General features: G+C 38.7%; 56 protein-coding genes (1 of these 56 running past the window's edge). 32 read left to right on the top strand and 24 right to left on the bottom strand.

Features of this window, described 5'->3' with window-relative positions:
- The 3 genes from IQ226_RS11350 to IQ226_RS11340 form a co-directional block, all read left to right on the top strand.
- Positions 1-379: the final stretch of a CCA tRNA nucleotidyltransferase gene (locus IQ226_RS11350; RefSeq protein WP_370567121.1), read on the top strand. It extends 893 nt beyond the left edge of the window; 379 of the gene's 1272 nt are visible here — the last part of the coding sequence; its start codon lies beyond the left edge, outside the window; its stop codon occupies positions 377-379.
- Positions 380-426: 47 nt separating this feature from the next.
- Positions 427-1224, top strand: coding sequence for a Tab2/Atab2 family RNA-binding protein (locus tag IQ226_RS11345; RefSeq protein ID WP_193895424.1), 798 nt, complete (start codon positions 427-429; stop codon positions 1222-1224).
- A 240-nt stretch (positions 1225-1464) separates the two neighbouring features.
- A complete protein-coding gene (locus tag IQ226_RS11340) occupies positions 1465-2226 on the top strand; it encodes a metallophosphoesterase family protein (protein ID WP_193895422.1) in 762 nt (253 codons plus the stop codon).
- Here IQ226_RS11340 and IQ226_RS11335 read toward each other — a convergent pair whose 3' ends face one another.
- Complete coding sequence (locus tag IQ226_RS11335; protein WP_193895421.1) at positions 2227-3090, bottom strand: M48 family metallopeptidase; 864 nt, start codon at positions 3088-3090, stop codon at positions 2227-2229.
- Between the two features lie 285 nt (positions 3091-3375).
- Here IQ226_RS11335 and IQ226_RS11330 point away from each other — a divergent pair, with 285 nt between their 5' ends.
- Together IQ226_RS11330 and IQ226_RS11325 are read left to right on the top strand one after the other, a co-directional pair.
- Positions 3376-3909, top strand: a complete 534-nt coding sequence (locus IQ226_RS11330; RefSeq protein WP_193895419.1) for a DUF4330 domain-containing protein — start codon at positions 3376-3378, stop codon at positions 3907-3909.
- 92 nt (positions 3910-4001) lie between these two features.
- The gene (locus IQ226_RS11325) at positions 4002-4757 is read left to right on the top strand and encodes an armadillo-type fold-containing protein (protein WP_193895417.1); all 756 of its coding nucleotides are present in this window, start codon (positions 4002-4004) and stop codon (positions 4755-4757) included.
- A 92-nt stretch (positions 4758-4849) separates the two neighbouring features.
- Here IQ226_RS11325 and IQ226_RS11320 read toward each other — a convergent pair whose 3' ends face one another.
- Positions 4850-5527, bottom strand: a complete 678-nt coding sequence (locus tag IQ226_RS11320; RefSeq protein WP_193895431.1) for a glycoside hydrolase family protein — start codon at positions 5525-5527, stop codon at positions 4850-4852.
- A 330-nt stretch (positions 5528-5857) separates the two neighbouring features.
- Here IQ226_RS11320 and IQ226_RS11315 point away from each other — a divergent pair, with 330 nt between their 5' ends.
- The 3 genes from IQ226_RS11315 to IQ226_RS11305 all read left to right on the top strand — a co-directional run bounded on the left by IQ226_RS11315 (position 5858) and on the right by IQ226_RS11305 (position 8375).
- Entirely contained in the window at positions 5858-6472 is a 615-nt protein-coding gene (locus tag IQ226_RS11315; protein ID WP_193895415.1) for a DUF1997 domain-containing protein, read from the top strand.
- 172 nt (positions 6473-6644) lie between these two features.
- Positions 6645-7409: a Uma2 family endonuclease gene (locus IQ226_RS11310; protein ID WP_193895413.1), complete on the top strand. Its 765-nt coding sequence runs from the start codon at positions 6645-6647 to the stop codon at positions 7407-7409.
- A 150-nt stretch (positions 7410-7559) separates the two neighbouring features.
- Positions 7560-8375, top strand: coding sequence for a Uma2 family endonuclease (locus IQ226_RS11305; RefSeq protein ID WP_193895411.1), 816 nt, complete (start codon positions 7560-7562; stop codon positions 8373-8375).
- Between the two features lie 185 nt (positions 8376-8560).
- On the opposite strand, the gene IQ226_RS11300 is transcribed toward IQ226_RS11305, so the two are convergent.
- Positions 8561-9031: a DUF4079 domain-containing protein gene (locus IQ226_RS11300; RefSeq protein WP_193895409.1), complete on the bottom strand. Its 471-nt coding sequence runs from the start codon at positions 9029-9031 to the stop codon at positions 8561-8563.
- Positions 9032-9167: 136 nt separating this feature from the next.
- On the opposite strand from IQ226_RS11300, the gene IQ226_RS11295 reads away from it, so the two are divergent.
- Positions 9168-10451: an ankyrin repeat domain-containing protein gene (locus IQ226_RS11295; RefSeq protein ID WP_193895407.1), complete on the top strand. Its 1284-nt coding sequence runs from the start codon at positions 9168-9170 to the stop codon at positions 10449-10451.
- Positions 10452-10515: 64 nt separating this feature from the next.
- Here the strand turns inward: IQ226_RS11295 and queD are convergent, their stop codons facing one another.
- The 3 genes from queD to IQ226_RS11280 form a co-directional block, all read right to left on the bottom strand.
- A complete protein-coding gene (queD, locus tag IQ226_RS11290) occupies positions 10516-10947 on the bottom strand; it encodes a 6-carboxytetrahydropterin synthase QueD (RefSeq protein ID WP_053537665.1) in 432 nt (143 codons plus the stop codon).
- Complete coding sequence (locus tag IQ226_RS11285; protein ID WP_193895406.1) at positions 10944-11570, bottom strand: 7-carboxy-7-deazaguanine synthase QueE; 627 nt, start codon at positions 11568-11570, stop codon at positions 10944-10946. Before IQ226_RS11285 ends, queD begins: the two co-directional genes overlap by 4 nt.
- Before the next feature lie 959 nt (positions 11571-12529).
- Entirely contained in the window at positions 12530-13273 is a 744-nt protein-coding gene (locus IQ226_RS11280) for a response regulator transcription factor (RefSeq protein ID WP_193895404.1), read from the bottom strand.
- 246 nt (positions 13274-13519) lie between these two features.
- Between IQ226_RS11280 and IQ226_RS11275 the strand changes: the two genes are divergently transcribed.
- Together IQ226_RS11275 and hetI are read left to right on the top strand one after the other, a co-directional pair.
- A complete protein-coding gene (locus IQ226_RS11275) occupies positions 13520-14554 on the top strand; it encodes a YheT family hydrolase (protein WP_193895402.1) in 1035 nt (344 codons plus the stop codon).
- Between the two features lie 90 nt (positions 14555-14644).
- Positions 14645-15373, top strand: coding sequence for a 4'-phosphopantetheinyl transferase HetI (gene hetI / locus IQ226_RS11270; protein ID WP_193895400.1), 729 nt, complete (start codon positions 14645-14647; stop codon positions 15371-15373).
- Between the two features lie 579 nt (positions 15374-15952).
- On the opposite strand, the gene IQ226_RS11265 is transcribed toward hetI, so the two are convergent.
- The 6 genes from IQ226_RS11265 to IQ226_RS11240 all read right to left on the bottom strand — a co-directional run bounded on the left by IQ226_RS11265 (position 15953) and on the right by IQ226_RS11240 (position 21895).
- Positions 15953-16174 (bottom strand): ferredoxin-thioredoxin reductase variable chain, encoded by a 222-nt coding sequence (locus tag IQ226_RS11265; RefSeq protein ID WP_193895398.1) that lies wholly within the window; start codon positions 16172-16174, stop codon positions 15953-15955.
- A gap of 209 nt (positions 16175-16383) precedes the next feature.
- Positions 16384-18303 (bottom strand): protein phosphatase 2C domain-containing protein, encoded by a 1920-nt coding sequence (locus IQ226_RS11260; protein WP_193895396.1) that lies wholly within the window; start codon positions 18301-18303, stop codon positions 16384-16386.
- 120 nt (positions 18304-18423) lie between these two features.
- Positions 18424-20484, bottom strand: coding sequence for a ribonuclease R family protein (locus tag IQ226_RS11255; protein ID WP_193895394.1), 2061 nt, complete (start codon positions 20482-20484; stop codon positions 18424-18426).
- 396 nt (positions 20485-20880) lie between these two features.
- On the bottom strand, positions 20881-21096 hold the full coding sequence (rpsR, locus tag IQ226_RS11250) for a 30S ribosomal protein S18 (protein ID WP_168644988.1): 216 nt from the start codon (positions 21094-21096) through the stop codon (positions 20881-20883).
- Between the two features lie 2 nt (positions 21097-21098).
- Entirely contained in the window at positions 21099-21293 is a 195-nt protein-coding gene (rpmG, locus tag IQ226_RS11245) for a 50S ribosomal protein L33 (protein WP_010998585.1), read from the bottom strand.
- 47 nt (positions 21294-21340) lie between these two features.
- Positions 21341-21895: an RDD family protein gene (locus IQ226_RS11240; protein WP_193895392.1), complete on the bottom strand. Its 555-nt coding sequence runs from the start codon at positions 21893-21895 to the stop codon at positions 21341-21343.
- 551 nt (positions 21896-22446) lie between these two features.
- On the opposite strand from IQ226_RS11240, the gene IQ226_RS11235 reads away from it, so the two are divergent.
- Positions 22447-23055 carry a hypothetical protein gene (locus IQ226_RS11235; protein WP_193895388.1) on the top strand — a complete coding sequence of 203 codons (609 nt, stop codon included), beginning with the start codon at positions 22447-22449 and terminating at the stop codon, positions 23053-23055.
- A 157-nt stretch (positions 23056-23212) separates the two neighbouring features.
- Here the strand turns inward: IQ226_RS11235 and IQ226_RS11230 are convergent, their stop codons facing one another.
- Positions 23213-25372 (bottom strand): Tex family protein, encoded by a 2160-nt coding sequence (locus IQ226_RS11230; protein ID WP_193895386.1) that lies wholly within the window; start codon positions 25370-25372, stop codon positions 23213-23215.
- Between the two features lie 220 nt (positions 25373-25592).
- Between IQ226_RS11230 and IQ226_RS11225 the strand changes: the two genes are divergently transcribed.
- From IQ226_RS11225 to IQ226_RS11195, 7 genes are all read left to right on the top strand, one after another.
- Positions 25593-25805, top strand: a complete 213-nt coding sequence (locus IQ226_RS11225) for a hypothetical protein (RefSeq protein ID WP_193895384.1) — start codon at positions 25593-25595, stop codon at positions 25803-25805.
- Positions 25806-26147: 342 nt separating this feature from the next.
- Positions 26148-27383: an AAA family ATPase gene (locus IQ226_RS11220; RefSeq protein WP_193895383.1), complete on the top strand. Its 1236-nt coding sequence runs from the start codon at positions 26148-26150 to the stop codon at positions 27381-27383.
- An 8-nt stretch (positions 27384-27391) separates the two neighbouring features.
- Positions 27392-27916 (top strand): hypothetical protein, encoded by a 525-nt coding sequence (locus tag IQ226_RS11215; RefSeq protein ID WP_193895381.1) that lies wholly within the window; start codon positions 27392-27394, stop codon positions 27914-27916.
- A 193-nt stretch (positions 27917-28109) separates the two neighbouring features.
- Positions 28110-29303: an AAA family ATPase gene (locus IQ226_RS11210; protein ID WP_228039373.1), complete on the top strand. Its 1194-nt coding sequence runs from the start codon at positions 28110-28112 to the stop codon at positions 29301-29303.
- Positions 29300-30109 (top strand): DUF4276 family protein, encoded by an 810-nt coding sequence (locus IQ226_RS11205; RefSeq protein ID WP_193895378.1) that lies wholly within the window; start codon positions 29300-29302, stop codon positions 30107-30109. Before IQ226_RS11210 ends, IQ226_RS11205 begins: the two co-directional genes overlap by 4 nt.
- 94 nt (positions 30110-30203) lie before the next feature.
- Positions 30204-31676: a TldD/PmbA family protein gene (locus tag IQ226_RS11200; RefSeq protein WP_193895376.1), complete on the top strand. Its 1473-nt coding sequence runs from the start codon at positions 30204-30206 to the stop codon at positions 31674-31676.
- A gap of 180 nt (positions 31677-31856) precedes the next feature.
- Complete coding sequence (locus tag IQ226_RS11195; protein ID WP_193895374.1) at positions 31857-33197, top strand: TldD/PmbA family protein; 1341 nt, start codon at positions 31857-31859, stop codon at positions 33195-33197.
- Positions 33198-33279: 82 nt separating this feature from the next.
- Here the strand turns inward: IQ226_RS11195 and IQ226_RS11190 are convergent, their stop codons facing one another.
- Positions 33280-34197, bottom strand: coding sequence for a lysylphosphatidylglycerol synthase domain-containing protein (locus IQ226_RS11190; protein WP_193895372.1), 918 nt, complete (start codon positions 34195-34197; stop codon positions 33280-33282).
- Positions 34198-34347: 150 nt separating this feature from the next.
- Positions 34348-35634 (bottom strand): nickel pincer cofactor biosynthesis protein LarC, encoded by a 1287-nt coding sequence (larC, locus tag IQ226_RS11185; protein ID WP_193895429.1) that lies wholly within the window; start codon positions 35632-35634, stop codon positions 34348-34350.
- 132 nt (positions 35635-35766) lie between these two features.
- On the opposite strand from larC, the gene IQ226_RS11180 reads away from it, so the two are divergent.
- From IQ226_RS11180 to IQ226_RS11160, 5 genes are all read left to right on the top strand, one after another.
- Positions 35767-36426 (top strand): L-threonylcarbamoyladenylate synthase, encoded by a 660-nt coding sequence (locus tag IQ226_RS11180; RefSeq protein ID WP_193895371.1) that lies wholly within the window; start codon positions 35767-35769, stop codon positions 36424-36426.
- 407 nt (positions 36427-36833) lie between these two features.
- On the top strand, positions 36834-38054 hold the full coding sequence (locus IQ226_RS11175; RefSeq protein ID WP_193895370.1) for a HetZ-related protein: 1221 nt from the start codon (positions 36834-36836) through the stop codon (positions 38052-38054).
- Positions 38055-38663: 609 nt separating this feature from the next.
- Complete coding sequence (locus tag IQ226_RS11170) at positions 38664-38870, top strand: DUF751 family protein (RefSeq protein ID WP_072033605.1); 207 nt, start codon at positions 38664-38666, stop codon at positions 38868-38870.
- 95 nt (positions 38871-38965) lie between these two features.
- On the top strand, positions 38966-39364 hold the full coding sequence (rbfA, locus tag IQ226_RS11165) for a 30S ribosome-binding factor RbfA (RefSeq protein ID WP_193895369.1): 399 nt from the start codon (positions 38966-38968) through the stop codon (positions 39362-39364).
- Between the two features lie 504 nt (positions 39365-39868).
- Positions 39869-40111, top strand: coding sequence for a DUF4327 family protein (locus tag IQ226_RS11160; RefSeq protein WP_028091717.1), 243 nt, complete (start codon positions 39869-39871; stop codon positions 40109-40111).
- A 463-nt stretch (positions 40112-40574) separates the two neighbouring features.
- Here IQ226_RS11160 and IQ226_RS11155 read toward each other — a convergent pair whose 3' ends face one another.
- Both IQ226_RS11155 and petN read right to left on the bottom strand, forming a co-directional pair.
- Complete coding sequence (locus IQ226_RS11155; protein WP_193895368.1) at positions 40575-40736, bottom strand: hypothetical protein; 162 nt, start codon at positions 40734-40736, stop codon at positions 40575-40577.
- A 7-nt stretch (positions 40737-40743) separates the two neighbouring features.
- Positions 40744-40830 (bottom strand): cytochrome b6-f complex subunit PetN, encoded by an 87-nt coding sequence (gene petN, locus IQ226_RS11150; protein ID WP_013189847.1) that lies wholly within the window; start codon positions 40828-40830, stop codon positions 40744-40746.
- Between the two features lie 101 nt (positions 40831-40931).
- Here petN and IQ226_RS11145 point away from each other — a divergent pair, with 101 nt between their 5' ends.
- Entirely contained in the window at positions 40932-41372 is a 441-nt protein-coding gene (locus tag IQ226_RS11145; RefSeq protein WP_193895367.1) for a hypothetical protein, read from the top strand.
- Between the two features lie 627 nt (positions 41373-41999).
- On the opposite strand, the gene IQ226_RS11140 is transcribed toward IQ226_RS11145, so the two are convergent.
- Complete coding sequence (locus IQ226_RS11140; protein ID WP_193895366.1) at positions 42000-42434, bottom strand: DUF4363 domain-containing protein; 435 nt, start codon at positions 42432-42434, stop codon at positions 42000-42002.
- A gap of 60 nt (positions 42435-42494) precedes the next feature.
- On the opposite strand from IQ226_RS11140, the gene IQ226_RS11135 reads away from it, so the two are divergent.
- The 3 genes from IQ226_RS11135 to IQ226_RS11125 all read left to right on the top strand — a co-directional run bounded on the left by IQ226_RS11135 (position 42495) and on the right by IQ226_RS11125 (position 45751).
- A complete protein-coding gene (locus tag IQ226_RS11135) occupies positions 42495-42665 on the top strand; it encodes a sensor histidine kinase (RefSeq protein ID WP_193895365.1) in 171 nt (56 codons plus the stop codon).
- A gap of 129 nt (positions 42666-42794) precedes the next feature.
- Positions 42795-45386 carry a cation-translocating P-type ATPase gene (locus IQ226_RS11130; RefSeq protein ID WP_193895364.1) on the top strand — a complete coding sequence of 864 codons (2592 nt, stop codon included), beginning with the start codon at positions 42795-42797 and terminating at the stop codon, positions 45384-45386.
- Between the two features lie 83 nt (positions 45387-45469).
- Positions 45470-45751, top strand: a complete 282-nt coding sequence (locus IQ226_RS11125; RefSeq protein WP_193895362.1) for a peptidase — start codon at positions 45470-45472, stop codon at positions 45749-45751.
- A gap of 110 nt (positions 45752-45861) precedes the next feature.
- On the opposite strand, the gene IQ226_RS11120 is transcribed toward IQ226_RS11125, so the two are convergent.
- The gene (locus IQ226_RS11120) at positions 45862-47097 is read right to left on the bottom strand and encodes a glycosyltransferase (RefSeq protein ID WP_193895360.1); all 1236 of its coding nucleotides are present in this window, start codon (positions 47095-47097) and stop codon (positions 45862-45864) included.
- A gap of 322 nt (positions 47098-47419) precedes the next feature.
- Between IQ226_RS11120 and IQ226_RS11115 the strand changes: the two genes are divergently transcribed.
- The 3 genes from IQ226_RS11115 (at position 47420) to psb27 (ending at position 51152) form a co-directional block, all read left to right on the top strand.
- Entirely contained in the window at positions 47420-48988 is a 1569-nt protein-coding gene (locus tag IQ226_RS11115; protein WP_193895358.1) for a glycosyltransferase family 39 protein, read from the top strand.
- Between the two features lie 431 nt (positions 48989-49419).
- Positions 49420-50562, top strand: coding sequence for a 7,8-didemethyl-8-hydroxy-5-deazariboflavin synthase subunit CofH (cofH, locus tag IQ226_RS11110; RefSeq protein ID WP_193895356.1), 1143 nt, complete (start codon positions 49420-49422; stop codon positions 50560-50562).
- 191 nt (positions 50563-50753) lie between these two features.
- The gene (gene psb27, locus IQ226_RS11105; protein ID WP_027402160.1) at positions 50754-51152 is read left to right on the top strand and encodes a photosystem II protein Psb27; all 399 of its coding nucleotides are present in this window, start codon (positions 50754-50756) and stop codon (positions 51150-51152) included.
- A gap of 227 nt (positions 51153-51379) precedes the next feature.
- On the opposite strand, the gene IQ226_RS11100 is transcribed toward psb27, so the two are convergent.
- The 3 genes from IQ226_RS11100 to trmB form a co-directional block, all read right to left on the bottom strand.
- Positions 51380-51697: a hypothetical protein gene (locus IQ226_RS11100; RefSeq protein ID WP_193895354.1), complete on the bottom strand. Its 318-nt coding sequence runs from the start codon at positions 51695-51697 to the stop codon at positions 51380-51382.
- Between the two features lie 113 nt (positions 51698-51810).
- Positions 51811-52266, bottom strand: coding sequence for an IS607 family transposase (locus IQ226_RS11095; protein ID WP_255539959.1), 456 nt, complete (start codon positions 52264-52266; stop codon positions 51811-51813).
- 358 nt (positions 52267-52624) lie between these two features.
- Positions 52625-53329, bottom strand: a complete 705-nt coding sequence (gene trmB, locus IQ226_RS11090) for a tRNA (guanosine(46)-N7)-methyltransferase TrmB (protein ID WP_193895353.1) — start codon at positions 53327-53329, stop codon at positions 52625-52627.
- A gap of 148 nt (positions 53330-53477) precedes the next feature.
- On the opposite strand from trmB, the gene IQ226_RS11085 reads away from it, so the two are divergent.
- Entirely contained in the window at positions 53478-54581 is a 1104-nt protein-coding gene (locus tag IQ226_RS11085) for a metallophosphoesterase (protein WP_193895351.1), read from the top strand.
- A 52-nt stretch (positions 54582-54633) separates the two neighbouring features.
- Here the strand turns inward: IQ226_RS11085 and IQ226_RS11080 are convergent, their stop codons facing one another.
- Both IQ226_RS11080 and IQ226_RS11075 read right to left on the bottom strand, forming a co-directional pair.
- Positions 54634-55848 carry an FIST N-terminal domain-containing protein gene (locus IQ226_RS11080; protein WP_193895349.1) on the bottom strand — a complete coding sequence of 405 codons (1215 nt, stop codon included), beginning with the start codon at positions 55846-55848 and terminating at the stop codon, positions 54634-54636.
- A 712-nt stretch (positions 55849-56560) separates the two neighbouring features.
- Positions 56561-57433, bottom strand: coding sequence for a DUF5895 domain-containing protein (locus IQ226_RS11075; protein ID WP_193895347.1), 873 nt, complete (start codon positions 57431-57433; stop codon positions 56561-56563).
- Positions 57434-57671: the final 238 nt, after the last annotated feature.

Below are 57671 nucleotides of genomic sequence, written 5' to 3'. Positions count from 1 at the left end.
GGGATTAAGAATGTTTTCGGAAATAAAGGCGATACATAAGCCTTTGCGAAAACAGTATTTTCTGTTTCGGGAAATGGGAATTTTATTTCCGGCTGTGTTGGTATTAGCTTTAGCCAATGATATTGTAGCTAGGGGAATGTTTGACGAAAGTATGCTATTTATATATGAACCTTTAATTAAGCGTTATCTTGACAAAAACGATGTGGTTGCACACCCTATTCCTTTACTCAATGGTAAGGAAATGATGAGGGCGTTAAACATTCCCGCTTCACCACTGGTAGGTGAATTATTAATGGAGGTTGGTGTTGCTCAAGCTGAGGGGAAAATTTCTACAGTAGAAGCAGCGATAGAATTTGCCAGAAATTTAGTCAAAAACTAAATTTGCTATATTCACTTTTGAGTTGTTTAATTTTTATGGAGTAGGGAATGAGTCTGATTTGGCAGGCCGATTTTTATCGTAGTCCGCTACAAAATGTTGAAGGGCAAATGCTATGGGAGTTATTAGTTTGTGATGAAACTCGCAGTTTTGAGTTTACAGCAAGTTGTCTCCAGTCCCAGGCTAATTCTACTTGGCTTGTCCAACAATTACAATTAGCGGGTAAGGACAAGTTACCAGATTTAATTCAAGTATTTCGGCCTCAGTCTTTAAGTTTAATGACAATTGCGGCAAATAATTTAGGAATTCGGGTTGAAGCTACTCGGAGAACTTTGGCTCTAAAACAGTGGTTAGCAGCGAAACAATATCCTGTAATTGTAGATAAACTACCTCCATTACCATTATCGGAAAATCTATGGGGGGAAGAATGGCGGTTTGCGACGATTCCATCGGGTGATATTGTGGATGAGTTTGCAGAACGGCCAATTCCTTTTTTGCAAATACCAGAATTTCTCAAACCAATTAATCTGGGTTTGGCTTCAACAGTACCTATACCTGGTGTAGTGATTTATGGTGGGAGAAAATCTATGCGGTTGGCGCAATGGTTAAAGGAAAGTCAGCCCGTTTCATTAAACTACATCGCTGGTGCGCCTGATGGGTTAGTATTAGAAGCTGGTTTAGTAGATAGGTGGGTGTTGGCGACTTTTACTGATGAGGAGGTGACTGCTGCGGGTAAATTGTATCAAGAGAGAAAACAACTAAGTCGGGGATTGCATTTTTTATTGGTGCAACCAGATGATTCGGGAATGACTTATAGTGGTTTATGGTTATTGCAAGATGAAGATTAAAAACTGATGCTTGTTATATTTTGTTGCTGAGGACAAGCCTACTGAAGTATGAAAATTGATGTATAATCAGAGTCCTGGGTGTTAGTAATTATTTATATGGGAACTTGGCAAGTTAACCAAATGTCTGCATAATTATTAAAGAAATCATAACTTAGTCAAGTTTTCTTGACCTTTTAAACGAAATTAGATCAATAAACGTGTAGTCGAGATATTCAGTTAATTCATGTAAGCTAGAAGCAAATGAGCGAAATTAGTCAACGCAGGGTTGTTATTGGTGATGTACATGGACACTATGAATGTTTGATGTTGCTGTTGGAGAAAATAGCCCCCACATCAGAGGATCAAGTATATTTTTTGGGAGACTTAATTGATCGTGGTCCAAAAAGTGCCGATGTTGTTGAGTTTGTTAAAGAAAATGATTACCATTGTTTGCTAGGTAATCATGAGCAGATGTTATTGAATATAATGACTGGTAAGAATGGTGCGTCTACAAATATGCAAACGTGGTTATATAGTGGAGGACAGGCTACCATTGCTAGTTACCAATCGGCAACAATTCCGAAACAACATCTAGATTGGTTTGAGAGTTTACCCACATATTTAGATTTGGGAGATGTTTGGTTAACTCACGCAGGTGTTGATCCAAAAAAGAGTGTGCAAGAACAGACGGCGGAAGAACTATGCTGGATTAGGGATGAGTTCCATCGGATAGAGCAACCATATTTTGCAGATAAGTTGATTATAGTTGGTCATACTATAACTTTTACTTTACCCGGTGTGGCTCCTGGTAATTTGGCGCAGGGGCAGGGATGGTTAGATATTGATACTGGTGCTTATCATCCCCGTAGTGGTTGGTTGACGGGGCTGGATATTACGAATAAGTTGGTTTATCAGGCCAATGTGTTCAATAGGTCTGTACGGACTATGGTCTGGGAAGAGGTAATGACAATTGTGCAGCCACAAGAGTTCGCAGGTAGCCGCCGTCATAGAAAACGAGAATAATTATGGCAAAAATGCTCTCATTTTGCTTTGATAAACGGGATTATCTAAGCCATAGTTTTGACGGCTGGGTTGATTGTTAATCTGATTTTGCAGAGAGATTACGCGATCGCTGGCTCCTGGATGTGTACTTAAAAATGCAGGTACGGAACTACTTCCTTGTAGCTTTTTCATGAAAGAAACCATTGCTGACTGAGCATAACCAGTGCGGGTGATGTTTGCTAATCCTCTTTTATCAGCATCAAATTCGTCCTGGCGACTACGGGGAAGATTCAGGGCGAGTTGCACACCAATGCCTACGGCTTTACTTTTATCTAAACCTGATACTGAAGCTACACCACTAGCTATAGCTCGTTGTCTCATTTGTTTAATTAAATGTTTGCCTTCGATATGTCCCATCTCATGAGCTAATACACTGGCAAATTCGGCTTCATTGTCTGCTGTTTTTAACAAACCTGTATTCACATAAATAAAACCACCGGCGGTTGCAAAGGCATTAACAGCAGGATCTTCGACTACTTGAAAAGTATAAGGAATGTTTGGACGAGTGCTATTAGCTGCTAAACGTCTACCGATTTGTTCAACATAACTGTTTAGTTGTGAATTACGAGAAATTCTGACTTCTTGCTGTATTTCTTGGTTCATTTGCTGACCCAGATCAACTTCCTGGCGATCAGATATATTAGATAGGTTCAATATTTGGGTGACTTGTGGGACTATACGGATCAGATCGCCAAAACCTATAGCTTTACTTAATAATGGTGTACCTAAGCAAATCATCACAGCAACACTTACAGAAATGAACGGATACAAACAGCGCCGCTGCCACAAACGATAATTTGTCCAAATTCCTTGCGAGTTAATCATGATTCAGTTATATGAGATTGGTGTAACAACTTAAAATCAGAGGACGAATTTTCAGGTTACTAAGTTGCATTTTCAACTCCAGATAGGGCAAATAGTCAATTCAAATAACTTACTGCTACTATGATCCTGAAGCTCCTGCAATCATGATAAACTGTCGCATAACCATAATGTCTAGTTTCTGTCAATTCTGATGCAGTGATCAAGATTGTGAATCACTGGAAAAAACTTGTCAGTACGATCAATTACTTAGCTGAAAACTCAACTGCAACTTATCCAAACCTGATTATGGCTATTTTAGATTCTAAAGGTCGCTTGTTCGGTAAAATTAACCTATTAGATTTAGGGGCTGCATTAGTAATTTTGCTGGTGATAGTGGGTATCTTTATTTTCCCTGGTACTTCTGGGTCTGTGGCTCAAGTCGGTGCGAAAACAGTACCCATTGAGGTAGACTTACTGGTACGTGGACTGAATATTCGTAATCCTCAACAATTAATTAAAGAAGGATTTACAAAAGGTGGTAAAACTAATGTGATTATCCGTAATCAACCCTATGGTCAGATTGGGATTAAATCGGTTGAGCAGTTAGAGAGAACACTGACAATTGGTCAACCAGATGGTTCTGTGAAAGAATTACCAGATCCCAGAAAAATTAACTTTAGTACGGATTTTCTCCTGACTTTAGAAGGAAAAGCTACAGTTACTAAGGATGGGCCTGTTCTTGGTAATAGCAAAGTGAAAATTGGAATGCCTTTTGAATTAGAAGGTTTTAACTATAACTTTAATGCGTCTGTAATTGATATTCGATTGCAGGATAAATAGCATTTGGTTTAAGGGTGAAATTCTCCTGATTTCATCCTCGAAATTGGTAAAAACTATCTATTTATAATTTTGTAATCAAGTAGGTAAATACTGTGGCACAGGCTTCGTCTTCTTGGCGACAATTGATGAATCAAGTTTCAGAAATTCAGATCAAGATTCCCAAACATCAGGTTTTTAAACATTTCTCTGAACCTGGTGTTTTGTTGGGATTATTGACAATTATTGTGGCTATGCTACTTTGGAGTTGGCAATTGCTGTTAGCTCTGGTGGTGGGTATTGGAATGATGGTATTTACTTATTCAGTGCAAAAATGGAATTGGCAATTGCGCTGGTTAGAAATACGTAAGTTGATGAGTAGCACTAATAGTAGGTTAGCTTATGCGATCGCTAGTGGTGGTATTGCGACTGTGATAACTTACATGGCTTCAGCTATTTGGGTTGATGCTCCTAGTCATTGGTTGGCTGCTGGTGCTATTGTTCAAGGTTTGGGAACGCTATTAACTTTAATTTTGCTGGTGTGGCAAATATTCAGTTTTCAAGGAAATCGAGAGGAAGATTATCTTGATAAATTATTGAACAATTTAACGGCAAAGGATTCTTTAAAACGTTTGCTTTCTATCCGTCAACTCAATAAACTGATTACCCGTCAGCAAGTTGATACAGCAATGCAGGAAGATATTGGGGAATGTTTACAACTATTACTGAGCCAGGAACAAGAAGTAGTGATTCGGGAAGCTGCTTTGGATTGTTGGCAAAATTTAACTGGGTTGCAAGTGCTAAAGCCTATTCAGGCAAAGGTATTTATGCCTGTATCAGCTAAAGTGAAGAGCAAAGTTATTGTAAATTGAGCTAATTGTTCTAAGCTATCGCGTATTTAAATTACTGGTTGAGATGAGGGAACAGGGAACAGGGAACAGGGAACAGGGAAGAGTTTGATGACTTATCTTGTCCTTTTAGTTTGGTTATTTTGCTTGAATTCTTCTTTGAGGACTTGCTGGTAAATTTTGGGTAAGGAACTACTAACAGAATTATTTTCTATCCCGTATCCTAAACTTGTCCATGTGGGGGAGAGTTTTCGGAGAACGTCATTTAATTTTTGTTGCTGTAATAGCTTAGGGATATTTACACCCCAAACTTTTGCATCATTTAACCAACGGTAAACTACGACATCCTGATATTCGGCTTCAAAACTATAATTAGTCCAAAACATCATTTTGGTGGGGTTTGGATGATAACGGGGAGCAATGTGATACCACGTAGTATTAATAATTTGATATCTACCTGCGGCTGTGGAACAGTTGCCTGTATTCGGACCTGTGACTATGGTGACACATTTTTGAGGATGACGGCTGAGATCATTAACTTGTTCACCACCATATAAGAGAGAGTAGGGACGATTACCACTGGCTTCGCTGGCGGATATTGTTCGCATTAATGCCCGAATATAAGGGTCTCCACCTTTCATGACTAGGGGAGGCTGTTTTCTGGTAAATATAGGTTCGGGGGATAATTGTATATCCCCAAAAATATACCACTGAAACAGGTACACAAAGCCCAAAAGTGAGGCGATGGGAGCGATGAGTTTTTCTACACCTTTAAGTTCAAAGTTTTTCAGAATTTAACTCCTTGTAGTTGTTTCTTGGGACTAATAAGAAAAAGTTAACTTTTTTATTTCAGAAGCTTGATAAGCTCAGTAATACTGCTATGATGACGGTATTTCGGTATTTAGCTACAATATCAATTATTGAATGACTGTGAATTGGTGACACCTAAATTTACCATTTTTCTCGTTGTTGACTGACTGTACATAATCAGTTCATGCTGTTTGTGTAAAGTTAATGACAACTTGTTGAAATTTTTGTGAACATTGAATTTTGGTGCGAAAAAGCTTCCCTGAAGCGGGAATGATGAATATAGACAAACTTTAAAATATACAAAAAACAAATTTATGGTTACAAACAATAGTAAATACCAAGCATGGGAAGTAGCAGATGAGACTGAAAAACAAGAAGCTTATCTAAGTGCAGCTAAATTTTATGGTAATTATCAAGATGCTATGAAAATGTATGCTCCGGTGGAGCAGGTAGAGGAGTATTTTAATACTCACTCTTCCTGGTTTGGTCGTTGTGCAGAACCGATGAAGGTGAGCCGGATAGGGGAAAATAGTTATGCTTTGGCGGTGGGTAAGTTTGGTGCTTTTGGTTACGATGTAGAACCGAAGATTGGCTTGGAGTTATTAAAATACCAAGATCATCAATTCCAAATCCGAACTATTCCGGTACCTGATTATCAGTCACCTGGTTATGAGGTAGATTATAAATCATCAACACGATTGATAGGTAATTTAGATGGGGTGACGCGGGTAGAATGGGAGTTGGATTTGGTGGTTGAGTTGCAGTTTCCCAGATTTATTCAGCGATTACCCTATTCGTTAATTCAGTCTACAGGCGATCGCATCCTGAATCAAATTGTCCGTCAAGTTTCCCGTCGTCTCACACACAAGGTACAAAGAGATTTTCATCAATCTCTGAATATACCTTTTCCGCACAAGAAACACAGGTAATAACAGTCTAAGGTATTGTTATCAGTGGGTTAATTTCCAAAAAAGATTTAGATGTAGCATCAATGGTTAAAGTATTGGGATTAGCTGGGTTGCCATTAAGGAGTAATTTCCCGCAGAGGCGATCGCTAAATGAGTTAATATGATAGGAGCGAAAGTAACAGGCCAAAAAGCTATGGTTACAAGATCTTATGAATATCAAAATCTGCCCACAGCAGAAGACTTACCCGACAGCGACGAAACCCCAGTGGATAATGAACTCCAAAATGATATTCCCAATCTATTGTTAAATTTATTGAAATGGATTTGGGGCGATCGCCAAGATTGGTTCTGGGGAGTAGATATGTGTGTTTACTATGAACCAAACACAGAAGAACCAGCAAAATCTAAATCAATTGTTCCCGATGGATTTTTAGCTTTAGGAGTGGAGAGAGTCAAAAATGAAGGGGGTAGATTAAGTTATTTATTATGGGAAGAAAAAGTATTACCAATTTTGGTATTAGAAGTAGTTTCTCATAAATATAATGGCGAATATGATAGCAAGTTGTTAGAGTACCAAGATTTAGGGATTTTATATTATTTGATTTACAATCCCTTGAGTGGAAGAAGAGGATTGTATAAAAAATATCAGTCTTTAGAAGTTTATAAATTGGTAGATAGCAAGTATGAATTAGTCCCATCGGTTGCTCTGTTACCAGGAATTGGTTGTGAGCAGGGAAATCAAGGCGGTTGGCAACGAGAGTGGGTTTATTGGTATGATCGCTCTGGGATGAGGTATCCCACTGCTGAGGAACAGGCTGACAATGCTCAAGAATTGATTCAACAAGAACGTGCTGCTAAAGAAGAAGCTGAAGCGATCGCTCTTCAAGAACGACAACAAAAGGAAAAACTGGCAGGGTACCTGAAAACCTTGGGTATTAATCCTGACGAAATCCCATAGATGTCTTGAAAAAAAGCGCTCTCTACTTGCTTCAATAAGATGGGATCTACTTGCAGCAGTGCTTACGCTATTGCTTTTTGTCACATCGTAGAAATTTGCGGTTAGGACTATGTTAAACTAAGAAAAACAAATTAAGGCGATGAAGTTGCTATGGTATTAACAAAACCAATCATTGCACCACCAACTACATCTGAACACGATCAAATCACACTCCCCGACCATACACAACTGCCAGATTCAGATGGAACTTTTGTGAAAAATTTTCAGGAACTACCCCAAAGTATAATTCTCACAACTTCTATAGAACCAATTTTACAAAAACTACACCCTGACGGACGATATTGTATTGGACAGGATAGCGGTATTTATTGGCGAATCACAGAACCACCAGTTAGAGGCGCAGAAGCGCCGGATTGGTTTTATGTTCCCCATGTTTCTCCTTTATTAGCAGGAGTATATCGTCGTTCTTATGTAATGTGGAAGGAAATTGTTGCTCCATTAATTGCCATTGAATTTGTCTCTGGTGATGGTTCAGAAGAAAGAGACAGGACATCATTATATGATATTGATGAACAAACTGGAGAACCAAAGAAAGCTGGTAAATTTTGGGTATATGAACAAGCAATTCGCATTCCTTTTTATGCTATTTACGAGGTAGAAAAATCATCGGTTGAGGTCTATCATCTTGTAGATGGTAAGTATGAGAAAATGCCAGCTAATGAACGAGGGCATTATCCGATTCCACCAATGGGGGTGGAGTTGGGGGTTCAACAAGATACGGAAATACCCTGGTTACGTTGGTGGACTGGAGATGGTGAGATGTTGTTGACTGGCAATGAACGAGCGGATGAGCAACAGCGAAGGGCAGATGAGGAACAGCGAAGGGCAGACCAGGAGCGCCAACAAAAAGAAAAATTAGCGGCTTATCTAAAATCTATCGGTGTTAATCCTGATGAAATTCCGTAGAGGATGTTTTAAAAGTTGATGGCGACTAGAAGTCGCTACTACACAAGCAAAGTCCACCTACGTGGACTAATGAGAAATCAAAGGTTTCAAACCCACGCAGGTGGGTTTCGTCTGTATAGCCGCGACTTCTAGTCGCCAGGGTTGGTTATCTAAGGACTGACAACGAACAACTGACAACTGACAATCTAAGCTTTCGTGAGAATTCTTTGGATGATTTCGACACCAGAGAGTGCTTGCCAGATGAAAAGCCCCAAAATGGCAGAATTTAACAATATATGAGTTATCCGCGCCCAATTTGCGCCTTTTTGCATGAAAGGAGATAGAGATGCGGAAAAAGCTATTAAACCTGTCATTCCTAATCCGGCTAATAGATGGGGTCCGACAAACAACTTACCATTATTAATGTAGGTGACAGCCATGCCACCGATTGAACCTGCCACCATCAGAGCTAACATAATAGAGCCAATTTGGTGATGTTTGATGGTATAACGCCCTTTAATTAGTTCTTTCTTTGCTTCTCCCTGAGCATTTCTGGTACGCTGTACTTGTAATCCTAAATATGCAGCATACAAGGAAAGTGCTAATAGTACCCACATAGTAACTGGGTGAGCGAAGTTCAACCAGAATCTGATTGTTGGAGTTAGTTCAAAAGCCATATTTTTTACTTCCAATTATTAAATCTTCATAAAACTTAGCATACATTGATTTTTCTTCCGGAGAAATTTTTCCATCTGGCCAAAGTGTAATCTGGAGTTGGAATCAGTCACATCTACCGAACCAGGATCTAACCAAATGATAGAAAATCAAGGTACTTCGTTGTTGAAGGCTGTGAAAGCTGGGGATATGCAGGGAGTATTTACGCTGCTGTCCGACGGTGCTAATGTGGATATTAGCGATATAAATGGAACTACAGCATTGATGTTTGCGGCGAATTTAGGTTATGCAGAAATTGTGCGATCGCTCTTGGATGCCGGTGCTAACATTAACTTAACCAGAAAAACCTATAATTTAACAGCACTAATGCTGGCTGCTAGTGCTAATCAAATAGATGTTGTCAAATTGTTAGTCTCTCAAGGAGCAAATGTCAATGCTACCAACGATGATGGTAGTACCGCGTTAATGATAGCAGCACTGAAAGGTCATCTTGAGATTGTACAAATTTTATTAGCCGCCGCTGCTGACATCAGCATTACCGACAAAGATGATGATACCGCGTTCAAACTGGCCATAAAACACAAACATCCAACAGTAGTTAAAGCATTATCACAAAATAACCATATTGTCAATAGCCAAGATCCAGAAGGTGATACAGGATTAATCATGGCCGCAGATTTAGGCTATTTAGAAATAGTCCAAGCATTGTTATCATCTGGTGCTGATGTTAACATTAAAAACGTTGATCATGGAACAGCATTATTAGCAGCCACAGCAACGGGAAATACTGCTATTATCACCGCTTTATTAGATGCGGGTGCGGAAATTAATCATCAAGATAAAGAAGGTGAAACAGCCTTACATCTTGCCGTTGTCGAAGAATATATAGATGTAGTCAAAATATTAATCCAACGAGGGGCAGATGTGCAAATTAGAAATCATTTGGGAGATACACCCCTACTAATAGCTGCATTCCAGGGATATAGCGACATAGTAGCAGTTTTACTAGACGCAGGAGCAGATATGGAAAAGAAAAACTTCGGCGAAGTTGCGCTTACCTTAGCAGTATCTCAAGGACATTTGCAAACAGTGAAACTATTACTTAAACATGGAGCAGATATTAATAAATTAGCAGATGATGGTAAAACCGCTTTAGTTAAAGCCATAGCTGCCAACTATCCCGAAATATTTCAATTACTATTAGAAACAGGAGCAAATGTGAATCTGCAAAACTCCGTCGGCGCAACTGCTTTAATGTTAGCTGTAGCAGAAGGTTATAGTCAAGCAGTGGCAATGCTATTACAAGCTGGGGCAGATGTCAATTTAAAAAATCAAGGGGGTTACACAGCCTTAATGATTGCCGAATTTAATAATTATCGTGGTATTTGTAATATGTTAAGACAAGCTGGAGCGCAAGAGTGATAGACGTTGAATTATTTAAATATGAATTATTTTCACGCCAAGGTAAGAGTTTTCAAAATTAAATTCAGGGAAGTAAATTTATACTTTCACCAGAATTCAACCAGCCAGATATGCGATTTTTAGAGTATAAGCAAATAGAAGTACAAGTTTCATCAATTCTGACTGCTGTTAACCCTGCTAATCCTGCTTGTTCTAATTTATCATAAATCCAAGCAGCGATCGCCTCACTAGTTGGTGATTCTAAACCCAGAGATTCATTTAAATAATAGTGATCTAAATAATTCTCAAGCAAGGGTTGGAGATATTTTTTAATTTCTGAATAGTCCATGACCATACCCTGTTTAGCACCTTCTGTTACTAATCTATCACCAGCTACATAAACAACTCCACGCCAACTATGTCCATGCAGCCGGGAACATTTACCATCATGGTAAGGCAATTTATGTGCTGCTTCAAAGCGGAATTCTTTAGCTAGTAGCCACTGCTGATTAGTCATTGTACCCCGATATACTTGTGTGTTTGTAAAGATAGTCTATAGTCAGGTTTTTGTTGTAATATCTGGAAAATCAGCGGTAGTGATTTCGACGAACTGTTCCACTCAGGTTGTAAGTAGACAAGCAAATTAGGGTGAGTAGATAGATATTTTTCATAAAAATCAATTTCTCTCCCAGTTTCTATGATTATCTTAACTTCATTAGCTCGACTCCAAAACTGACTTTGCACCGGGTATTTAGCGTTAAGATGTTCTTTGGGAGATAGAGTAATCCAAGCAGCGGGGGAAACTTCTTGCCAAAAAGAGCCTGATGTTTCAATGCTAACCAACTTATCTGCAACTAACAAAGCTTGTACTAATTCCGGTAAATGCTTATGAATAAATGGTTCTCCACCAGTTATTACCACTCTGGGAGATTTTATTTCCCCTAGAAGTTCAGCAATAGGACGTTCTATTCGGGGTAAATTTGCTCTTGGGTCAGCATAACCCGTATCACACCAAGGACAAGCAACTGGACAACCAGATAAGCGAATAAAGTCTACTAAGCAACCAGTCCAGTATCCTTCTCCCTGAACCGTACTTTGAAAAGTTTCATGAATTGGTAGCTTGATTTCTAAAGACGACATTTTTTAAATCCATAACCTCTTTGACTACCAGCTTGCCATAGAAAAAGTAAAAATCTCTAGGACTTACGCAAGAGTTGTAGGGGGCTTTACTACTGCGTAAATCCTGCAAATAAACAGATTGTTACGTGAGTTCGGAGTTCGGAGTTTCTCCTTCGGAGACGCTACGCGAACGGAGTTATGATTTTTTCAACGAGAGAATAAGGGCTTGAGACTCCTACGTGGGGTGGGTTTTCCACAAATTATCGTTATGTCGAACTCACGTATTGTTGATATCTGACGCACCCTACCAATGTGCCAATTGCGTAAGTCATGCTCTTTTTATTGTATGGGGTTTTTATGTAAAATTTATACTTTACTTAAGTAAATATTGCTGGATTTAAGAATAATTAATCAGATAAGATTTTGATAAAAATCAACGATTTACAAATTATTAAAAAAGAGAAACATCAAGATGAAATTTTTAGACGACAAGGGTAGAAAGAAGTAAATTTATCTTTCACCGTTACCTTGTTTCTGCCTTGATGTTTCCTACTGTGCTAGATTTAAACAATATACATTTTTTTATGTTGAGGAGAAGTATTGGAATTATCAATTTTTATGTAATAAAAACTACGTAGATGATAAATGAATCTCTCTTAGGTGTGGTTTTTTGAGCATTTGTGGCACTTTCGAGTAATCTTGAAGAAAAAATTAATTTTTTTAATCATGCCTTTAGGGTGTAGTGCGTAAGCACAATATACCTTGAAGTTATTTCTTATCAGAATCAAGAATAAACGGTTAAATGCAGTAAAAGATAATCCTCCTTTTCCTTCTATTTGACATGAAAATATTGGCGGTAATATTTCTGCATTACCCTATTCTTGGTTGGGAGAGCGATCGCCTGAGTAATCTATACTTAGGGCTTGCTGAATAAAGCTAAAATTGTTCCCTGTCCCCTGTTCCCTGTCCCCCGTTCCCTGTTACTCAACTACTGTAGCCATAGTTTCCTCCATTCCCGGAGGTAGACTAGGTAATTCCAGACAATATCCTGCACCGTAAACGGTTTTAATGTAGCGTGGATGACGAGGATCAGGTTCGAGTTTAGTTCTCAAGTGGCGAATATGCACGCGAATAGTTTCAATGTCATCATCAGGATCATAACCCCAGACTTCTCTAAGGATTTCGCTAGGGGAAACAGTTTGTCCATGACGTTGCAGCAAACAGTGGAGTAACTCAAACTCTAAATGAGTCAGTTTCACCGTTGCTTTGAACCAGATAGCCTCAAATCTTTCGGGAACGAGGGTAATCGGTCCATAGTTGAGAATTTCGCTGTGTTTTGCTGCTTGGGGAATCCTGTCAGTGCGTCTCAATAAAGCCCGTACTCGCGCTAACAATTCCTCTAGCTCAAAGGGTTTGGTCAGATAGTCGTCTGCACCAGCATTAAACCCTTCCACTTTGTCATGGGTTTGGCTTAAAGCAGTTAACATCAAGATAGGAATCTCGGCAGTCCGTTCATCCCGACGTAAGCGTTGGCAAACTGTAAATCCATCTACTCTAGGTAACATCAGATCAAGCATAATTAAGTCGGGTTGTAGCTGGAGAGCCAGAGCCTGACCTTTAATGCCATCTTCAGCTTGACTAACATCGTAGCCCGCCATTTCCAAGTTGACGGCAACAAGTTCTGAAATCGCTGGGTCATCGTCTATGACAAGAATCCTCGGCATTCTTAAAAAATTATAACTACTTTATTTAACGATAATTGACTCTCTCCCAACTACCAAAATTTCGCTACGCTGATTTTGGGAAAAAGTTGAGTGAGGGATGATGGGATAATCAAGCAAACCATAAGGCTTTGTTTTCCTTGATATATAAAAAGATTACCATCTTAATTATGAAAAATATGTTAAACCTAATATAAATATTAAAATCAAATCATTGTAAAATATACCACCCCTTATTTATGTATAAATATGTATAAATACGAATATTTACCGCCCTGTTTTTTGCAAAATGGCGTGACCATGACGGCTTATACGGCTTTATGGGCTAATCGGGATTGGGAGAGTAAAATTACTCATCCAGAACCAAAATATCACGAGGTTATCTTCTCTGGGGGTCAGGGTGTACCAATTTTTGGTCAGGTTGCTATTCCTCCCAATGCCCATAGTACGATTGTTGGCACCTATGGTATTACTGGAGAGTTGGACCAGCAATGGTTTTTACGAATTTTGGGACGCAAGGCTTACGCCCAAGGCTATGCTGTGGTGTTATTTGATTGGCGGGCGCATGGTAAAACCGCAGAATTATCACCAACATTGACTTCGGATGGTTTGTATGAGGGGGAAGATTTTGTGAAAATAGCCGAAGCTGCGGCGAAAATGGGTTGTCCTTCACCATTTTGGTTTACAGGCTATTCTTTGGGGGGACAGTTGGCTTTGTGGGGAGTGAAAGCCGCTGTGGATTTAGCACCTAAAGACATTGACATTGCTGGTGGGGCGGTGATTTGTCCAAGTTTGGATTCGCTGCGATCGCTCACCTATTTAGTTAAACACCCTTTTGGTAAATATGTCGAGTCTCGCATTGCTAAGGAATTGAAAAAACTAGCCTGGAAAATCCATGCTGCTTATCCTGAATCTATTCAACCAGAGGCGATTGCAAGGGCTAACAGTATTTGGGGATTTGACGAAGAATTGGTGATTCCCCGTTTGGGTTTTGCAACGGTTGCTGATTATTATCAAGCCAGCAGTGGTTTAGAATTATTACCAAAATTATCTCAACCAACTTTTATTTTATATGCTGCTGATGACCCTTTATTTGATCCGGCTATCATTCCTGATTTAGAAGTTGCTGCTAGAAAAAATCCTGATATAGATTTATTACTGACTCGCTACGGTGGTCATGTTGGTTATGTGAGTAGCAGAAAATGTCAAAATCAATACCAAGATCCTGATCAATGGTGGGCGTGGAATCGTGTTTTAGAGTGGATAGAAGGAGTTAGGAGTTAGGAGTTAGAAAGAAAAAAGAATATACCTAATTTTCCCGGCTATATCAAACATTTTGTCTCCCGGATCTTTACAGTTTAATTATTAGCGATTGTGTTTAATTTGAATTGGCTACCCGCACCTAAAGAATTAGATTTGTTATTAAATGATGTGCATATTTGGCGCATTAATTTAAATTCTGATGAATTACAATTACAATCTTTTCGGGAAACTTTATCTAGTGATGAAATTGCTCGCGCTGAAAGGTTTTATTTTCCTGAACACCGGCAAAGATTTATGGCTGGACGTGGCACTCTCCGCACCATTTTAGGGCAATATTTGGATATTGCCCCTAAACAAGTAGAATTTGAATATCAGCCGCGTGGTAAGCCTTTATTGGCGGCTAAATTTGCTGATCAGGGATTATTATTTAATTTATCTCATTCCCAAGATTTGGCTTTATTGGGGGTAAGCTATCAACATCAAATTGGTGTGGATTTAGAATATATTCGCACTATGTCTGATTTGGAAGGTCTGGCGAAAAGATTCTTTTCTGCTAGAGAATATGAATACCTGCGACTACTTTCTCCCGCCCAACAACAACAAATATTTTTTCGTTATTGGACTTGTAAAGAAGCTTATTTAAAAGCTACAGGAGATGGTTTAGTACAGTTAGAAGAAATTGAAATAGATTTAACACCAAATCAACCTAGTAAATTACTTGTCTCAGGAGATTGGAGTCTCAGAGAATTAACACCAGCAAATAATTTTGCGGCTGCGGTTGTGGTTGCAGGTAGTAATATTCATTTGCATTTTTGGGAATATTTTCCTGATCTCAGTTAATATCTTCCTTTATCCCGTTCTAAATCGAAAATCGCCTTTTCAAGATACCATCGGTCAGACTGTCCAGGGTGTTTGATCATGAGATGGTTGATTAGTCTTTCGGCGGTTGTATTTTCATTATTGAGTTTGCGAAGTAGTTGCTTCCACAACCTCGAATTTTTGTATGTATTGTGGGTATTTTTGGTATAGGTTTTAATCCTTAGTCTCCGTTGAAAAATGTTTTTAATGATCCAAATCGGGTTTTTATTTGGTGAAAATCTAACTCGCCTATAAGCATTTATTACCTGATCAAGTATCAAAAATATTACTCGTAGTCCCAGGAGGAAGAGAATGATCTGGGTGAGTATAAGAATTAGAGGACTCATACTTGACTAAACGAAGACATTGTTGAACTCATCTTTTAGCTTAATATCTTTCTTTCCAGTGACTTAAATCATGTGAAAGCGTATATTAGAAATTTCACGAAAAGGCGAACTGGCAAGTCAGCACCATCGCACACATCAATAATAGAACTAATCCGTGTAGCAATTTGGATTGGCGACACGGTACGGACGGTATTTTTTAATTCCGCCTGTGGTACTAAATGGTTTCTATTTCAAAATCGCGTAAATGGGCTTTAAACTTTTTGCTAAACTGGACTAAAAAAGGAAAGTTGGCACTTACAGGTCTATCATGCCATTGGGTGACAATAGCCACTAATTCCCCTTCTGCATCCTTGATGTCAAAAGCATCACCGCGATGTTCGGGATGATGATAAACTACTACTGATTCTTTAACACGCACGCGATCGCCTATTTTCATAATATATTGTGTATCTAACTTTTGTTGTTCCTAAACCATCTCCACAGCTATTTTGACTGCAAAATTCAGCATGATTTAATGGCAAACCCAATTTTACAACACATTGCGCTATTAAGCTGTAGAACAAACTTGTATATTTCTTATTGAGATGATTGGTAATTGGTAATTAGTAATTGGAATCTTCTTTTCCCCTGCCCCCTGCCCCCTACCTACTCCCTTCCTGGACATAATTCTCGCACCTTTTGCGGAAGTTGTCGGCAGACTTGTGAGAATGATTGGGGTAATAATTGCCACCAAGCAAATAAACTGATTGTGGTACTTCCCAATAATAAAACTAATAATCCTGCTAATAGTACCAAACCTTTACTTCTAGATGGTTTTAGAGGTGCTTCTGTCAGACTTAAATCAAGCAAGGCTTGGGAACTTGCTGTTAAATCTGTTTCTATAGTGGCTGCTATAATTAATGCTTCTGCTTCAGGGACAGCTAGGGGTTGGGGCGGAATAATTTCTGCTGGCGGTGCGGGTATAATTGCCATTGAGGATGGTTTGGCAACCCGGCAAAGAGTTAAGACTACAGATATATTATCTTGGCCATTCTTTTCGTTAGCCAGTTTAATTAATTCCTGGGTAGCGTCTGCTATGTCTAAATCGCCTGTAAGTACGGGAATTGCGTAGTCTTGCCAAGATTGTGCGACTAAATTGCGATCGCTTAAACCATCGGAACACAGCAATAAAATCCCATCTTCCTCTATAATAAATCGTTGAACCGAAAAGTTGAGAAATTCTGCTTCTTTTGTGCCTAATGCTTGGGTTAGGGCTTTGGCTTCTGGGATTTGCAATGCTTGACGATATAAACTTTTCCCTAAACCAACTTCTCGTTTTACCATATCATCGTCCACAGTCAGCAGTTGACAATAATTTTGAGTAATCCAATAAGCACGACTATCACCAACATAGGCTAAATAAAGTTCGTGGGAGTTTTCTAACTGTTCTCTTTTTTGAGGGATTTGCAATGACATAACTAAGGTTGTCGCCATGCGTTCCTTCCCCCGCCGTTTCTGCTCGTCGTTGCGCGACCATACTACATTATTAACGACTCGCAAACAAGACTCTATTTGTTGACATAAGAGGTTAGGAGTTAATAATTCTGTTTGTTCGTCTATTTCTGCCAATAAAGCCCGCATTTGCAATTTGAGAGACTGCAAAGCTAATTGACTGGCAACTTCACCACCTTCATGACCACCAATACCATCACAAATAATTGCTAGTCTTGGTTGTAATTGATCATCTATGTCCCTCGGATGACTAGGATAACAAGCATCTTCATTATGTTTCATGACGGGACCTGGATCTGTCCCCCCGGCTATAGTTAAATATAAAGGTAATTCTATGGCTGTTGTTAATAATAGTTCATTGAGTTGAGTATTAATAATTTCTAAATCATTTTCCGGTTGACACATTAACTCAACTATGCTTTCTAATTTTGAGGAACTGGTGGTTTTTGCACCTGTCACCCAATTGCGCCAAGAATTACCTAAATCTTGTAGAGTCGGTTGCCCTATGTTTTGATGCAGTTCTAATAAGCGAATACACCAACCTTGCACACATAAATTATCTGCTAATAGTAAACTTTGGGCAACTCCCAATGCTGATAAGGGTGTCCACAATTGGAGAATTTGCCATAACCAGTAAATTTGTCTGACGGGAGATGCTTGTTCCCAGGAGTCGGTAATTGTCGGGTAAATACAACCGGTTTCATCTATGGGGGCATTTTCTAGTAAAAGAATATCACCTTCTACTGCCGCTAAGGAGGTAAAACCATAGGCTTGGGGTATATGCAAATGTTCTGAGTATAAGCTTAGGTAGGGAATAACAATATTTGGTAGTTCTGCGGGGATTTCTGGTAATAGTGCCGGTTGGGTATCTAGCCAAATTTGGGGTTTGATGACTTCATATCTGTCTGCTACCTTGGTTTCTGGGGAAATTTCTGCGGCTTGGTTGCCAGTTGCCCAGAGATAGCGGTAAATTAGGGGAGTGTGACAGCGATCGCAAATCGTATTTCCGAAGGAGTTCAAAGGCTGATCACATTCGGGATTTGGGCAATTAATCACTCGTTGGGTAGAAAACATAATTAACATCAGGATTAGTTTTTTCTGTAAAGATTCACTGTATTGGTGTATCTAATGCCCAGCTAAGATGAAACTGCATTGAATTAAGATTTGTTCCCTATTCCTTATTCTCTGCTATCTCTAATTTGTAACTGATTGGGCTTCCTGATACATAATTTCTTGGAAGTGAATCATATCTTTTTGGGGGTCAGCCAAACTAACTTTCACTAATAAATTTTCTCCCAGACTAACAGAACGCCGGAAGGACATAGGCAACTGTAATCCCAAATCTTCTAATAAAATTAGTGCTAAATTGCTATCTTCTCGTAACCACATTAATACCGTTACCTGCCAAACTTGTTCAGGATGACGACGTAAATATTCTAAAGCGTAATATCTATTTGTTTGTCGTTCCACCATTGTTGCTTCTTGGGTGGTACTCATGACTGTCATCATCACTTCTTTGAGTTGTTCCGCAGAGAAAGGTAAACCTTCACCGCGTAAATGTGCTTTCAGTTGGAAGTGGGTGAGTAAGTCGCTATAACGACGAATAGGTGAAGTTGCTTGAGTGTATGTATCTAAACCCAGCCCAGCGTGACGCATTGGTGTAATGCTCATTTCGCTCTTAGGCATACAGCGACGCATGGCACAGGAACGGACAAAACCGGCGGGGAGTTGCAGTAATTCCTCGTCTGGGGGTAATTCTGGTTGGGGTTGACCACGAAAGGGGAGAGGGATATTATGGGTTTGACCATAACGGGCGGCGACTTCTCCAGCAAGAATCATCATTTCTGCGACTAATTGCCGGGATGAGGAATCATCTAAAACATCAATATTGATATCATCGTCTTTGACTTTGATCATGGCTTCGGGCATATTGATACTGATAGCGCCTTGACCATAACGCCAATTTTTGCGGATTTTTGCCCAATTAGCGATCGCCTCAATTTCTGGTTCAGCCTGTACTCCCAACTCCAACATCTCATCAACATCCTCGTAGGTGAGACGATAGGTAGGCTTGATTAAACCAGTGTGGATACAATAATTTTCAACCGCCCCAACTGCGTCTAAAATCACCCCAAAGCTGAGGGCGCAACAGACCTTCCCCTGTACCAAACTCATAGGACCTGTAGCCAACACCTCTGGAAACATGGGAATCATCCCCGTCGGTAAATACACCGTACTCCCCCGTTTTCTGGCTTCCAAATCCAACTCATCATCTGGCATTAATAACCGGGTCGGGTCAGCTATATGCACCCATAACCGTTCCTTACCATCTGGTAATACCTCCCAACTCAAACCATCGTCTATTTCCGTCGTGCTTTCATCATCAATGGTGTACACCTTGAGATGTGTCAGATCAAGACGGTTTGTGTCCAAATCTGTGGGAGGAAAATCCCAACGTTTTTGCGCCACTTCTAATACCTTTTGCGGAAATTGAACGGAGATTGATGAACGGCGCAGAAACAGATTTTCATGGGAAGTCCACCAACCCAAATCTATCAAAAGTTGAAATGCCGCCTGGGGCGTAGCAGAACGTCCCAGCATATTCATAGTTTCTAATACTGGGGCTGAAGGCGGACAAGCACGAGCTAAAGAGTCGTAATTCACCTTGAGCATGACAACATCAGCCAGCAAAGTCGCATATTTTTCTATGGCTTCTAAGCGTTGGCGGTCTAGTCGTTGCCATTCTACTACTTGTCCCTGAAGTGCCTGTGCTACACGGGCTAAAAATTCCTGCTGTCCCCTGGCTTTTTGGGATTCTACTTCAATCTGGTGTTTGCGTTCTGCTACTTGTGCCATGCTGCGGGGTTCATAAGCATCACCTTTTTGTTTGAAATAGAGTTTATCTTCCGATAACAAACAATGGGCTGCATAACACTGGGGAAGGGTGGATTCCGAAAACAATATATTTGCCAATTGGCTAGGAGTGACAGATTCCCCATCTTCAATGAGTAATTCCCACGCTATTTCTAGACTTGATGGATCTAGATAAGGTTGGACTTGACTTAAGAAGTCAGCGATTTCCCCTGGTTTATAGGTTTGTCCATTCACTGTGTAGGTAAATTGGCGAGGTGCAAGACTGTGAGATTGACCCCGTTCATCTACTACAAACCAACGAGTTTTACCGTCTGGACGATCTACTACTCCTAGACGGCGATCGCTTTGAACCCTAAATTCAACTAACGTCCCCTTATCCACAACTGTCGCACTTTAATATTTTTAGATTTTTAGACTGGAGATTCTGGATCAAATACCTGTTATTTAATCCTTGTACAGCAGATTGCAGATTAATAAACTACAGGATCTAAATTCAGAACCGGACAGCAACCCAGTTTTACTCCTGACTCCTGACTCCTGACTCCTGACTGCTGCTGTATTTAATAATTTGCTATGCAGAATGCTATCACCTTTGACAATTTCATTCCCAAATTTAGCGATATCGTACCATTTTTGAGAATGAATTAATTAAATGTTTTTGACAATTTCCTAACATCAAATATCAAATTTTAGATTTTGGACCCAAAGTAACTGGGCATCTCCATGCAACTGCTACTTTCTTGGAAAATAATCCAAAATCCAAAATCCAAAATATTCTTAACCTTCGGCGTTAATGAAGGGTAACAAAGCCACAATCCGGGCGCGTTTAATGGCTGTAGTCAAAGCGCGTTGTTGCTGACAGGTTAAACCAGTGATTCTCCGAGGCAAAATCTTACCACGTTCGGTAAGAAACTTCCGCAACAAATCTACATCTTTGTAATCAATGGCATCTCCGGGCTTAATTGGAGAAAGGCGACGACGATAGTAACTCATTCTTACTTAATTTCCTTGTGAACTGTGTGTTTATTGCAGTGGGTACAGAACTTTTTCAGTTCTAAACGGTTGGTTGTGTTCCGACGGTTCTTAGTGCTGGTATAACGAGATACGCCAGGGGAACGTTTATCTGGATTTGTCCGACACTCGGTGCATTCTAGTGTCACTATTATGCGCGCACCTTTACTTTTAGCCATAATCTTACAAACTGTAAAGCCTGGAGGATAATTAACACAAATGGTTATTATCTCATATTTCGGGGAAATTTTGCAACCAACCGTTTAATTTTTATATCTAATGAATAACCCCGACGGGAAGAAACTATAACCGTCCGCAAAAAGCGGTCATGGAAAGCCTGACGCATCTGAGTATCAGATAAAGCCGCACCCCCGTCAATGATTAAAGGAAGTAATAAGACGACAGCAGCGGGATTGAGGATGATATTCCCCAGGAAAATGGATAATAATAAGCTAGAACAGCAAATAATCCCTTCTCGCAGCAACAATGTCTGAAATTGCGGGATTCTATTGACTATTTCCCCATTTACGACTTCTAGGATCTTTAAATCAAATGCCCAACGGCCTAAACTTTGTCCCTGATTGTTGTAAACTACGACTACGCGAAAAATTAACCAAGCAAAAACAAACACCAAAATTTGGGCAAATTGAATACCAATTTCATTACTTCTAACCATAGAACTCAGTAACCATGCACTAAAAAAGTCTATAGCTAAAGCCATTCCTCGACGAGTAAGATTCCCTTTAGGGTAGTGCCTTTGATTTACTTTAACAAGAGTCATACTCTTTACCTCCCTAGTGGTAGAGTTTAAATTTATTCAAACCTGTGTAGACTTATAGCGTAAGTCAGGAGGTAGGGGCGCAGGGCCTGCGCCCAGTCAGGAGTCACCGAGTCAAACTCGCTTGCTTTTCAGAACGAGAAAGTGCAAGGTTTTGGCTTATGGTGTCTCAAAACAGTTGCATTTTTCTTTGTCGGATATGGACAATTGAGGATATCCAGATAGTTGAAACTGTTCCCTCCCCTCACAGAAGCTATTGGAAAATCTGTATCAATTTTTACTCCCTGGAATAAACAATGCAACAAATAGTTGATTCTGATACGGCATTTATATTTATATTAAGAGATAATAATTAAATCAGATTGCAGACTAATAAGGTACAGGATCTAAATTCAAAACCAGACAGCAAACTATTTTTACTCCTGACTCCTAAATTCTGCTGTAGATATTCACTCAATCTTGATGACCATCTGACACAAAATTAACAATTAGTTTCATAACTAATAACTAATAACTAATAACTAATAACTAATAACTAATTAGGTCTTGTTCTGATGTCAAATATTTACAATACTCAAGAGTTAATTCAGATTTTAGCAATCGAACGCCAAGCTTGCTTGAAAGGAGAAAGGTTAAAGTTAGATATAACTGTTGCTAGTAATCCTGTTATAGATCCGTTTATCAGAACCGAGGGAGTACAAAGATTCACGGCTTACCAAGATTTTAAAGCCTCTATTCATGAATATCAACGAGAAAATCAAGTTTCTGGCATTATCTGGAAAGATATTCAAGTTAAAGGTAAAAATCTCCATTATCCAGAAATTGATGCAGAATTGATTGCCTTAGAAAGCGATTTAGAAATCTTGAAACCTGCCAAAGATTCTCTTTTAGAATTTTGGTATCTGGTGACAGAAGAAATGGATTTATATCTAAGTTTTAGTAATGGTAAACAACATCAAAAAGTGAACACAGTAGATGTAGAAAGAATTGTCCAAAGAACAGAATGGGCAACTTTATTAAAGTGGGAAAATCCCAACTTTTTAGAAATTATTTTACAACTAGGTTGGGGACAACCACAAGAAGCCGCTTATAAACGGGGAAGACCATTAGCCGGTAGTGAATTTATTCATGCCGTCAATCCAGGATGTTATCCTATCGGTTAATATTAGGAGGCAGATGTTTGGCTTGTTAAGCATACTATAGTTTCTGTATTAGAATCATCACAGAAGTATATTAAGTTGAGCGAGATCCAAAAACTTGACCCCCAACCCAGAAGCGAGGAGGGGGCTATGATTAACATAACAAGTTAGGAAGAGGTAATTATTGTTTGATTCCTTTCATTGATAAAGCTATGCGTTTGAGTTTTTCGTTGATTTCTAAAACTTGTACTTTCACAACTTGTCCAACTTTCACAATTTTTTTGGGATCATCTACAAATCTATCCGCAAGTTGGGAAATATGCACTAAACCATCTTGATGGACTCCAATATCAACGAAAGCACCGAAGTTAGCAACGTTGGTAATAATTCCTTCTAGTTGCATTCCTACGGTTAGATCTTTAATTTCTTTGATTCCTTCTTTAAAGGTAGCATATTTAAATTCAGCACGGGGATCTCTACCTGGTTTTTCTAATTCGCTGAGAATGTCGCGCAGGGTTGGTTCTCCAATGGTGTCGGTAACGTATTTTTTGATGTTGGCTTTTTTGAGTTTTTCTGCAATTTGTGTAACTTGATTTAAGGATACTTCCAAATCAGCCGCAATAGATTGTACCAGGGCGTAACTTTCTGGATGAACTGCGGTATTATCTAAGGGATTTTCACCACCACGAATTCTTAAAAAACCTGCGGCTTGTTCAAAGGCTTTTGGTCCTAGTTTGGCTACTTTTAAGAGTTGACGACGATTTTTAAATGCGCCATTTTCGTTGCGATGGGCAATAATATTATTGGCTATAGTCGGGGTAATTCCTGAAACAAATGTTAGCAATTCTTTAGAGGCGGTATTTAAGTCTACACCCACATAATTCACGCAACTTTCGACGGTTTCATCTAATTTCTTTTTCAGTAATTTTTGATCAACGTCGTGTTGATATTGTCCAACACCAATTGATTTAGGATCTATTTTCACTAATTCCGCTAAAGGATCTTGTAATCTTCTACCAATACTAATTGCACCTCTGACAGTAACATCTAAATCAGGAAATTCTTCTCTAGCTACTTCGCTGGCAGAATATATAGATGCACCAGATTCATTAACCATGACTTTAATTGGTTTATGGGCTATATTTGGTAATACTTCGGCAACAAACTCTTCTGTTTCTCGTGAGGCTGTACCGTTACCAATAGCAATTAATTGAATTTGGTATTTTTCAATTAGCTTCTTAATAGTTTGTGCCGCCTTTTGACGTTGTTCTGCCGCTTGGTGGGGAAACACAGCTTCATATTCCAAAAATTTGCCAGTTTCATCTAAAATAGCAACTTTACACCCGGTTCTAAATCCTGGATCTATGGCCATTGTCGGTTTCATTCCTGCGGGTGCTGATAACAGTAGTTCTCGTAAATTGGTTTCAAAGGTTTTGATTGATTCTATATCAGCAAAGGTTTTTTTCTCCTTAGTTACTTCGCTAATTAAGGAAGTTTTCATCAAGCGGTTAAAACTATCTTTTAACATGACTTGATAAAAGTCGCGCACGTTACGAACTTTAGTTTTGATTTCTTGAGATTCTAAATAACCCAGGATAAAATCTTCGTCATAAGCAACTTCAAAACTAAGGATTTTTTCATCTTCTCCTCGACATAAAGCCAACAGATTATGAGGGGCAATATTTTTGACTTTAATCTGATAATTGCGGTACATTTCAAATTTAGTTGTCCCTTCAGAATGTTCGTCTTTGATGCGAGAAATAAACAGCCCATTTTCTAAAAGATAATCGCGGATATATGCCCGTAATTCTGCTTTTTCTGCTACTTCTTCGGCTAAGATATCAGATGCCCCTTTTAAAGCTTCATCTGCGGTTTTTACTCCTAAAGTTTCGGAAATATACTTTGCTGATTCTTCCTCTAATGATGCAGAAACAGCATTTTTTGTATTTAGAGATTGAATAAATCTGGCGAGCGCTTCTAACCCTTTTTCCCTGGCAATGGTAGCACGAGTCCGACGTTTGGGACGATAGGGTAAATATAAATCCTCCAGTTCGGTTTTTTGGAGACAGGATGCTATTTTTGCTTGTAGTTCTGGGGTAAGTTTATCTTGTTGAGCGATCGCACTCACAATTACTTTTTTTCTTTCTTCTAACTCCGTTAAGTAATTATGCCTATCTTGTAAATCCCGTAATTGCACCTCATCCATTTCATCTGTTTTTTCTTTACGGTAACGCGCAATAAAGGGAATTGTTGCCCCTTCTGCTAAAAGTTCCAGCGCGTTTTGTACCTGCTGGGGTTTAAGTTGTAGTTCACTTGCGAGGAGTTGGGAAATGTTCAACATCGGGTATTTAAATTAAAAGTGTTAAATGAATTCCAGCACGAATAGATAGTGTTAGTTCAATGTACCAAATAATGGCACTATTTGAAAATAGCGATTCCCTAGCTTGACAATAAAATCATTGCCATTTTGCTTTACTTAAGTATATGATCAGTAACGTTCCTGAAAATGGTCTAACTCTACTGGTATTAAACAGTAGTTCGTAGTTTGGAGATGAGTAAAAATGCCTTTATTTTTCTTGATGACATTAGTTACAGGTGTAATGACTAGCTATCTCTTCAAAAGAAATGATGATGAAATCACTAATATTGCAGGTGTTTTCACAGCCGTCATTTTTATTGTAAGTTTAGTATTAGCACCTTGGCCAATTCAGTTTGGTTTGTTGATGTTTGTGGTGATTATTAGTCACAAACTGCTGAATAAAAGTTGGTTTTAAGCTAATTCTTTCAGAAATTTTCGCAATTTCGAGCCATAATCTCATATAAGTCGGCGATTATCCACCCTCTGTCATAAGATAATTTAGTGAGGGGAAAGAGGGTGTTGATAGTTGGATAAAAGATATTATAGTCTCAAAGATAAAAAAGGATCTTGTCTCCTTACCATCTGTTACAGATTTTCAACCTTTTTGATATAATTAAACCTTGTCAAACTTCCCATTGTTGCGCTTTCTTACTACCCTAGCATCAAAAATATATCAACCAGCAAGACTGACGCAGAATCAAGAAAATTTGGTTTATATTATAAGTCTTAAGTAAATAAAATATATGTAATTTTGATTATGCTGAAAAAACTCATTCTCGAAAATTGGAAAAGTTTCCGTTATGCAGAACTTCCACTTGATCCTTTAACTGTGCTTATTGGCACTAATGCAAGTGGTAAATCTAATGTAGTTGAAGCTTTGGAATTTTTGCAAAGAATAGCGAACGGTGAAAATATTGAAACAGCTTTAGCAGGGGATAAAACACTTTCTTCTATTCGTGGAGGTGTTGAATTAGCTGCACGAAAAGGTGAAAATGAGTTTACTTTAAAGGTGTTAGTTGGTGCTGAAGATGATGCAGATTATTTATATAATTTACAAATACAAACACTACCTTCCTTCAAGCTTTGTGAAGAATATCTAGAAATTATAGACATGAATAATAATGATATACTTAAAATTAAACTTATGGATTTTTATTATCAAGCAAAGAGTGGTTTACACTTCAAAGGTACAAGAGTTTGGAGACTATCAAAAACACGAAGAAATGATAAAAAAATACTAGAACAACCAACAGATGTAGAAGAAGACAATCAAAAATATTTGAAACTACCAAAAATAGCAACAAATTTTACTATTGATAATTTGTCCAATCTTTTAGTTTTAAATCCGATTTCATCTAAAATGCGCGATTACTCAAGACTTTCTGAAAATATAGAAAGCGATGGTTCAAATATTGCTGGAGTATTAGCAGGATTACCAGATGATAAAAAAACAGAAATTGAAAATACGCTATCTGAATATTTAAAAGATTTACCAGAAGGTGATATTAAGAAAGTATGGGCTGAACCAGTAGGAAGACTGAAAACAGATGCAATGCTTTATTGTCAGGAAGAATGGAAACCAGGAGAAATCACAGAAATTGATGCGAGAAGTATGTCAGATGGAACATTACGCTTTCTAGCCATTCTCACAGCATTATTAACTCGTCCTGAAGGTAGTCAAATTGTCATAGAAGAAATAGATAATGGTTTACATCCTTCCCGTGCAGCACTACTGGTAAAAATATTAAAAGAAATTGGCACTAAACGCAATATTGATATTTTACTCACTACCCATAACCCAGCTTTACTAGATGCGTTCGGTCCCGAAATAGTTCCCTTTGTAGTTGTCGCACATCGAGATTCGGAAACAGGAGAAAGTAAACTTACCCTTTTAGAAGATATTGACAACTTCCCTAAATTATTTGCATCCTATTCCTTGGGACAAATGACAACTAAAGGCGCAATTGAACGCAGCCTTTCTCATGGGGAGTAATTAAAAATATGAGAAAAGTTTTATTAATAGATACATCTTTATTGTGCGTCTGGTTAAAAGTTCCAGGTAAAGAAACTGCTGGTAATAATAAATGGGACTTTGAACTTGTTAATGAAAAAATTCTCACAGAAATTGAAAAAGGAACAACCTTGGTACTGCCATTAGCGACAGTGATAGAAACAGGTAATCATATTGCCCAAGCTAAAACCACAAATTCAGATAGTAAAAGAATAACATCAGAAAAATTTGCCGAAATTATGATTTATGCGGCCGACGAAAAAAGTCCTTGGGCTGCTTTTCGTGAACAAATTGTATTATGGGAAGCAGAAGGATTGAAAAATTTAGCAGAAAAATTTCCTAATCAAGCTGTAGAAAAAACTTCTATGGGAGATGCGAGTATTGTAGTCTTGGGTTGGTATTACTATCAAAAAAAAGGTTTTCATGTAGAATTTCTGACAGATGATAATGGTTTAAAATCTCAAGAACCACCACAGCCTCAGCCACCGACACGCCGCAGTAGTCGTGGCAAATGATGAGAGTATGAAATAAATTTATCTTCCTAGTTTACAATATTCATCCACCAAATAACGCTTTGATGACACTTAGGAAGACCCTTATCTAGTCCTATCCGGGAAATGGGAGAAATCCTTGGCTAAATTATCAACAATTTTAATATTTACTGTAAACTACATTTAAGTATCCACCTTATTGAAGTAAAATGTTATCATGCTGAATAACCTCAATCATTTACACATCAAAAACTTCCGCTCCCTGGCAGATGTTCATATTTCACCTGATTCCCTCAATATTCTCTTTGGACCCAATGGAGCGGGAAAATCAACATTTCTAGATACAATCTGGTTTATTAGAGATTGTGCAATTAGAGGAGTTGATTCAGCTTCCTCATTTAGAGATCATGGAATTGGTATTCTTTGGGATGGAGCAAGTGAAACAGATAATATATTAATTGAAATAGAAGATGAATCAACTAAATATGAAGTTTCATTTGGATTATCTTCTGGAAGAATTGAAGCTTTTGCGGGTGAGAAATTAATTAATAAAATTAATAATCAATTACTTATTAACAGAACCATAGGTAGTGATAAAGCAACATTTTATCAATTTATGGGAGAAGATGAAACTACTATTACTCTCAGAGAACCTGAAAAACTTGCCCTAACTAGCTATGTAGCCTTTGGGAAAGGTGATGGTACTGCATCAGAGTTAGACAGATTACTTCGTGCTGCACGTTCTTATCATTTAAGAGGTGCTTCTCTATTTAATCTGAGAAGAGCCGGTTCAGAATCAGAACCTGGTGATAGATTACAAGATAGATGTGAAAATTTATGGTCTGTTTTGAGAAACTTACATGATAGACAAGTAATTGATGATAGATATGACACAATTATGAAATTTATGCGCGAAAGTTTCCCAGCTTTCGATGGTTTATATTTTGAGCAAACTGGCAGAAATACAGTTTATGCAAATTTTTTAGATAAAAGACGACGTAAACCAATTCAAGCTTCAGGAGTATCTGACGGATATATTCAAATGCTTATTAATCTCACGGCATTATTTTCTGAAAAACCTAATGGTTATTCCTTAATTTTATTAGATGAACCTGATATATCTCTTCATCCTTGGGCATTGGCAGTTTTTGGTAAAGCAGTGAAACTGGCTACAGAAAAATTGAATAAACAAGTATTTATTGCCACTCATTCACCAGTTTTAATTAGTCAATTTGAACCACAAAATATATGGGCGACCGAACTTGATAAAAATGGACAAACTGTGATGAAAAGGGTTAGCGAAATAACAGATATTCAAGATTTGTTAGAAGAATATGCTACAGGTTCATTATATATGGCTGAAATGATTGCCCCCCAAAGTCAGTCTGATGCTGAGGAATTAAGTCAATGAATGGAGAAAATATCACTAGCAACCAGCCATGCTATTCTGGGTTTGAATTTGGATTGATTGTTACAGGTGAAACTGAAACAGAGCATCTACCAAGCTTATTCAAAAATCTCACAAAAACTGGTATATGTACATTTAAAATTATTAGGCGTATTGGACAGCTTTCGCCTAGAAATTCTCTTAAAAAACATACTTTATCTATTATTGGAACAAACAAGAAGGATTTGACTCAAAATCAGCAAAAAATTGGTTGTGTAGCTAGATCCTATTTGTTAGAAAATTCATGTAGATATGTATTGTTAGTAGATGACTTAGAAAAAGATAGAGTGAGCAAAGCTCCACAAGTTTTCCAAGTATATCGAGAAGCACTAGATTTGATTTTACTAGAACAAAAAAAGCGTGCTTCAGTTCATTTTTTAGTAAACATGATTGAAGCCTACTACTTTGCTGATTCTCACGCAATCAATATAGCTTTAGGTTTAGTAACTCCTTTACAGGATTATCCTGAAGATGTTGAAAAAATACCCCATCCTAAAAATGAATTAAAAAAGTTATATCCTGGATTTGATGAAAAAGAGGATGGTGGAAAAATACTAAAACTTCTCAGAGTTGAACATATTTTATCTCGTTCTGATACCTGTGCATACCTGAGAACTTTATTTTATTGGTGCTACAAAGTTTTACAAAAATACCCATATCCAGAAATTCTAGAACTATTCCAGGCTGAACAATATCACTTTCATGATGGGATCTTAAGTGAGGTAACACAACAACAATTAGACAATATGGCGGAAAACCCTACAGCCTAACTGCCAACAACAGCTTTCATAGATTTGTTAGAGTGAATACACCAGGATTTTTTTCAGTCATATCTGTAGATAACGCCAGCAGACGAGGCACTTCATGCTTACAAATACCCTACTTCTCTCAAATCAACTTCCCAGTTTACAATATTCATCCACCACAGAACGCTTCGATGACACTTGGGAAGCCCCCCTGGCAACCCTTTTGGGACTAGGACGCGCCGCTGGGGCAGATTTTGTAGAATACTTCCTAGAACGTCGCAACTACATCAGTTGTTTAGCCGAAGAAGACACCATCACCAGCATTTCCCCAAGTTTAGCGACAGGTGCGGGAGTGCGAGTATTTCGTGGCAAAGCTGACTGCTACGTTAGCACCAATAACCTCACATTTGCCGGTTTAAAAGCTGCTTTAGAAAAAGCCCTTTCCATCTTAGGCTTACAACTACCTGGTCCCACTGGTTTCATCCCCGAAATCAACCTAGAATTACTCAGAGACTACGCCACAAAACGCGGTAAAGACGGTTGGCTGCCCTTATGTAGTTCTATCCGCGAAATGGGAGAAGTCCTCCTGGATGGTACAGCCCAACTTAACAAAAAAGCTACCCACGTCCAATCTCGTCGCGCTTCCTACTTCCGTGATTGGCAAGAAGTATTAGTTGCTGCCAGTGACGGCACATTTGCCCGTGATATCCGCCTCACCCAGTCAGTTGGGTTTAACCTCCTTTGTGCTGACGGCGCTAACCGTGCCTCCATTGGCGAACGTGCTGGTAACACCAGTGACGCTAACTTCCTGAGAACCTGGGATTATCAACAAGCCTCCGAACAAATCGCCGAATCAGCCGGTAAAATGCTTTATGCAGATTACGTAGAATCAGGAACTTACCCCATTATCATGGCCAATCATTTTGGCGGTGTAATTTTCCATGAAGCTTGCGGACACCTTTTAGAAACCACTCAAATTGAACACAAAACCACACCATTTGCCGATAAAAAAGGTGAGAAAATCGCCCATGAAAGCCTGACTGCTTGGGATGAAGGACGCACTGATAACGCCTTTGGGACTATTGATATGGACGATGAAGGAATGCCCGCCCAAAGAACATTATTAATTGAAAAAGGCATCCTCAAAAACTTCCTCGCTGATAGAACCGGTTCAGTGCGGACAGGACACCCCAGAACAGGCAGTGGCCGCCGTCAAAATTACACTTTTGCTGCTGCTAGTCGGATGCGAAATACATATATTGATTGTGGAGAACACACCACAGAAGACCTATTTGCCTCCGTTGATAAAGGCATTTACTGTAAGAAAATGGGTGGTGGCAGTGTCGGCGCAACAGGTCAATTTAACTTTAGCGTTGACGAAGCTTACTTAATAGAAAATGGCAAAATTACCAAACCATTAAAAGGTGCTACTTTGATTGGTGAAGCAAAGGAAATTATGAATAAAATTTCCCTATGTTCTCAAGATTTAGAATTAGCTCCCGGCTTTTGTGGTTCTGTTAGTGGCAGTATTTATACAACTGTTGGACAACCCCATATTAAGGTTGATTCTATCACTGTCGGCGGCAGATAAAAACCAATACGGTTTAGTTAAATCTAGAACTCTTTGTGAAAGTCATTTTTTAAACGAACCACAGAGGCACAGAGGACACAGAGAGAAGAAAAAATTTTTAACTAAACTGTATTGAGATAAAAACAGATAAGCCATATTATCTGCGTTCGTCTGCGTTCAAAATTCAGAAATTAATTCATCATGACAAAAATACAAGAAATCGCCACTTACGCCCAAGAAAATGCCGCCAAACTTGGCATTAAAAAATTCGACATTTACGGCTCAACTGTAGATGATACGAGCGTTCAAGTTGACCAAGGTGAACCCAAACAAGTCAAAGCTTCCAATCGTTCTGGGGTAACAGTTCGAGTTTGGAATGAAGAAAATACAATGGGTGTTACCAGCACTACAGATGTAGATCCCAAAGGGTTAGAATTAGCTTTAAAAACTGCTTACGAAGCCAGCTTTTTTGGTGTAAAAGAAAATGTTCCTGATTTTAGTCCAGAAGCAACTATTCCTATCCCTAATAAACACCAAGAAAAAGCTCTCCAAGCACCTGTTTCTGAACTAATAGAAAAGCTATTAGTAGCAGAAAAAGAATTATTAGCAACTCATTCTGCTATTAAGGGAGTACCTTATAATGGGTTAGCACAAAGAGATATTGACAGATTTTATCTCAATAGTGAAGGGGCTTTAAGAACTGAATCTCATTCTTTGGCTTCTATTTATTTGTACAGCAAAACTGAAGAAGAAGGTAAAAAGCCTCGCAGTGCTGGTGCTTATCGAGTTAAGGAAACTGTCGCTGATTTAGATATTGCTGGTTGTATCAAAGAAACTGCTGAGAAAACTATCAGTCATTTGCATTATGAAAAAATCAAAACTGGTAAGTATCAAGTAGTTTTTTCTCCTGAAGCTTTTTTAAGTTTGTTAGGTGCTTTTTCTAATTTATTTAACGCCCAAAATATTCTGGATAATCAAAGTTTATCGAAAGCTGATGATATTGGTAAAGAAATTGCTTCACCTTTACTTTCAGTTTATGATGACGCTTTACACCCTGCTAATATTGGGGCAGAAAGTTTTGATGGTGAAGGTACACCAACCCGGCAAATTAAGTTAATAGAAAATGGCATTTTAACCAGTTTTTTGCATAGCGCGGGAACTGCTAAAAGATTAAATGCTCAACCTACAGGTAATGCTAGTATTGGCGCAAAAGTCAGCGTTAGTCCTAATTTTTATCATGTTTTTGCAGCAGGAACGCCTGAGAAAGAATTGAGTTTAGCAACTGCGGAAAATGTGATTTTAATTGATGATTTACAAGCTCTCCATGCGGGTGTTAAGGCTTTACAAGGTTCTTTTTCTTTACCTTTTGATGGTTGGTTAGTTAATAAAGGTGAGAAAGTTAGTATTGAGTCGGCAACGGTAGCTGGTGATTTTCTGGAACTTCTCAAATCTATTGTTTATGTGGAGAAAGAGGTGGAATTAACACCAGGAGGAGTTGCTCCCAGAGTTTGGGTGAGTGAACTTTCTATTACTGGAGATTAATATCTTTTTTTCATTCTGTGCGTCTGTGGTTTAAGGTTAATTTATCGAACCACAGAGGCACAGAGGACACGGAGGAAGGAGGTTAAAAAGGAGTGTTTTCACATAACCAAGCTAAGGCTGCACCGAGTGTTTCTGCTATGATGCTAATGAGACGATAAAGAGCGATCGCACTAATCACTAAGGCCACCGGAAAATGATATTGTAATAGTAACATCGCTGTGGTTTCAAACACGCCCAAACCACCAGGCGCACCAGGAACAACTAACCCCAATACCCAAGCACAACTAAAAGCTCCCACTAATAAGGGTATTTGCTCCCAATTTACAGAAGTTAACGCCATTATAGTTAATATAAATCCAGCAGCCCGCAAGCCTAAAAAAACTAATTCTCCTAATAATGGTTTCACCGGATAGCGGTTAATTATAAAAATATCAATTAATTGGTTTTCTTCAGCAGATTTTTTATTTTTCCAACGTTCTAAAAGTTGAATAACTGGGTTTAAAAATCGGGTATCAAGTACACATAAGACAATTATTAAGGCTAAGAATTGGATAATAATTAAATTAAAATTTAGACTATTAACAATAAGTTGACTACCAAATAAAACAATAATAATTAAAGCTGCTGCTAACATTAATAGTGGTTCTAACAAAACACTTAAAGTCGCAATATTTGTAGGGATATTAGCATTTTTAGCCGCCATGATTCGCCCATAATAATGCCAGACATTCCCAGGTAAATATTTAGCAATATTCGTTTTTAAATAAACTTGGATAAACTCAATAGCAGATACAGATTGATTTAACTCCCTGAGTACCCAAGTCCAAATCCAACCCGCCCAAATATGTGCCAATAAAGTTACACTTGTAGCAGTTGCCAATATTAACCATCCGGTAATATTAATCCGAATAGCACTAACTCCTAACCAATTATCTTTTAACGCTTTCAATAAAAAAAACAGCGTTCCACCTAAAATTAACCACCGGATAATTTTCTTCATTTTTGATTTGTGAATATTGAAAATATTGGGCGCATAGAATTCACTTCTACACAGACAAAATCCACCTACGTGGGTTAAATTAATATTAGTCCACGCAGGTGGACTTTGCTTGTGTAGCCGCGATTTCCAATCGCCCATCTAATTTAAGAACTAATTTTGAGATTGCAAATACCAACTTTCTAAGGACAAACGATGAATTTCTCGCCAAGGAATATTATGTTGTCGTGCTAATTCTGCACAATCTTCATATTCTGGCTGCACATTAGTAATTACCTTTTGCGTAGCTGTTCCTGTCCATGCCACTTTTACCGCTATTGTTCCATAAATAGTGTCTACCTTTTGCATTTCTCGTTGTAAAATTGATCGTTTTTGCGTAGTGCGACGAATGCCTAAAGTGCTAGTTTCTCGAAATAACACCGCTTCACAACTAGCTAAATTTTCAGGATGACAAATCACAGTTAATAAAATTCCAGTTCGTGACTTTTTCATCCCTATGGGTTGAGTAAACACATCCACCGCACCCGCAGCAAATAAAGCCTCAAATACATAACCGAATACTTGGGGATTTAAGTCATCTATTTGAGTTTCTAGGACAGTAATCGGTTCTAAATTTGGGGAATATGCCCCTAAATTAGAGTTATCGGTCTGTAAAGATTCATTTTCACCGTACCAAAGCCGTAGTATATTAGGAATGGGTAAATCTAGAGAACCCGCCCCTAATCCTACTTTTTTGATAGTCATTGGTGGTGGTGAACCAAAGTCTTGAACTAAGGTAGTAGCGATCGCCGCCCCCGTTGGTGTTACCAATTCTCTGTCAATACCATTGCTATAAACTGGACAACCCCGCATTTCCCACAACTTTAACACCGCTGGTACTGGTACAGCCATTCTTCCATGTGCCGCATTAACAGTACCACCTCCAGTGGGAAATGCAGAACAGTATAGCAAAGGCAACCCTGAGCGATCGCTATCAATACCCAACCAATCCAAACCTAAACAAGTACCAACAATATCCACAATCGCATCCACCGCACCCACTTCATGAAAATGAACTTTTTCCGGTGCGATGCCATGAACAGCCCCCTCTGCAACTGCCAACTGTCGGAAAACAGCTAAACTCCAAGCTTCCGCCCGCACTGGCAAATTCCCCTTAACAATCATCTCCTCTATTTCTGGCAAATGACGGGTGTGGTGGTGATCATGTTCATTGTGATCATGATGATGGTGATGATGAGAAACCAAATCTACATCAACCTTAGTCGCTTGTTGACCTTGACGGTGAACCAATTCCGCCCGCAATCGGTATTCCTGCCCAAGTCCCAAGCCATTAAGTTGTTCTCTCAAATACTCAACAGGCACACCCAGACTAACCAACGCCCCCAAACACATATCACCAGAAACCCCTGTTGGACATTGAAGATAAACAATTTTATTCATAAATTTATTAGTCATTAGTCATTAGTCATCAGTCATTGGGAAAATTCTTCCCCCTTGCCCCCTGCATCCTACACCCCTGTTTCTTCTCTGTCACCTGTCACCTGTCACCTGTCACCTACTCCCCACCTTATTATGGCCAAAATATTCACCATTCATCCTGATAATCCTCAAAGCCGCCGAATAGAGGAAATAAAGTTAGCGTTATTAAGTGGCGCTATCATGCTCTACCCTACAGATACAGTTTATGCAATTGGTTGTGACTTGAATGCCAAGTCGGCGGTGGAAAGAGTGCGGCAAATCAAACAGTTAGCAAATGATAAACCACTGACATTTTTATGTCCCTCACTCTCCAATGTGGCGACTTATGCCTTCGTAAGTGATACAGCCTACCGGATTATGAAGCGTTTGATACCAGGACCCTACACATTTTTGCTCCCTGCGACCAAACTAGTACCGCGACTAGTGCAAAATCCCAAACGCAAAACCACAGGAATTCGAGTGCCAAATCATAACGTTTGCTTGGCATTAATGGAAGCGTTAGGAAACCCAATTATTTCCACTTCTGCTCATGTGCAAACAAATGATCAAGACCAGGAAATAGTTGAGGACGGAAAACAACCAATTTTGTCACGGGTAGATTTATACGACCATTTGGATAAATTGGTAGATATCATTATTGACACTGCCGAAGAACCTACATATCAAGTGTCTACCATTTTAGATTTAACCGATGAAGAACCAGTTATTATTCGGAGAGGTTTAGGTTGGGAAGCTGTAGCTACTTGGGTTTAAGAATAAAGCTTTACAAGTGCAACCCCTTGTTTTGGACTCCGTTGCCCTAATTATTATGATCACCTGACTCCAATTTTGAAATTGTCATCCTCCCAGGCACTCTTACCCCAGTCATGAAATTATGGCTACGCCACACAGGCTACCGGCCAATCTTAGCATGACTAAGGTTTTGGCAATTTGTCCTCAGAGTGAATATCTATTATGCCATCTTTGATTTAGTTGCTAAAAATAAAGCGACACAATTAACAAGCCCTTAACTTTGGAAATTTCCTACAGTGTTTACATATCAGGAGTCTAGTTGGTGAGTTTTGAGGCATAAATCCCCAAAGATTTTTACTCCTGAGACTGGCCTTAAATACTGTATATGCGTTTGAGTTAAGGTGCAATACCAATTTTATAGAAAAGTCATGAAAGCTAACATCGCCAATCTGCCTAATTCTACATCTGCTTTTGATAGTTATATTTCTCTTGAAGAATTGTCTGTTCCTACCAGCGATACATTAGTACAACTTTTATCCCATGAGATGCAATCTCAAGTTAAATCCGCCACTTCAGGTGTACAAGATGTTGTTGTCCGCATAGCTAAAGAAGTAGAACGGATATGTGATAAAAGCTCCCGCATTCAAAACTCAGGACAAATTCAGTCTTGGCAAATTACTTTAGGAAGACATCGTTTACAAAAATGTCTGCGTTACTATCAACTTGGTTCTAAACAGGGACGAGTAGAATTGCACAGTAGCTTAGGCGCAATTGTTTATCGTCACGTAACTGTTGCTGGCTCAGATTTAGGATTTGAGGCTCGTTACAATCTGATTGAAGATTTTTTACAAGCTTTTTATATCGAAGCAATTAAAGCTTTCCGTCGAGAAACCGAACTACCTGAAGATTACACCCCCCGTACTCAGTTACAAGTAGCTGAGTATATGGCATTTACAGAACAATATGCCAAACGCCGGATTAATTTACCTGGTGGTGCTAATCAACAACTAATTGTTTTACGCGCTCAAGGTTTTGCCCGTCGTCAACCCCAAGAAACTACTGTAGATATTGAAATGGCAGTGGATTCGGCGAAAACGGAAGAAGCCGAATCTTATCAACGCAATGTGGCAGTGCAGCAAATTCGCTCACAAATGATTGCTAAACCTGGTTTTGACCCTTCGGAAGAATCGGAACGCAATCGCGTGATTACCGAATTGATGAAATATCTGGAGTCTCAAGGACAATCTGATTGTATGAATTACTTGACTCTCAAACTCCAGGATCTTTCTGCACCGGAAATTGACCAAATTCTCGGTTTAACCAGTCGTCAACGGGATTATTTACAACAGAGATTTAAATATCATGTTGAGAAGTTTGCCAAACAGCACCAATGGCAATTAGTTCATCAATGGTTAGGTGCTGGTTTAGAACATAAGTTAGGTTTATCTTCCCAGCAATGGGATATTTTTTGGCATCAACTCACACCACAGCAACAGCAAATTTTTGAACTAAAAACTGCTTGTCAAAGTGATCAACTTATTTCTAAAGCTGTTCAATGTACTCCTAAACAACTGCAAAAGCGCTGGACGCAAATGTTAGAATTGGCATGGTCTATTCGTAACGGTCATGCTGAAACCAAAAATAATTAAGTTCCATCTAGTCGGTTGGGTTGACGCAAGGAAACCCAGCATTTTTATGGAAATATTAGGTAAGACGGGCATGAATATTTATCGTTAGGGCAAGGCAGAAGGCAGGACGGAAGAGGGTTTGGGGCAACTTTACCTTTAGTTACATACTTCGGTTTTTTACGCCTTTCTACTTAGGTTGGTGTTAAGAATGTTTAATTCCTACTTTTTTTAGTGTTTGAGATGCCAGGTTCAAAATTTGTTCCTGACAAATACCCGGATTTTTATATTTGCCTACAGAGACATTAAATTTTCTTTGAGAAGTCCATGAAAACAAGTTTTATTTAGTAAATAAACCCCAAAATGGACGTGAGTAAGTTTGTTCGGGGATTTGACTTACCATCTACTTAGGATTAAACTAAAAACTAACTAATCAACAATACCTTGTCCAAATTAGAAAAAGCCTTGATTTGTAGGTTGGGTCGTGGGACGTAAACGTATCCCCGCGTGAACGGGAAGCAATAGCATGAAACCCAACATAAGCGTTGGGTTAGGCTGTCCCTGAACCCAACAAAGCAGGAAATGGACAAGGTATTGATCAATAAAGTCTATAATAAGGCAGTCTAAATTCAAATGTTTGATGGATTTTGGGATAACGTCTTTCGCTACCCTCGGTATTTAGTTAGCATTGTCTTGGGTATTTTTCTGAATACCCTCGAACCGCTGTTTCCATTGTTAAAACGTCCTGTGACGCTGATGGCTATTTTAGGCTTGTTTACTGGTGGTCTTTTTTTCGTAACGCTTACCGTGCGGGCTATGCTGGGATTGAGTTCAATGTAACCCAAAAGCCAGGAAAGTGTTGATTTTATGCACCGTCCACTTTCATTTACGTTTAGAATCATGTTATTAAACCTCTGTGAGAAGGCGGAATTTATATGGCTACAAATCGCCGCGTTTCCCGCGTTGCTGAATTAATTAAACGGGAAGTTAGCCAAATGCTACTCAACGGTATTAAGGATGACCGTGTGGGTACGGGAATGGTCAGTGTTACCGATGTGGATGTTTCTGGGGATCTACAACACGCTACCATCTTTGTGAGTATTTATGGAACGGAGGAAGCGAAAACGGAAACAATGGCTGGTTTAAAGTCAGCTACGGGTTACGTTCGCAGTGAATTGGGGGCTAGAGTCAGATTGAGACGGACTCCAGAAGTGATCTTTGTGGAAGATCGTTCTATAGAACGAGGTACTAAGGTGCTGAGTTTATTAAACCAACTGGAGCAACAACGAGCATCAGCAAGTGTGGATGGGGTAGTAGAAGAGATGGCTGAATGATTTATTAATGCAAAGTTAACCAAAATATAAATAAATTTGGAACTTGTTGCTAGTTAAAGCACTCTAGGTGGGGATAATAGGGAATGCCTTGATTCCCTATTTTTGGAGAGTTATGGGTATTGCAAATCTTGTGTCTTAGGATAGAGGTCAAAAATCATAGACTTATATATGCTAATAAAGTTAACGCTAAAGCAAATTTAGTATGATTTTAATAATTTTAATACAAGTTAATGTTAAAAATGTAAATATCTAGGTTTGATTAGTAAACTTAACTGCTGTTATCTTAGGAATATGAAGTTGAAATACCATGAATGTCATCCTTTGTTGACAAACTTAACATTTCTTTAGATAATTTGGAGGTGTATAGCGTCAAAATGATAATAGTTCCGTATAGCAAACTACAAAACCCTGGACACAGGTTTAATTATTGCCATGTTTGTTCCTCGTGCATAACGGGAACGCTATCTAAATGTATTTTTGATGTAATTTTGTGAGAAAAAAACCATGACTGTGAATACGGTGCCTTCTATCAATTACAATTACTACTCTCTGAATGTTATTCAGGACGAAGCACGCCGACTGGTGGAGAGGGGAATGGTTGGTCGTCAACAACCAATATATACACTTTGCCAGTTTATCCCGGCTAGAGAGTGGGTTTGTGTAGAATGTGAATTAGAGAAATGTGATTTTTTACTGCGCGATCGCATCGGTGATTTAATCGGACGTGAAGAGTGGGATAACGACTAATAATTTTGTTTTTTTAATAAACTACTGTTATTTTTAATTGTACTTGTTTGTAGTTTCTGGCTATAAACAGGTATATTTTTTTCTATATTTCTTGAATTTCATTTGACGCAGAGAAATAATGATATAAAGTTGGGTAGGATCTTCGGTAAAACTGCGATCGCCTGAGTTCGACATAAGATAATTTTTGGAAAACTGCCCCAAATATGAGTCTCAAACCCTGATGATCTCGGTGAAAAAATCATAACTCTGTTCGCGTAGCGTCTCCGAAGGAGAAACTCCTAACACCGAACTCAGGTGCGATCGCTTATTTTGGTTGATCACGCCGAAACCCATTGTCCATCTACATTCTCATAGATAAATTCCCTTGTATATAAGTATAATTTATGTAGGGATAGAAATAGTTATTATCCCTACATAAACACTTTTTAACGCAAAATACAGCTATACATAAGCTGCAATAGAATCATTTTCGCTTGCTAGTGCTACGTCGGGCTTCGCGGGTTTCGTCTTCGAGACGACGGCGATCGCGCCAGTCTGCTAATGTTAAATAAACAACACCACCAGTGACTCCTACTAGCAGCAGCACGCCAAATAAGGCTAAAATACCCAAAAATGGACTTTCCACGATGCCTCTATAGTCCGTTGCGTCCCCAAACTACCATAGAAATAGACCAAGTAAACACAACCAACAGCGATACCCAACCCAGTGTCAAAATCATAGTTCTACTTTTCAAATAATTACAAAACGGCTCTAATATCCATCATACTGGGAAAATGCAGTGGATTCATTAACTAGATTGATAGGAGAGTTAGAAAAATTATGGAATTAATGGCAGAACGGTTAGAATCCCTGAAAGCGGGAGTAATTGGCAGCATATCTTTAGGTTTAGCTTTTCTTAGTACCAGCTTTATTAATGTTTTTTGGTTAGATAAGTATTTTCCAATAGTTACTTATGATAAAATTGATATAGTAAATTTACAGATGTTATTAAATGGTGTCATAGCCGGGTTTTCTGGGTTTCTATTTGGTGTCACCTATCGTTATATTATCCGTGTAGATGCCAATCCTCACCTCAAAACTGGGGGTATTTGGGCTTTTGGTTTAGTGCGGGGATTAACTCAAATAGAAGTTGGTTGGCATCTAAATAATTCGGTTTTGCCTTTTTTAATCTTAGCAGGAGAAAGTATATTGTGGTTTTCTCTGGCTGCTTTTGCTCTCGATACTGCTATTTTATGGAAATGGTTGAAACCTTTTTCGTGAATTTTATTGTCAGAATCAGGATAAGCTGTTGTGCATTTAGTTTGTATAATTCTAGCGGGCAAGATGCCCGCACTACAAAGTTCAAGTAAATTATGGTTATCAAATTTAGCTGCGTAACAGCTTATCCAGGATGGCAGGATGAACAGGATGAAAATGTTATAGCAAGGCAAGAGGCAAGAGTAAAGAATTTTTCAGCGATTGTTAAAGAAATGTAGGTTGGGTTGAGCGACAGCGAAACCCAACAAAATTCTTGATAATGTTGGATTGTGGCTGATGCCTCCGGCGATAGCGAAGCGCTGCTGCAAGCAGTTCGCAGGGATACGCCACACTATGGCTAACATCTCCCGTCAGGGATAGGTTTACGTTCCACCACCCAACCTGCCGGATAATGACTTTTTAGGCTTAACCGAACAGTATTGTGATGAAAATAGATTATCTTTAAATGTTGTCCGATTCAAAATTATTAAATTTGAGAGTTTATTAAGACTTGGAACTGGAGTTTGGACTAATTTATTCGGCTAAAGCTTCAGACGCAAGCTGAGAGAAGGTTTCAGGCTTTAGAAGTCTCCTTTAGATTCGTAAGTTCCAATGCTTGTCTAGTAAGGGTTTCAGGCTATGGAAGTCAATTTAGTCCAAACTCAAGTTGGAAATAGTATCAATAGTTTTTTCTAATAATTTTAAGGATGCTAATAACTTATCTTTTTGGGGTTTAGCAGCTTTGAGTTCTCCTGAAATTTCATCCATACTTTTTTCTACAGCTTCATAGTTATCACGAGATTTAGCTTTGATGCCATCTTCTACTTCTTTCCAAGCATCTTCAAACTTGTCAAATTCTTTTTTAGCTTGGACAAAATTCCCAGATGTAACTGCGATTTTTGTTTTGGAGACTACAGCAAGTAAACCTGCATTACTTGTTGTGGATTTTTGTCCTGGGACTTGTTCTGTGGAATTGGAAGTTGCTGCTGGAGTAGTTTCTGTGGAAGCTTGTTCGGGATTGTTACAACCTACTAAAGTCAGTAAGCTAATACTTGCAATAATTAACATTGGTTGGAAATTCTTCATTGTCAACTCCTAATGGATATTTTGATTTGTACCGCTAATATTTCCTAGATAAAACAGCAAATGTCAAGAACTTGGAAAGTGCAACTTGGCAATTTGCTGGGAAATACTTTGCAATATCAGTCTAATGATGGTCTGGTCAGGATAAAAATCGTTAAATGGGATGATTTTGTAGTTATGGAAGTGGCGGATACTGGTATTGGTGTCGCCTCTAATAGGGCAGCTTGGTCATAAGCCTATGAGTGGGAACGCTCTGCTCAGAATAACAGTTTTAAGAGATTTTTAAGATAAATTTTGGGGATTTTTTGGCGATCGCTATATGTAGTTTACACGATATGTAACCACTCAAACAAAACTTTTATCATGACTCATAAAATCGAACTCCAATCTATTACGGGGCTATCTGTGTCAGCAGCAAGCGATCGCCTCCAAGAAGAAGGATATAATGAGTTACCATCTACCCAACATCGCCAAATCTGGGAAATTGCCCTAGAAATCTTCCAAGAGCCAATTTTCCTCCTGTTATTAGGCTGTGGTATTATTTACTTGTTTTTGGGTGATGCTCAGGAAGCTTTCATTTTACTAGGCTTCATCTTTTTTATTGTCGGCATCAACTTATACCAAGAACAAAAAACAGAAAAATCTCTGGAAGCATTACGGGATCTTTCTAGTCCACGCGCATTAGTTATTCGTGATGGCAAACGTCAACGAATTCCTGGACGGGAAGTAGTTCGAGAAGATGTGATTGTTTTGTCAGAGGGTGATAGAGTTCCTGCTGATGCTGTGGTGATGTGGTCTACCCATTTGAGCGTTGATGAGTCTTTGTTAACTGGGGAATCTTTACCCGTTCGCAAACAGGATACCACCGATTTAGAAAATACGATGAGAACCGCCACACAGCATCGTCCTGGTGGTGAAGATCTACCTTTTGTCTATTCGGGAACGTTAGTAGTTCAAGGTCAGGGAATTGCCCAAGTCTATGCCACAGGTATGCAGACGGAAATGGGTAAAATTGGTAAAGCCTTGCAAACTGTCGAATCCGAAGACACGGTTTTGCAGCGGGAAACTCGAAAAATTGTCAGTAAATTGACCTTTGTAGCGATCGCTATTTGTGTAGCTGTAATCGTTATTTACGCTGCAACAAGGAACGATTGGCTACAAGGAATTTTAGCAGGTTTGGCGCTGGCGATGGCAATTTTGCCGAATGAAATTCCCGTGGTCCTGGCAATTTTCCTGGCTTTGGGGGCTTGGAGATTTTCCCAGGCTAGGGTGTTAACTCGGCGTGTTCCTGTAGTAGAAACACTGGGTTCTGCGACTGTTCTTTGTGTAGATAAAACTGGAACGCTAACTTTTAACCGGATGTCAGTTCAGCAATTATTTGTGTATCAGCCAACAACATTAACACCGCAATTTTACGATGTTGCCCTCCATGAACGGGAAGCCCTGCCGGAAACTTTTCATGAATTAATCGAATTTGGGATTTTAGCCAGTCGCAAAGACCCTTTCGACCCCATGGAAAAAGCCCTGAAACAAGTGGGTGATGATTATTTAGCTAGAACAGAACATTTACATCAAGACTGGGAAACATTGCGAGAATATCCCCTTACAGGTGAATTATTAGCCATGTCTTGTGTGTGGCAATCTCCAGCAGATAAATTGGTAGTTGCTACCAAAGGAGCGCCAGAAGCGATCGCTGATCTTTGTCATTTTAACACCCAACAAAGGCAAGATTTGGAACAGCAGATTAATAAAATGGCGATCGCTGGTTTGCGTGTTTTAGGTGTAGCCAAAGTTATTGGCCAACATCAAAAAAACAAAACCCTCAAATCTCTCCCTGAAGCCCAGCATGACTTTGAATTTGCCTTTTTGGGACTGCTAGGTATGGCTGACCCCGTCCGTCCAACTGTCGCCCCAGCCATTGCCGAGTGTTACACTGCTGGTATCCGAGTGGTGATGATTACAGGTGATTATCCCGCCACAGCCCAAAATATTGCCCGCCAAATCGGTTTAAAACCTGCCACAGAAGTAATTACCGGGTCAGAACTGGAAACAATCCCAGAAGGGGAGTTACTATCTCGCATTCAAACTGTGAATATTTTTGCGCGGGTTGTTCCCGAACAAAAATTACTAATTGTCAATGCCCTGAAACGCTGCGGTGAAATCGTGGCTATGACTGGAGATGGTGTGAATGATGCCCCAGCTTTGAAAGCCGCAAATATCGGTATTGCTATGGGTGAAAGGGGAACAGATGTCGCCCGTGAAGCTGCGGATTTAGTTTTGCTAGATGATGATTTTTCCGCCATTGTCCAATCTGTGAGGCTAGGACGGCGAGTATTTGATAACCTGAAAAAAGGTATGGCTTATACTTTGGCGGTGCATATCCCCATTGCGGGAATGTCCTTGATTCCGGTAATATTTCATTGGCCGCTGGTATTATTGCCTATCCACATTGCTTTTCTACATTTAATTATTGACCCTGCCTGTACTGTAGTATTTGAGGCTGAACCAGAAGAAAGCAATATCATGAACCGTCCACCCCGTAATCCCAGAGAGTCCTTATTCAGTCGTCGAACTTTGAGATTAGCACTGCTGCAAGGGATAGGTGTGTTAGTGGTGTTACTGCTTGTATTTGCTGTGGCTTTTTATTCTGGACATGGGGAATTTGATGCCCGTGCTTTGGCTTTTACTACCCTAATTGTCTCGAATTTGAGTATGATTTTGAGTAATCGTTCTTGGTCGCGGACTATTCCCGAAATGTTACGCACTCCTAATGCGGCACTTTGGTGGGTGTTGGCTGGTGCTGTGGTGTTTATGGGTTTGGTGCTGTATGTTCCTGTGTTACGTCATTTATTCCGGTTCTCTGTTCTTCATTTTGATGATTTATTAGTTAGTCTCACTTCTGGGGTATTGAGTATTTTGTGGTTTGAAGGATTGAAGGTTTGGGGACGTAGATAATAATATGTCTCACGCAAAGGCGCAAAGGTAACATCCGCGTTTATCTGCGTTCATCTGCGTTTAATAATCTTTGGAGGATTACTGTGAAAAAAGCATTTCGTAAATATCATCGGATTATTGGCATTATTGTTTGTGTCCCACTTTTCTTAACTGTTTTAACGGGAATGTTAGCAACTATTATCGGGGAATGGTCTGTTAATATTGGGCTTTCTTCTAGATTAATGTTGAAAATTCATACTGGGGAAATTTTTCATTTACAGGGAATTTATCCAATTTTGAATGGTTTTGGATTAATCGGTTTGTTGGTGACGGGTATGAGTATGTCGGGTTTGTTTAATCAGCAGAAAAAACCTAATCATAATTAAACGCAGATGAACGCGGATAAACGCAGATGAATGGATTTCAAGGATTCAGAATAGAAAATCTTTTCTTCTTCTTCTTTTTCTCCTGACTCCTGACTCCTGACTCCCAAAAATTATTTTACTTCTGTGACTCGCCAGCTTAGTTTTAGGTTAACCCAAAAGTTCCAAATTGTGGCTACTGCGATCGCTATTAATTTAGCTATATACTGGTTCATCCCCAAGCTATTAAAAAGGAAATTGACTACTAATGTTTGGATGATTATCCCTGCTAAACAGACCATATTGAATTTCAGGAATCTTTTGAAACGCTGGTGCTTTCCTGTCTGTTTCCGGGAAATATCCCCAAATGTCCACAAATCATTCCAAAGAAAATTATTGAGAATTGCTACTTCGGCAGATAAGATTGTACTGCGAGTTAAACCCAAATTAATTACGGTACGCATAATGTGAAATATGGTTAAATCCACAAATACGCCGCTAAATCCCACTGCACCAAATCTGAGAAACCGCCCAATGGGAAAGTTGACTTTTTGACTAATTTTTCCTATTCTCCCAGTAGATAACCGTAATCTGATTAAGTGTTGAATATAGTCTACATATTGTTTCCACGTCACTTTGCTTTCTCCTTCTGTCCGTTCGCGGAATACATAACCGGCTTCAGCAATTTCTCCTACCTGTCCCCGACCAATGACTTCTAAAAGAATTTTATAGCCTATAGGATTAAGTGTGGTATTAGCGATCGCACTTCGTCGTACCATGAAATAACCACTCATTGGGTCACTAACTCTCCCTAAAACTCCCGGTAAAATCACTAGTCCTAGTACCTGCGCCCCACGGGATAAAAAGCGTCTAATTACACTCCAACTACTGACACCACCACCGTCTATATGACGACTAGCTAAGGCTAAATCAGCCCCCGCTTCTATTTTCTGTAACAGTTGTGTTAATACTTCTGGAGGATGCTGCAAATCGCCATCAATCACGCCTAATACACGCCCTTTAGCCGCTTGCCAGCCACGTATTACTGCTGAAGATAGTCCTCTCTCTTCTTGACGACGCATGACCCATAATTGGGGATAATCTGGAATCAGAGATTGTGCTATTTCCCAAGTTCGGTCAGGGCTATCATCATCTACTACAATGAGTTCATAATTACCAGGAATAGTTTTATCCAATAACCCACTTAATATATTGATCACATTTTCGATATTGTCACGTTCTTGATAAGTAGGAATGACTAAAGATAGGAAAATGGCATTGTTTTCGGCTATTTCTTTGGGTGTAAATTCAGCAATCCTCAATGCACCAATAGGAACTGCTAATAAAGACTTAGATGAGTTAATGGTCATAAAATCAACAGTAAATTTTAACTTGCTAAATCGCCTATAAAGGTTGACTCTCCATAGATTACAATACTTTTGACACGATAGAAGCAATTGGTAAATTTTAAGTTTTAGGAAAGCATATATGTGGATATATATAAGGCTTGATGGTAAATTTGTCAAGCGTCATAGTTTGTCAAAGATCAAGTGATTCTCGGTCAAAAAAAATATGAAAATATTTATGTTGCATATTATCTCAATAAAGATATAATGGTACTTTATTTTTGTGAAAATCAAAAGTAAGTTTCTAAAAAATTTACAATAATTTCATTTGAATATGAATTTATATTTGAAAAAATTTTTAGCTTCACAGGTTAACTATTGGTTAAGTATTGGCTTACTATCAATAATAACATTGTTATTGATTTTTTACCCTATTTATCGCATAAATTTCTCAGGGATTTTCATAAATTATAATGAAGCTTGGAATGCCTACCATCTGACTAGAGTAAATTCAGGAGAATTGCTTTATAACTGGCAACAACAATGGACTCCAGTTAACTATCCTCCATTTTCTTTCTATATTGTCGGCGGTCTTAGTAAATTAATTCATAATCCTATTTTGGCAGGAAGATATCTATCGTTATTATCTTTGTTAATAATAATAATAATGGTAGTTTCTATAGTGAATATTTTAATTAAAAACCTTGATTATGCTGTTTTTTCGGGAATATTTTGCCTAAGTTTGTTCACGACAGTGGCTCAAGTTTATATAGGCATGAATGACCCTCAACTATTAGGGCATTTACCAATTATATTAGCGTTATTAATTTATTTACGACCTATTAAAATCAGATATCATTTATTGATAGTGGCAGCACTAATGGCAGTGGGTATTTTTATAAAACACAATTTAATTGCCTTACCATTGGCTATAACTATCGAACTTTTTTTGATTTCACGTCCAGATTTTTTCAAATGGCTGATTTACTTAGGCTTGATTACCAGCGGTTTTATTTTAATTAGTATCAATATATCTGGTAGCAATTTTATTCATGAAGTAATGCTTACTGGTAGCCGTGTATATAGTATTCCACAGATTGTAAATAGTGTAGATTTGTTATTAACCAAGTTATTTATTCCGTTTATTCTTGCAATTATCGGTATAACTTATGCTGCCAGACATTTACAACTCAGAATTACTGCTCTATATTTAGTTATATCTATTAGTACAGGCATCTATTTTTCTGGAGGGTTAGGGACTAATATTAATATCTATTTCGATACATTTATTAGTCTTTCTATAGTGCTAGGTGTAATTCTTTCTTATCTAGATTCCAAAAGTAAATTCGCAAAAATTTTCCCCCTAGTTATTAGCTTGAGTATCCTAATATCTACACGGATAATGATTATAGATAGTATTCACCAAATTATCCATTTGCCTGATCTGGCAAAACAAGAACAGATAAATCGTATAGATGCCTCTTTTTTGGCACAGCAAGATGGTTCTGTATTGTGTATACATAATAGCATCTTTATCTGCTATCTTTCTGGAAAGTCTTTTGAATATGATTCATTTAATGGAGGACAAATGATAGCAACTGGAAAAAATAATAAAAATAGCTTTTTAGAAAAAATAACCACAGGATACTTTAGGACAATTCTTCTGGATAATGACTATTTAAATCTGGGGTTAAATGAGAGTAATTTAAATATTGAGAAATCACCAATTCAGAAAGCTCGTATAATGTTGATAAAATATATCACCAATGGTTTAGAGAAAAAATTCGGTAAACATTCATCTGCTCAATTCAAATCTTTGGATCTATTGAGAATAAATATTCTCCAAGCTATCAATGAACATTATACTATCAGCCATAAAAGTATAAATGGGACTTTTTATATATATATAAAATAAGCAATATTACTTAATATCCTCCCGATTCTAGTTTACCAAAAATTGTGTTGTCAAAAAAGTATTTAAAACACTTAATGGATTATAATTGTACAGGAATCCTATTTGATTTTTGTTGCCGCAGTCTGGACTTTGAGCTTACAGAACTCAATACGCCTTAATATTAACCAGCGGAGAAAGATTTCGTCTGTGTAGCCGCGATTTATAATCTCTTAACAAAGATTCTCTAAGACAATGGTGTTTATCAGTTAAATAACATTTAAAAGTTACAAATTTCAATTTATTATGAAATTAAACGAGTTGTTTAAGTAGGTGAACACAATAAAACTAAACTGTGTAAAGAAACATAAAATCGCTGAAAATCTCTTTAATCTTGCTTCTTGCCTTGCTATAAGGACAATTTTCAACGCCAACCTACTTATATTTAATCACCTGTGACTACTATAACTTTTGAATCTATTCTGCAATCGGCTTTGACAGAGGATGATATATCCCCTGATGATGGAGTATTTTTACTAAAACAAACTGATCCACAGGCGATCGCTCAAATTCAGTCTACAGCAAATCAACTCCGTCAGAAACAAGTTGGTAATACTGTTACTTACATAATTAATCGTAATATTAATTTTACTAACATTTGTGAGCAACATTGCAGTTTTTGTGCATTCCGCCGGGATGATGGTGATTCGGATGCTTACTGGTTAAATTCGGCGCAGATTTTGGAAAAAGCTACAGATGCAGTGCGTCGAGGAGCAACGGAAATATGTATGCAAGGGGGATTGCACCCACAAGCGCAAATTAATGGTAAGTCTTTACCCTATTATCTCAAACTGGTAAAAACCATCAAGGACGAATTTCCCCACCTCCATTTACACGCTTTTTCTCCCCAAGAAGTCCAATTTATCGCCAGATTAGATGGAATTTCCTATACTGATGTGATTATAGCTTTGCGAGATGCTGGTGTCGGTTCTATGCCCGGAACAGCCGCAGAAGTGCTAGATGATGAAGTCAGACGGGTACTGTGTCCAGAAAAGATTGATACAGCCACTTGGCTAGAAATTGTCAGTACAGCCCATCAATTAGGAGTACCCACTACGAGTACCATATTGTCTGGACATATTGAAACCCCAGAACAGCAAATTGGCCATTTAGAAAAATTGCGATCGCTCCAACAAACAGCCATAGAAAAAGGCTATCCTGCAAGAATTACCGAATTTATTGTCTTACCCTTCGTTGGTCAAGAAGCCCCCAAATCCCTACGCAAAAAGGTAGGAAGAGACCAACCTGTTTTAGCTGATTCCCTATTACTAACCGCTGTAGCCAGAATTTATCTGGGAAATTACATCCCCAATCACCAACCAAGCTGGGTAAAGCTGGGACTAGATGGTGCTACAGCAGCCTTAAATTGGGGTTGTAATGATATAGGTGGCACATTAATGGAAGAACACATTACCACAATGGCTGGGGCTGTGGGTGGTACTTGCATGGAAGTAGAAACTTTACAAAATGCAATAACTTCTTTGAAAAGACCCTATCAACAACGGGATACTTTATATCGGCTAATGGGTAATGGGTAATTATCTCGTTCCCAGTCTCTGACTGGGAATGCAATCATAGAGGCTCTGCCTCATAGTATTATTGAAAAGGCAGAGCCTTATAGAATTTATTCCCATACAGATTATGGGAACGAGACAACTGACCTATTCCCCATATACCGATTCAAGATAGGATGGATTTTGATTTACTTGTTCTTTTTTACTTAATGCTTATGAAAAGCTATTGGTCGCGTCTGCTTTCTCTAGTTTTAGTTTTAGTTATCGGTTTAGTTGGCTGTGCTGGTAGTCCAGATAGTTTAACCGGGGATTATCGTCAAGATACCTTAACTGTAGTCAATACGTTGAGACAAACCCTAGAATTACCTCAAGATTCTCCAAATAAAGCCGAACTTGAAGCAGAAGCCCGTCAAAAAATCAATGACTTTTCGGCTCGCTACCAACGGAATACTTCTGTTTTGGCTCTTAACTCTTTTACCACCATGCGAACAGCCCTCAATTCCCTTGCAGGACATTACAGTTCTTATCCTAATCGTCCCGTTCCTGAAAAGCTGAAAAAACGTCTGGATGCTGAATTCAAGCAAGTAGAAGCATCCCTAAGACGTGGTGCTTAATTTATGTCTCAAGGATAGTTTCTTGATACAGCATAATTCAGGGCGGGGCTTCCCCGCCCAGTAGTCATGAAATATTACCAGGATTAGAAATCACTCCTCATACTATCTTTCAACGGGCTGGTTTAATTCGTTAGTTGAAAGACATAGCAGGAATCAGGAGTAAAACTGGCTTGCTATCTGGCTTTGAATTTACATTCTGTACCCTATGGCTAACGCCAAATAACTAATTATTTTTTACTGCTTTTACCCGCTTTGTGTTTTTTCTGCGCTTGTTCTAATCGTATTTTAATTTGTTCTAATTTATCACGGATTTTTAAAAAATCTTTATCAGTGTATTGGCTATAATACTCTCTAGCACTACATTCTAAAATGTCGTTTCTATTTACTAAATATCTAGCTAGTAAACTTTCATTAAAAAGAAAATCATAATTTGCTTGTAAATCCTTACAATTAATATAATTACTGATAGTTTTCACATATTCTCTTCTAAGAGAATGCTGTGATATTTTTGAATCCTCATCTACTTTTAGTAAGTAGGTAAACATAATAAAAACGATATATGTTTAGTTTTGTAAAAACCTAAAATAGCGATTCTCGTAACGGTTAACTGATTCTTTGCTTTGAGTTTCATGGACTTGGTTTGCTACGTCTTTTACTACTATACACCTATTAACTCGTATTGACTACTATTTATTTCATGAATATTTTGCTCTTCGGCTATCTTTTTCTTGTAAGCCCGAAGGAAGTAAAGCTTGGAAGAAAAGCAGTGCATGATAGCCATAAAATCCTGCATCAACTCTTCCTGCGGTGATAGCTTGGCATTGTTCACCACGACAATTTTGCAGCCGTGAAGATTGCAAAACCACTCAACAAACTCAAAACCAAATCTGCATAACCTATCCTTATGTCCCACGACAATTTCAGAGATTTGATTTTGGGCAACTTGAGTCATTAATTTAAGAAAGTTTTTCCGCTTCCAGTTCATACCACTGGCAACATCCTTGACGACCCGGCATCCTGGGTAAGTTTTACCTAAAAAATCTATTTGTGTGTCAAGGTCTAACAACTGGGTTTTTGTGCTGACACGGGCATAAAGAACCCTCTCTTTATCCATTGAGACTGTTTTGATGAATGCTGACTCTGGATATCTCCGATGTCCCCCAGGGAAATACATTCTATTTTCCCTAAGTCAGCCCATTCTGCCGTTGTCTTAGGGTGATAGCCAAATTGTTTGTCAACTTGTTCTGGGGTTAGGTATTTCATCTTTCGGTTAAATACGATTAACCCCAGTATACTACGTTATTTTGAGATTAGAGAGTTTGGCTTTTGAGTTGGATTAAGTCGGTTTGGTGTTTAACCAGTTAATCAACATCACCCATTAAAACAAAAGTTAGTAATTTATCACTTTTAAACACGGTTTCAAGGGATGATCATATATATACTCAAACAAGTCTAATCGTGTTTGGCTTAATCTAGCAAGGGTTACAGCCTGAGCGTAAGTTTCTGTACGATTGCTCATTTACCCCAGGCTCTAAAATTTCAGTTTTCTTTGTAAATAAAGCCCTATATACTGGTTCACCTTTGTTTTGAGTGGCTATTTCCCGTTCTGTGGGGACAGGGAGAGGATTTTGGGCTAACCATGTTGTTGTTCCTAGCTTCTCAAATGCAGGATGTTCATGAAAGCGATCGCACATTTCTACTGCTACAAATTCTATATCAGATTGCAGAAAAACAATACCACCCACTGCTAAATATTTCCCTAATTCTGTGACTAATTCTGGTTGGACTACCCGGCGTTTCGCATGGCGATTTTTAAACCAAGGATCAGGAAATTGAATTGTAACTCTTTGTAAGCTTCCTAATGGTAAAGTTGATAATAAGGAAACTAGGGAATTATTCACATTTGCAAATACATAATGCAAGTTTGTTAACCCCATTTCGTCGCGGATTCTATTGGCTTCGACTACTAGGGGTTCTCGGATTTCTAATCCTAAAAAATTCCAATTTGGTTCTATTTGTGCCATTTTCAGGACAAATCTCCCTCTCGCACAACCAATATCTAAGTGTAGAGGTAGGTTTTGTCGGATATAAATCTTTTCCCATTCTGGAGAAGCGGTTGGGGTTTGGAATTTACTTGCCAGGGGGTTTACGTGCTGACGAACTCGAACAGGTGACAAAATTTACGCTCCTAAAAAACAACAATTTTAAACAAATGTATACAAATATTATTAAGTCTAAATATTCCTGCACAGGTATACACAGTGAGAGTTATACTTTGAGAAAAAGAATCTTTGCAACTTTATTTTTAACATTTTCTTAAAATCAATGAAACTCAATTTTCGTTTTGCTATCGTTAGCGACTTACACATTGCGCTTCCTGAAACAATCTGGGATCACCCTAGTCGCTTTCATTTGGTGGAAGTGAGTATTCCGGCTTTTGATAGTGTATTAGAACATTTAACCCAATTAGATTTAGATTTTTTGTTGATCCCTGGAGACTTAACCCAACATGGTGAATCAGCGAATCACAGTTGGTTACAAAACAGATTATCACAGTTACCTTTTCCATCTTATGTTATTCCTGGTAATCATGATGTCCCTGTTTTAATCGCCAATGAACAATCAATTAGCTTTGCAGATTTTCCCTATTTCTACCAAAAGTTTGGTTATGAAAATCCTCAACAACATTATTATAATCAGCAAATATTTCCAGGAGTGAGGTTAATTGGTCTTAATTCTAACTCATTTGATGATCAAGGTCAGCAGATAGGACGGTTGGATAGTCAGCAATTCCAGTGGTTAGAACAGCAGTTAGCAGGGATTGAGGATGAATTGGTTTTAGTCATGATCCATCACAATGTGGTTGAACATTTACCGAATCAATCCCGTCATCCGATGGCAAATCGTTATATGCTGGAAAATGCTTGGGAACTTCGGCAATTATTACAACGTTATGGAGTTAAGTTAGTATTTACAGGACATTTGCACGTTCAAGATGTGGCTTGTGCAGACGGAATTTATGATATTACTACTGGTTCTTTAGTTAGCTATCCTCATCCTTATCGGGTGTTGGAATTTAACCGCGATGAATTGGGTAGTGAATCGTTACAAGTTGTTTCTCATCGTGTGGAATCAGTTCCAGATTTTCCCAATTTACAAACATTATCACGGCAATGGATGGGCGATCGCTCTTATCCTTTTGTCCTCAAATTATTGACTTTACCGCCTTTAAGTTTACCACTAGCACAGGCACAAACCCTAGCCCCCAGTTTACGGGACTTTTGGGCGACTATTGCCGATGGCGATGCCATGTTAGAATATCCACACTTTCCAATTAATGTCCGTCGTTACATTGAAGAATATAGCGCGGTTAATGATGGGAATACGGCTTTAATTGATAATCACAGTACACTTTTAATTGGTCATTAGTCATTGGTCATTAATACCTCTTTACTGTCACCTGTCACCTGTCACCTGTCACCTATTCTCCAAGAGAACGACAAATAGCAAATACAGAAGTATAGCCATGGAGGAAAGTTCTGCCGCTGACTGGACCAATTTCACCACCGCAGAAAAAGCCACCCATTGGGATGTCCTGGATGTAACGGCTAAACAGTTGAGAATCGAAATTAGGTTTGCCATACAGTCCTGTTCCTCGTCCTAAACAGGTAAACATCAAAGCGCCTACAGGAGAAGGTTGTCCGGCATTTTCACTTTGATATTCTTGGAGTAAAATTTCTAAATCTTCGGCGGATGCTTCGGCATCCCTCAAATGAAATTGTAACCTTTGACCGGCACGAATGCGATCGCCAATTGCGATCGCTCCAGCATTAGGATCTACTCCCAAAACATTGCGAATTAAAAAATCCCCCGAATGTAAATTTAGCCGAAATTCATCCATTGCTAAACCCACAAATAAAGAATGTTGTGCCAAAGTCCTTTCTTCTTCAGTCAAACTACTAATTAAATTTCGCAACACCATCAAAGGCACTTGTTCATCCAACTCTAAAATAATATTTCGTTCCGCCTTTGTCACTTGCAACGGTTCACCAATAGGACGACACCCCTGGGAAACAATAGTATCTAAGACGATATTGCCACTTAAAGCTATACCTACCGTCCCTTCCCGATATAACTGATCATTACAAAATAACCCCACGTGACCATTCATAAAGCCGCTGCTGGCCTGTCCTCCTACCACCACCGAACCAGGATAAGCAAAATCTAGCCCCTGCAACAAATCATTTGTTCCTGAAGCAAAGGGACTCGACAAGAGAATAAATTGAGGAACAACTGAAGGTGATACACCTACTAAATCAATCCAAGCAGTAGGAGAACTATCGGAATCTGGCAATTCTTCCGCCACAATATGAAAAGGTCGGATTTCGACACCAGGAAGATGGGCTAAGGTCAGACTCAGGGCTGGTTCTGCTTCTATTTCTTCCGTTTCTCCTGCCTGTTTCCTACCAATGACACCCCCAGCACTACAACCAATTAATATAGGTACAGAAAGCTTTTCCGCCAATAAAGGCAAAAGTCGGGAATACTCACTCATAAACGCAGAAGAAATGAATATCAGCCCTAAATCCGCTGGTGCTGTTAAAGATGCCACAGCTTGTTCCACGACATCTGTAATAGCCGCTTCTAAGGAAGGACGGGTTGATAGGGCATTTGTCCACTGCATTTGATCTGCCATGAGTTTTCGGCTGGTTTCTGTTTTGAGGTTAGTTGATTATTTTAACTAAGTTTGTCACTTGGTGATTGGTAGCCGGAAAAATTCTTACTGATTTATTCAGACCCCTGAATTCTCTGAGAATTCGGAGTTCTAAACACCTTCTAGCTTGATGTCTGCATATTCTTGTTCTGTTCATGCAAATCTGGGATCTATGATTCTTAGGCGTTGCTGATTAAGGGTATGAATTTTAGTCTCACGCAAAGGGTTATATCTTGGTTTTGTTATAATCAATAGACATCTCCAAAAAAGAATGTAGAGACGTTCCATGGAACGCCTCTACAAGGGTTCTAGGATACGCATATTTAATTTCTGGAGATGTCTAATGATCCAAGGTTTGCCACTCCATAGTGTAATATATTTAGGTTATTCGGTACTTGTTATGCTAAACCGATAAGTTGAGAAAAGGGAACAGGAACTCATAACTGGGAACATCGAAAATTGCCTCCATCGAGTGAAGATGTTGTTTTCAAAGAAGACAGTTCCACAATCCGTTTGGGCAATACTCCGGCAAATCTCGCCATCATTAGTCAGATCCATCGCAATTAATATCCTTCGTCAAAATGGTTATACTCCCGTGACAATTGCCCAGAGATTTATCTCTCACGATATTGACAAACTTCTTCGTCTTGTGGAATGAAACAGCCCTGCTCTGCCCGCTGCTCCCTGCTAGAAATTAATAAGGTGGATAACCAAATTCATCGTCATCTGCATACACATAAGAATTGGTAGCACCCGATGTTTCTACCTTAGAAGCCTCTGGTTTAATTACTTCCTTACCAAATTCTTTGTATTCTTCAAAGGCCTTACAAATGATTTCCGACTCAGGAGAGTCTGAGGCAATCATATAATCTGTTAAAGTTGAAACTGTGGGATGTTTATAATCTACAGTTGAAGCAACCAAAGCAATATTCGGTTCTATTCCTCTTTCCTCCGGTTCAATGATCGGGCAAAAAATTCCATGAGCATGGAATAAAGGACCTTTAGGCGTTAGTGGTTTATTTTGAAAACCAGCATAAGCTTTTTCCAATTCCCCAGCAAAACCGCCAGTAATTCGCCCTTGTTGATATTCAGCGTAATTTTTACCAAAACTAGCGCCGGGTGAACCACTCAGAGTTAATTGCAGAGGTGATTGATGCAAAAACTTTTTATCTTCACCAACTAAAAAAATCAAATGGCGAGTATAAATTTTAAATTTAAGTTTATCAGCTAAAAACTCTTCTTTGTAATCTTTGTATGTACCTAGTCTAATCTTAGTTTCCCGATCCTGCACTGATAACGGTCCACGACGCACAATCACCAATCGAGGAGTAGTAGTAATAAATATTGTTTCTACTTCTCCAGAACTAAATTCATGTTCCACCTGTTGCCAATTATCATCTGGCTGAAACCCAACGGATTGAGCATTATCGCGGCTAATCGCTAAACCATAGCTTTGTAAACCATCTGTACCATACCGAGGATTGACCATTAAACCCCAGGGAATCACTTGGGACGGTGGGGCGTTAAATTTTTCGTCTTCAAAGTCGAACTTAGCAGATGCTTTCATGATTTTAGAATATCAGTGTGTTTAGTTTAATAGACATCTCCAGAAATTAAATATGCGTATCCTAGAATCCTTGTAGAGACGTTCCATGGAACATCTCTACATTCTTTTTTGGAGATGTCTAATAAGTCTATCGTTTGTACGATATTTTGTACCATCTATCTCCGATTTTACACTTTCTGAATTAGATTGTAACAATTTTTGTTTAACAATCAATTATAAAACCTGTAGGGGCGGGGTC

The organism is Dolichospermum sp. LEGE 00240 (assembly GCF_015207875.1).
GTDB lineage: Bacteria > Cyanobacteriota > Cyanobacteriia > Cyanobacteriales > Nostocaceae > Dolichospermum > Dolichospermum gracile.
This window is presented reverse-complemented; position numbering and strand designations above follow the sequence as displayed.

What these genes read in the sequence shown, in the direction of transcription:
- IQ226_RS11345 (WP_193895424.1), top strand. Translation starts at nt 427, where the DNA reads ATGAGTCTGATTTGGCAGGCCGATTTTTATCGTAGTCCGCTACAAAAT.
- IQ226_RS11340 (WP_193895422.1), top strand. Translation starts at nt 1,465, where the DNA reads ATGAGCGAAATTAGTCAACGCAGGGTTGTTATTGGTGATGTACATGGA.
- IQ226_RS11335 (WP_193895421.1), bottom strand. Translation starts at nt 3,090, where the DNA reads ATGATTAACTCGCAAGGAATTTGGACAAATTATCGTTTGTGGCAGCGG.
- IQ226_RS11330 (WP_193895419.1), top strand. Translation starts at nt 3,376, where the DNA reads ATGGCTATTTTAGATTCTAAAGGTCGCTTGTTCGGTAAAATTAACCTA.
- IQ226_RS11315 (WP_193895415.1), top strand. Translation starts at nt 5,858, where the DNA reads ATGGTTACAAACAATAGTAAATACCAAGCATGGGAAGTAGCAGATGAG.
- IQ226_RS11310 (WP_193895413.1), top strand. Translation starts at nt 6,645, where the DNA reads ATGGTTACAAGATCTTATGAATATCAAAATCTGCCCACAGCAGAAGAC.
- IQ226_RS11305 (WP_193895411.1), top strand. Translation starts at nt 7,560, where the DNA reads ATGGTATTAACAAAACCAATCATTGCACCACCAACTACATCTGAACAC.
- IQ226_RS11300 (WP_193895409.1), bottom strand. Translation starts at nt 9,031, where the DNA reads ATGGCTTTTGAACTAACTCCAACAATCAGATTCTGGTTGAACTTCGCT.
- IQ226_RS11295 (WP_193895407.1), top strand. Translation starts at nt 9,168, where the DNA reads ATGATAGAAAATCAAGGTACTTCGTTGTTGAAGGCTGTGAAAGCTGGG.
- queD (WP_053537665.1), bottom strand. Translation starts at nt 10,947, where the DNA reads ATGACTAATCAGCAGTGGCTACTAGCTAAAGAATTCCGCTTTGAAGCA.
- IQ226_RS11285 (WP_193895406.1), bottom strand. Translation starts at nt 11,570, where the DNA reads ATGTCGTCTTTAGAAATCAAGCTACCAATTCATGAAACTTTTCAAAGT.
- IQ226_RS11280 (WP_193895404.1), bottom strand. Translation starts at nt 13,273, where the DNA reads ATGCCGAGGATTCTTGTCATAGACGATGACCCAGCGATTTCAGAACTT.
- IQ226_RS11275 (WP_193895402.1), top strand. Translation starts at nt 13,520, where the DNA reads ATGTATAAATACGAATATTTACCGCCCTGTTTTTTGCAAAATGGCGTG.
- IQ226_RS11265 (WP_193895398.1), bottom strand. Translation starts at nt 16,174, where the DNA reads ATGAAAATAGGCGATCGCGTGCGTGTTAAAGAATCAGTAGTAGTTTAT.
- IQ226_RS11260 (WP_193895396.1), bottom strand. Translation starts at nt 18,303, where the DNA reads ATGTTTTCTACCCAACGAGTGATTAATTGCCCAAATCCCGAATGTGAT.
- rpsR (WP_168644988.1), bottom strand. Translation starts at nt 21,096, where the DNA reads ATGAGTTACTATCGTCGTCGCCTTTCTCCAATTAAGCCCGGAGATGCC.
- rpmG (WP_010998585.1), bottom strand. Translation starts at nt 21,293, where the DNA reads ATGGCTAAAAGTAAAGGTGCGCGCATAATAGTGACACTAGAATGCACC.
- IQ226_RS11240 (WP_193895392.1), bottom strand. Translation starts at nt 21,895, where the DNA reads ATGACTCTTGTTAAAGTAAATCAAAGGCACTACCCTAAAGGGAATCTT.
- IQ226_RS11235 (WP_193895388.1), top strand. Translation starts at nt 22,447, where the DNA reads ATGTCAAATATTTACAATACTCAAGAGTTAATTCAGATTTTAGCAATC.
- IQ226_RS11230 (WP_193895386.1), bottom strand. Translation starts at nt 25,372, where the DNA reads ATGTTGAACATTTCCCAACTCCTCGCAAGTGAACTACAACTTAAACCC.
- IQ226_RS11225 (WP_193895384.1), top strand. Translation starts at nt 25,593, where the DNA reads ATGCCTTTATTTTTCTTGATGACATTAGTTACAGGTGTAATGACTAGC.
- IQ226_RS11220 (WP_193895383.1), top strand. Translation starts at nt 26,148, where the DNA reads ATGCTGAAAAAACTCATTCTCGAAAATTGGAAAAGTTTCCGTTATGCA.
- IQ226_RS11215 (WP_193895381.1), top strand. Translation starts at nt 27,392, where the DNA reads ATGAGAAAAGTTTTATTAATAGATACATCTTTATTGTGCGTCTGGTTA.
- IQ226_RS11210 (WP_228039373.1), top strand. Translation starts at nt 28,110, where the DNA reads ATGCTGAATAACCTCAATCATTTACACATCAAAAACTTCCGCTCCCTG.
- IQ226_RS11205 (WP_193895378.1), top strand. Translation starts at nt 29,300, where the DNA reads ATGAATGGAGAAAATATCACTAGCAACCAGCCATGCTATTCTGGGTTT.
- IQ226_RS11200 (WP_193895376.1), top strand. Translation starts at nt 30,204, where the DNA reads ATGCTTACAAATACCCTACTTCTCTCAAATCAACTTCCCAGTTTACAA.
- IQ226_RS11195 (WP_193895374.1), top strand. Translation starts at nt 31,857, where the DNA reads ATGACAAAAATACAAGAAATCGCCACTTACGCCCAAGAAAATGCCGCC.
- IQ226_RS11190 (WP_193895372.1), bottom strand. Translation starts at nt 34,197, where the DNA reads ATGAAGAAAATTATCCGGTGGTTAATTTTAGGTGGAACGCTGTTTTTT.
- larC (WP_193895429.1), bottom strand. Translation starts at nt 35,634, where the DNA reads ATGAATAAAATTGTTTATCTTCAATGTCCAACAGGGGTTTCTGGTGAT.
- IQ226_RS11180 (WP_193895371.1), top strand. Translation starts at nt 35,767, where the DNA reads ATGGCCAAAATATTCACCATTCATCCTGATAATCCTCAAAGCCGCCGA.
- IQ226_RS11175 (WP_193895370.1), top strand. Translation starts at nt 36,834, where the DNA reads ATGAAAGCTAACATCGCCAATCTGCCTAATTCTACATCTGCTTTTGAT.
- IQ226_RS11170 (WP_072033605.1), top strand. Translation starts at nt 38,664, where the DNA reads ATGTTTGATGGATTTTGGGATAACGTCTTTCGCTACCCTCGGTATTTA.
- rbfA (WP_193895369.1), top strand. Translation starts at nt 38,966, where the DNA reads ATGGCTACAAATCGCCGCGTTTCCCGCGTTGCTGAATTAATTAAACGG.
- IQ226_RS11160 (WP_028091717.1), top strand. Translation starts at nt 39,869, where the DNA reads ATGACTGTGAATACGGTGCCTTCTATCAATTACAATTACTACTCTCTG.
- petN (WP_013189847.1), bottom strand. Translation starts at nt 40,830, where the DNA reads ATGATTTTGACACTGGGTTGGGTATCGCTGTTGGTTGTGTTTACTTGG.
- IQ226_RS11145 (WP_193895367.1), top strand. Translation starts at nt 40,932, where the DNA reads ATGGAATTAATGGCAGAACGGTTAGAATCCCTGAAAGCGGGAGTAATT.
- IQ226_RS11140 (WP_193895366.1), bottom strand. Translation starts at nt 42,434, where the DNA reads ATGAAGAATTTCCAACCAATGTTAATTATTGCAAGTATTAGCTTACTG.
- IQ226_RS11135 (WP_193895365.1), top strand. Translation starts at nt 42,495, where the DNA reads ATGTCAAGAACTTGGAAAGTGCAACTTGGCAATTTGCTGGGAAATACT.
- IQ226_RS11130 (WP_193895364.1), top strand. Translation starts at nt 42,795, where the DNA reads ATGACTCATAAAATCGAACTCCAATCTATTACGGGGCTATCTGTGTCA.
- IQ226_RS11120 (WP_193895360.1), bottom strand. Translation starts at nt 47,097, where the DNA reads ATGACCATTAACTCATCTAAGTCTTTATTAGCAGTTCCTATTGGTGCA.
- psb27 (WP_027402160.1), top strand. Translation starts at nt 50,754, where the DNA reads ATGAAAAGCTATTGGTCGCGTCTGCTTTCTCTAGTTTTAGTTTTAGTT.
- IQ226_RS11100 (WP_193895354.1), bottom strand. Translation starts at nt 51,697, where the DNA reads ATGTTTACCTACTTACTAAAAGTAGATGAGGATTCAAAAATATCACAG.
- IQ226_RS11095 (WP_255539959.1), bottom strand. Translation starts at nt 52,266, where the DNA reads ATGGATAAAGAGAGGGTTCTTTATGCCCGTGTCAGCACAAAAACCCAG.
- IQ226_RS11085 (WP_193895351.1), top strand. Translation starts at nt 53,478, where the DNA reads ATGAAACTCAATTTTCGTTTTGCTATCGTTAGCGACTTACACATTGCG.
- IQ226_RS11080 (WP_193895349.1), bottom strand. Translation starts at nt 55,848, where the DNA reads ATGGCAGATCAAATGCAGTGGACAAATGCCCTATCAACCCGTCCTTCC.
- IQ226_RS11075 (WP_193895347.1), bottom strand. Translation starts at nt 57,433, where the DNA reads ATGAAAGCATCTGCTAAGTTCGACTTTGAAGACGAAAAATTTAACGCC.